The organism is Thalassobium sp. R2A62 (assembly GCF_000161835.1).
In the GTDB taxonomy this organism is placed as follows: Bacteria; Pseudomonadota; Alphaproteobacteria; order Rhodobacterales; family Rhodobacteraceae; genus Thalassobium.
Genome location: NZ_GG697169.2, coordinates 2,074,297 through 2,131,967, shown reverse-complemented (window position 1 = coordinate 2,131,967; position 57,671 = coordinate 2,074,297). Strand labels below are relative to the sequence as shown.

Genomic DNA, 57,671 nt, shown 5'->3' with positions numbered 1-57,671 from the left:
CGCAAGGATCTTCCCGGTCGTCCGGATATTGTTCTGCCCCGCTTCATGACCGCGATCTTCGTCAACGGTTGCTTCTGGCACGGGCACGAGAATTGCGCGCTTTTCCGACCACCCCTGACCCGCACGGAATTCTGGTCCGAGAAGATATCCGGCAACCGCGCGCGTGATGCCCGCAAGCAGTCAGAACTTACCGATCTAGGATGGCAAGTCGTTGTAGTTTGGGAGTGCTCGCTTAAGGGAAAAAATAAGCTGCCGTACGGGGAGCTTGCGCAGTTGCTCGCAGATTCAATTTCTAATGAGAAAAAGTGTCATCACATCCGAGGCCGAGAGTGTTCTTAAACGAGTTAGGCAGAAGTCACGACTTTTTCTGGCGTGACCCGGTAACAGAGCCCGAAAGAGTTATTTCACAGATTTTTTGAAAACAACTCTTTGGCCCGCGGCGAGACGGCTATCAACGCTCAATGCGATTGGTTTATACTTAGAATGAAGCCGTCTCGATCAGGCTTGCTCCACCCATTTGAGCCGGTGGTATCAGCGCTGCTGCGAGATCATCTCCAAATGAATTAATAGAACGAATGAACCGGTTGCCGTAATAGTTTTGCAACTGTCGCGCTGCAGGGGTCAGCTGCCCAATTGTACTAGTGGGCATATAGATCGCTATAAACCCTCTAAATAAATACGTCTTGAGCCTTTCTAGCCCAAACTCAGCAGGATCGTCAAAACGACCCCACCCAATTGTCGGAGCATACAGGGTTCCCGTACCACTTACCAATAGGCGTTCTTTAGCTTTGAAGCTCTTTACCGATACGACAACTGATAAGGGATAGGCATTGATTCCGAAGTCTCCGAGCCATTCATATCGACCACGCCTCAAATGGTACCAGCTATCGGGAGTACGCGCCTTCAATGCTAATTCCACCAGTCGCTCATTGATGGTTCCGGTTGTCTTAACGTTCATGGTATTTTGTGCATTTAAGGCATCAAGCGCCGCATTTATTTGGTCCAGGTGCTGGCATTTCTGCTCCTCTGTTGCATTAGTAAGACCAAGACCGGCATAAACCTGTTCCAACGTGTCATCTGCGAATGTCATCTAGTTGATACCCTTATGGAAAACATTGCATGGTTGCACAAATACAACCTATAGGCGTGTTGATGGATGGGAGCAACTCCTTTACGAAACATCCTCATTTTCTCAATCCAGTCGAGTTGTCCATGAGCGACAGCAATGCTGAAACCATGCAAAATTGGCAAACACCGATGGTAGGGACCGGGTCGAACGGGGTGTCGAAACAAAAGTTCGGGCGCATTCGGTGCCATAACTCAGCAAGTGGCTTGTGAAGCTGCTTGCAAGTTACAATTCGACTGAGCAAGAATGGTTTAAGATCCGCGGTTCAGTATATCTTTCAAAAGAGTAGTTGGCGCCATGACGGGCTTTGCCCATGAAGATGCGCCAAAACAGCAATTGAAATGTCACGGCTGAAATGGCCAAGGCATCGACGAAAGTCGGAGCTGTTACATTGCCTGAACTAATTGAGTGTGCCGCGGAGCTTCATTGCAGGGTGTTTGGCCCCAAAATTGAAACTATTGAGCAGTAGGCAATTAATATGTCCCGGTACAATCCTCACGAACGCAACTCCGATGCTGTATACACTGCTGCCGAAATCTGGCGCGACAAGTGCCTAATCGGAGAAGGATCAGTTTTGTCAGATAACGAGACACTCTGGATTCCAGAATTCTTTGACGAACTGGATCAAAATTTCATACGGCAGCCCGACGATGGATCAGACAAGTTTTATGTGAAACTGAAGCGTCAACTCGCAGATGGATCCGACAAGAGCATGCGTCTTATGGCAGAGATTGATTGGATTCTAATGCTCTTTTCATCGAATATCCGACCCGAGACCAAGAGATCCAATGTTGGGGAAGTATGGTCTTGGTCGGGTGGCACACTGGATTCTGGAAATTCGATGTTGACTGACGATGCCTTAAGCGGACTTGGCAGCTCTGGTATGGGCTATAATACAAATAAGTGGAGAGAGATTACATTCGCTATTCGATCTTTGGCTGCTCTCAAATTGAAAAGCGAAGATGAGCGAATAGCGCTTTTGGAGGATCCGTGGGCCTTTGCACGATGGTTAGATGAGCAACCCGACCCAGGTAATCGCCAATTCAGACATATCTTACTGCATCTTGTCTTTCCCGATAGCTTCGAAAGGATATCGACGAGCAGCGATAAGTTGGACATCCTGAACGCTTACGACGGCACTTCAATGAAAGACCTTCGAAAACTGGACCCCGTAAATGTTGATGAAGCGCTGAAAAGCCTTCGAGAACGTTTAGAAAGCGAGAAAGGGGACACCATCGATTTTTACCAGGAGGATTTTGTGGAGGACTGGAAAGGAACGTCGGAAGATGCTGCTCCAACTATCAAGGCCGGAACGCTTCCAGACCTAAATGAAATTGTTAAGTTTTGTAGAAAACGCGTCGGAGAGCTTGACTTAGATCAGGAGTTTTTAATTCCGGATAGTGATATTGAGCGTATCCTTCATGCGTTTAGAGACTTGTTCAGCTCGTTCACGATATCTGTATCTGGCGACAAAGCGTTCAGAATTGTTTCAAAGGGCGAAAATAGAACTCATTTCATCAGCTTCCAGGAAATTCCGGTCCTTGCAGCCTTGGTCGAACACTACAATGCCCTCGAGTCCTACAGGGAGGCGCTTCTAAAGGTAGCCAAAGACATGGAATTTTCCAGCTTGAGCAATGGCGCGGAATTTTTCAAACACATCCCTCAGCGAGACTGGAAAGCGAAGGCTAAAGAAGCTCTTGGAAAGGGTTCGAAGCCTACAGCAGAAAAGCAGTCGGATATCGCCAACTTTGAACAGCTTTGCCTTAAGTTCGAACAGTCTGTTAAAAACGTTTTTCCTGATCCCGCAGATCAGACGAAGCTTGATAGCTTCATAAGCGACCCCGAGTGGGGTGGTGGAATCGGCAAGAAGTTTGACCGAGGGCAAGGTGATTGGAATGAGTCAGCCATTAAGAAGACTGGTGGGCTAAAAGCCGAGGCCGCTGCAGGGCGGATAGAGATGATCCGTGCAATCGAGGTTGCAGGGTTTTGTTCTTCTTACGTTTCCTCCAATCAACAAGTTGCACGAGAAGTTGGTGGTAAGAATGTCATTTACTATGGGGCGCCCGGTACCGGGAAATCCTATTTGGTCAATCGTCTCGTAGGTGAGGCAAACGTAATCCGCACCGTGTTTCATCCAGACACGCAGAACAGTGATTTCTTTGGCTGCCTCAAGCCTCGAATGAAAAATGATAAAGTCACTTACAGTTTTGTGCCGGGCCCATTTTCGTACGCGCTTCGTGCAGCTTTGCGTGATCCGGCACATCAGCACTTCCTCGTGATCGAAGAGCTGAACCGTGCTCCGGCCGCGGCTGTTTTCGGTGAGTTGTTTCAACTTCTCGACAGGAAGGAGGGTGGCGAAGGCGCCTACAAAGTCGACTTTCCGAATGATGAAAGTAGGGATTGGTATAATGAAGGAGAATATTCACTTGCGAAGCTGGTGATGCCGTCGAACCTTTCAATCATTGCGACGATGAACAGCGCGGACCATGGTGTCTATCCGCTGGACACTGCCTTCCGTCGGCGCTGGGAGCAGGAGTACCTCCCACTCGAGGCTAGTGTTTGCCCAGAAGGACAGATCGAGTTTTCGGGAAGTACCGGCTCCACCAGAACGATCAGCTGGCAAGCCTTTGTCAAATGCTTAAATGATTTCCTTATCGATCAAATAGGTACCGCTGAAGACCGGTTGCTCGGGCAATGGTTTGTTCAGGAACGTGAGCTAAATGGCCAGATACCCGCAAAAATCCTTTTATATCTTTGGGACGACCTACTGCGGCACGAAGGGCGTGATAGGATATTCGCAAAGCAGCTCAAGACGTTTGGAGCCCTCGATCGTGCCGTGAAAGGTGGAGGTCTGATCTTCGGAACAGAACTGCTCTCAAATCTAGATGAACTGGCCGATGCAATCGGAATGCCAGAAGCTGAGCCGGTTCCTGACTTTGAGTTTGATTTAGGGGATATTGGCGAAGACGGGGCGGATGACTGATCCTGTCATCCATCTAGACCGTATGGCTGTGAGGAGCCTCGGCTCCAAAGATGCCCCATTGCTCGATGCGATGAATGAATGGGGCATCGGCAAAGTCGAGAGCAAAGAGACAATCCATTTTTGTGGTCTGGTTCGTGATAAAGTGGGACGCACCGCAATCTTCTTGCCAAGATCGATGCAAGTCCATTCCATGTCGGCAGCGCGCCTGACGATGAAAGTTCTTGCGCGATACGGTCAGAGCGCGGCGAACCGACGTTTTGCTACAGATGGCGAACATGGGAACCCCGGAACCCTCGCTGTTATCCAGAGGTTGGCGGCGGATTTTCAGAACCACGGGCTTTTCGTTGAGCGCCAAAGAGTTCGATGCCGAAACTCGGGAAAGCCTGACTGGAAACGGACTGTGACGCGCGAACGCGCTTTCGTGTCCGATGGCGGCGACGAAGTTTTTCCTGACATCGCTACGACACGTTCGATCGATAGTAGCGAAAATCTGCTTGCCCAAGTGCAGGCAGCCGTTATGGGCGAAATTATAGAGCAGCACGGTTGGTGGCTCGAAGGAGCGAGTGCCCGTCGATCAGAGTTAAGGTGGCAAAAGAAGCCACATCAACCACGCGCTCTTTGGGCGCTCTTGCTCGATGGTTTGCTGCCACAGCTCTATTCATCGCGGTCTGTTTTTCTGGCTGAATACCTCGGGCACTACCTTAGAGAATGCCGAGCCTCGGCTTCCGGCAGCTTTGTCTTCGGCATTGAAGACTTTCACATTGTCTGGGAGCAGATGCTAGCCGAGACGCTGGAGGGCGTTGAACCGCACTGGAACGAGAAGCTTCCAAGAGCTGTTTACGAAACTTTGGATGGTCGAGCGAGCGACGCACCAGAGCGAAGGATGTTGACTGACATCGTTCTCCGGACACCTACGGGATTTACTATTATCGATGCAAAATACTACGCAGCAAATTCACCGAATACGGTGCCGGGCTGGCCAGATATTGCGAAGCAGATGTTTTATGAAATGGCCCTAAGAAGCGTGGTTGGAGACGAACCTGAAATTCGGAACTGCTTTGTTTTCCCAGCTCCGCAGGTAGGTGCTACCCGTTTTGAGAGGGTGCAGATGAGGGAGGTAACCGAAGGGGGCTCCGTCACGACTTTTCCAGTGGTCGAATGCCACTATTTATCAATGGATGAAGTAATATCTGCATATGTTGAGCATCGCGGTAATTTAGCGGTGCCTTGAGACGGCACTAAGCAGAACTTTTGGCCGGAAAGTATATGACCGATTGTCTGTCGTATTGAGCTTCAAAGTAGCGATAGGCCAGCAGCAAACGCCATACTATGCTGCGTCTGCGAAGTACCAAAAACGAATGACGGTAAAGTCCGCACAGCTGTCCTTACCGCTGGGCGCAACAAAAGTCCGGTTCCTTGCCAAGACCTACCGGCAAATGCGTGTTTGGTGCAGATCTTGAAAGCAGTGTCCAAATCGAGCTCCCGCAACCAACCTCAGCGAACTTCCCGCTGTAGAAAACCGCCCGGTCCTGCCGGGCGTTTCTGCGTTCAGGGCATGAGACAAATCTCCTGCAATATGAAGTAGATGGCCGCCTTCGGGATTTTCCTCGACAATGATCTTGTCGATCAGTGTTTGCAGGACGTCTCGAGCCAAAACGACATGCTCCGGTCTACCCAGAGTGCCCTCAAGATCGCGAACTATAGCCGCAAAGCGTAAGTAAACGCATTCCGCGGTGGATCGAAACCGGTTCGAATTCGTCTAATGGCACCAAATAAACTATTCAGAGACCCACCTGCTTTCAAAATTACGTCCAGTAAGCCAGCCCTGAACTTGACCTAACGGGTCGCCACAGTCGGCGAATATCGGATCTCGCCGGACGCCAAACTCTGCATCTATTAAGTATCCGATCAAAATACAAAAACTTGAACGCTCACCTCTCGTGCGGTTCTGAATGCCTACATTTATTTGCACTAAGATCGCTTCCATTCGGCGTTCTCGCCAAGAAGAGAGACCATAGTCCAAAAGGTCAAAATCGGATCTTTCAAACTCCCAAAGTTCATGAGCAAGCTTGTCAGTCAGTTCGCCTAGCTCTGGAAAGAGAACTCGCACATTTCCGGGAGTTGATGGGTTTTCTGTGTCAAACGAACTTGAAACAAATCCTTGAATTTCGTTTAGCGCGGCACGTGCTTCCTGAGCGTAAGTTTTTCTTAATTTAGCCTGTGCCTCTAGCCTTTCACGTTCAGCCAGAACGTCTTGTGCTGCCTGTTGTGCTGCATTTGCCTCAATCTGTTGAGTAAGCGCAGCTAATTTAGTTGCCTGGTTTGCTTCTTGGTTCGCAATCGAAGCTTCTATTCTCGTTATTTCGGTTTCATCTGCCCACACGGGAACGAGCCTATGGTCAATACCATTTCGAGCGAATGCACCCACCAAGTCGCGCATAGCTGTCGCTTCGGCCTGAATGACATTGCAGAGACCACTTTGAGCGGTGGCATATACCCAATCTGCATCCCCGCTCAGTACAGTGCCAATCATCGGTGTGTGAATTTGAAGCTCACTCATTTGGTCGCTCAAATGAGTGCTCATCAACCGTGCATCAATGCTTGTCGCTTCTACTACGCAGGTCCCTAGCTGCCCCTCTGCCAATGCAAGGTAGCCAAACCCAATAAGCAACTGATTTTGAAGTTGTAATGTGAGGTAATCTGAAGCCTGATCAAATTTGGTAGCCTGATCGGAAAGTGATTTACCCGAATATGTTTCGAGTATCGTAAATGTCTCTGTTTCAAAAAGATCTGAAAATAGTGATGCATAATTCGCAGGCTCCTTTAGGAATTCTCCTCGCCGTAATAGGATCAAATCAGTATTGAGCACCGCGTCCATGCCACAGCGGGGGATTTCTGAGCTCAGTTGTGCACCAAATGAATTAACCTCGTTGATCACAATACGGGTTGCGGTTGAACCTTTCGGGGGGTGGTGGCCCCAGCAAACGACAGTGGCACCATCGCCCAAGGTAAGCTCATCTCGCAAGTTTCGGGAAATGCTAGGTGCAGAATTAGTACGATTCTCTAGAATAATGATATCGTCCTCAGGCCCATCAAATAGAACTTGGTTTCGAGCTGTGATTGCTAAGCCGTTGTCAGTTTGTGCCACATCTTGAATAGCGTTTGCCAGCTCTGCACCGCGAATAGCCGCTTGCACCTCCGAACTTAAGCCCAGTTCATCAAGTATGTTCTCCGAATGCTGCTGCGTAGCTGACACTTGCTGTAGGTCATCACTTGCAAGTGCAGTCTCGAGGTCTTCATTTAGTTCGAGTAAGGAGGGCAGGTTGGGATCCAACGGGTTTCGCGCCAGCGTGGCAATGATAAATTCATTGGTGGCTTCTGCGCGGGCACGCGCAACCGCCAAAGCATTGTTTCGGGTTTCGTTGTTCAGCTGGTCACGGTCAGAGCGAAATGCGCCAAAATCTGAATTGTCGCCAAACGCTTTGTTTGCGATTGTTAATGCACGCCCCAGTTCGTCTTGATCACCAGATTGGATTGCCGACATGAGGGCTTGAACTGCGCGTGCAACTTCCATTCCGTTCTGAAAGGTGTTGCCAACATCAATAAACGCACGAAGATCTTCAAGTAGTCCCTCTGCTCGCGCCCGTGCCTCATCGGCGGCTATGCCTTCCGCTCCGATTTGGGCAAGAGATGCCTCTTGCTCCTCGCGCTCAAGTTCGAATGCCTCGGCCAGCCTTAGCAACTGATATCTACGGAGACTATTTTCAATGTCAGAGCGACCAATAACAAGCGTCTCTGGACCGCCAGTAGCCAAAATGTCTTCAATATCCTCAAGAATTTCGAGTAGATCGGATGTGTTGGCATTGAGCATATTTGCAGAAATATGAGATCTCAGAAATGCGCTATAGCGCTGTAATTCTCTGCGAGTATTTTCTACCGCAGCAGCCCTAGCTTCAAGTTCTGTTCGTTTTGCACGATCTACAAATGTAGCAAAGCTGACATCCAAATTTGTCAAAATTCGCGCTGCATCAAACGTCCTGACCAACTGCTCTGGATCATCATCTGCGATAGCGCTCTGTAGCCGTGAAATAGCTCGGGCGACATCAAGGGCTTCTACGAATTGGCCTCCGCTCGCATTGTATTGTGCGACACGTTCCATAAGCCCTAGCGCTCCCTCTTTTGCTTGAACCGCTGCCAACCTGCTCTTTTCTTGCTCAGCTTCTTGGACCTGTTCTTTCCGAAGTTCTTCGAGCTGTACCGCTATCAGTGCGAGAATATCAGGACGCAAGTTATCGGCGTCTGCCAAGGTGCAGTTTGTTTGGATAGCACGGATATCAGATTGTAGGTCCGCGTCTGCTGCTGCAAGTGTACATTTTTGAAGCGCTTCATGCGCAGTCAGTGTATTAATCCGCACTGCTGTGTTTATGGCCTGCTGAGAATTTTCTTCTGCGTCGGAAAGGTTTGCCCTAGCGCGGCGCAGTGCGAGTTCGAGTTCCTGGGCAACATCTTGGTATGCTGTACGAACTTCTTTGTCATTTGGATTAGCCGTTAAAGCCTCAGCACAAGCTAAGTTACTTGTCTCAGTCTGTCGCAATGCTATGCAAGTTCGACGAGCTTCCTGAGCTGCGCGAATACGGTCTCTGTCAGCTAAAAAAGTTGCTTGGTCGGGCGCTCCAGACTGCACAAACTCGCGGTAGTCGCTTGCGTTTTGAAATCCTGCTGTTTCCGCCTGCTGCATTTCGATAAGCGAAGTGAAGCCACGTCGGCTGGCGCCGCGGAAGAGAGGAATAGAGGCAAAGCCTGAATTCTCAAATTGCCTGTACTCTGCCGCGTTACGGGCTCCAACGTTTCGACCATTGGTGAACTCGCGAAAGTTGGCATAGCCAGCCGCTCGTGCTGCAATAAAATCTTCGCGGGCATTGAAACCGCCCCTAAGTGCTTGGTTTCTCTCGTTAGCACTCCTAAAGCCACTGGCTGCGATGCTCTCAAGCAGCTCAATGTCGCTGGTTGTAAACTCAAAATTTGCCAAATTAAAAGCTTGGAGGTAGGCACGTATTCCATTTCTAGTTCCCGGGCCAGAAGCACCATCAATCGCCATGTTATAGAAACCCAACGCTTTCAGCCCAGTTTGGGTGCGTCGTACCATCGCAGCTCGAGCATTTGCCTGTTGTCGTCTAGCTTGATTGGCTCGTTGATTGGCTCGTTGATTGGCTTGTTGTCTGGCTTGGTTCTGGCGTTCGGCTTGTATAGCAGATCCAATGAGCCCCAGGACCAAGTCGCCAACATCTTGCGCTGCTACCGAGTGAGCGCTCAAACTACATGAGAGCAAGGCGGAAAGGCAGCCTGCTAGTATCGAGTTCTTGGTCATGTTTTTCCTAACTAACGCTCTGAAAAAGAAAGTAGCTCTCACTTTAGAGTTTACCATAATTACCAACGATCTCTTTAAAAGAGAAGAGTGGGCTTAGCACTTCTTTAAGTGCCATGATTTTTGATCGAGAGGAGTTAAAAGAAGGCACGCGGCGTTTCATCAAAGGTGGGTGGCTTCAACAAAGTGTTCCGTCGCCATGTAAAGTTTGAAATGATAGCGGATCGAGTGCCACAGCCACTAGTTCGTCTGTTTAGTTGGCTCTACGGCTTGTTTTTGATGTCTTAATCGGATGAACCTGTCACGCCTTCGTACCGTCCAAAGTGCACCTTTTAGTTACCTTCTGTTCGAATGCCATGAGGCTTTCCCAGTCCAAGGCTAAGTATCTACCGCGCAGGTTATAGGATCCACTGATGCACTCGGAGATAGCGACCTTGACCGCTGGGCATGTTCGCTTGGGGTAGCGCCAGGTCAGCTCTGCCATGATGGTTTTAAAGAAGGTTATCAATGCTGCGTTATCACAGCAATTTCCTTTGCCACTCATGAACATCGCGAAGCCATGGTGGCGCGGCGACCTCTGACAATCATGTGACCAGTATTTGCTGCCGCTGTCAGAATGGTGGATGCAACCCTTGGAAGGCTTGCGTAGGTCAATGGCCAGACCCTGTTGAATGTCATTGAGAACGGACCCAGTATTTTCACCGCGATTTGACCGGCCTTTATTGTTTGTCAGTAGTTACATTTTGGGCAATGTGGCGTGCTCTTTTGCAGCTTCTGAGCTGGCTTTGAAGCGGTAGCTGTCGTTTCCAGTCTCAAGGATGGACGCGACACCATTTTGGATCTTGGCTCGATCGCATCTTCACGAAGATACTTTTTGATGGTGTTTATGTTCATGCCGCTTTTCGTATTTCTGTATGGTTGAAATATGCAGCGTTTGGCGTTTTCTTGTCGAAGGCGGTATGAGGACGCTCTGAGTTGTAGAGGTCGAGCCAATCATCGATGATCTTTTTGGTTTGGAAGCTGTTTGTGATCTCGTGCGAATAGACGGCCAACTGTTTCAACAATCGCCAGAGCCGTTCGATGAAGATGTTGTCCAGATACCGTCTGCGCTCATTCATTGAGATTTTGATCTCAGCCTTTGTCAGCGTCGTGATACAGCCAGCGCCGGTATATTGGCTGCCCTGATCCGTATTCATGATTTCAGTTTGCCGTGGTTGGCGACAGTTTTCTGGTTGCTGTTTCGATTGTGAGCGATATTTTTTCTATATCCTTTGCACGAGATAATTTTTTAGATGCTTTATTTGAAATAAAGGTTTAGCTGAAACGCTCCGTGATTTGACCCTACCATCTTCAAATTTGACTCGTGATCGATAGGCGCGATAGTTTAATGTCATGTCGAGCTGGATACTTAGAGCCGTTCGTTGTGCAGTGATTTTGCGGCACCCAAGGCTATCTTACTGGTACTACAAACTCGACCGGTTGCGCAGGGTGCCTGATCCTGCCAACCCGCGCACGATGAACGAAAAATTCTTTTGGCGAAAAATATTCGATCGTAGTCCCGAGTTTATTGAAGTTTCTGACAAGTTGCGCATTCGGAAATGGCTGGTAAGAAATAACGTCGACATTGACTCGCCCCCTATCCTGTGGACGGGGACGGACCCTGCCAAAATCCCGGATGATCTCTTAGCGCAGGGCGTTGTCGTGAAAGCAAACCACGGCAGCGGCACAAATATCTTATTATATGATACCCCGCCTGATCGTGCAGCCTTTAATTGGCAGATGGAAAGGTATTTGAGGAAGCAGCAGGGCCGCAAACGGTTGGAGTGGGCTTATTTTGGGATTGCTCGCAAAATCATGGTCGAAAAATTGGTTCCAAATATCACCACCGAATTCAAAGCTTATACATTCGGAAACCGCATCGAACGGCTTGTCATAATTTATGACCGCTTCACTGATCAAGTGGCTGATGTTTGGCTTCCCGACGGGAAAGGAGGTTTTTCCCTTTCCGAAGGGCGCGCAGCCGTCGCAGAACGGGCCAACCGGCCTTTGCCTGCAAACACTGAAGAGGCACTAAAAATCTCAGGCCAGATTGGCGAAAGATTTGACCATATGCGGGTGGATATCCTCTCTGATGGGGATAAGCTCTGGTTTAGTGAGCTCACAATATACAATATGGGAGGGCATTTGCCCTATGCCGGAGACACCACAAGCGAGCCAGTGAACACATCTTGGGACCTCACGAGCAGCTGGTTCATGCGCACGCCGCAAACAGGGTGGAAACGGCTCTATGCGGCCGAATTAAAAAAGACGCTTACGTCCCATGTCAGTTAACCGCTGGTATCAGGCACTAGGGCGCATTCCTTATCGGAAGCACCAGTTGAAAACCAAACAACCCGCCAACGACGACGAACACTAGATCATAGCTCGGATAGGCCACACCTGTGTTCAGTAGCTGTAGTTTACAGTCGCGGGCTCACAAGTCAGATGCGCCAATTCGTTCCCGTTTATATCCTCGACCAGGATGCCGCCAAAAAATATCTCTGCGAGTGTCTTGGTCTCATCAGTAGCGAGCTGTCGATCAAATCCTCCATAGACCTCATAAACGACATCGTTGTTGGTCAGGCGGATAGCTTCCCATATGGAGCGACCTGCCCCACTCCACGGTACCATCTCGGCCCCGTCCTGAAACGCTAGGGAGATCGCAAGTTCTGGCCGCTCGCCCGGTCTGCCAAACGTGTAATTGACCAAATTACTGTTTGTGCAGACCTCAACCGCCTTACCGTTTGGGAAGGAGCAGGCCATGAACAGTTCTTTATCTGGCTCGCAATCGGCCCAAGCTGCATTTGCGCAAAAGATAAGTGGTAAAATCAGCCGCATGAATACTTCCTACATCGACATTCCCCAAGTGGACTGCCGGCAGACTGAAGTATCGTCTGAAGTGGCTTGCTTAGCAAGCATTGACCGCCTTCTAAAAATCACAACAAAGCGGCATGGCCCCAATAATCACAGGCGCTCCAGAAGCAACTAGCATCACCATAGACCCTGCTGATGATTGGGATAATGCCTATATAGCTATCCTGCGCAAGTAATCAGCGAGTTTAGGCAGACTGTAGCCTTTACCGTAGTTGGTTCCTACGCCCCCTACACTAGACCATCCACCAGCCTGATCTATGGCTTCTAAAGGCACGTCACAGTCTCTCAGGCGGTCCCTGAAGCCATGTCTTAGGCTGTGGGTGGTCTTACCGTCAAAGGGCTGCTTGAGGTGTTTAAAGAACGTTGCTGAGGCCCTGTATTGTTCAGGTAGCCACAGGAAGCATAGCGGACGCATGGATCAGGCAATATGGCGCTAGATATTTTGCAGATATGGTACCAGGTGGCTTAGTCAGATAAGCTGAGCCTTTTAAGTTAATAATATAGATGGCTCCCATGGTGGCGGATTCGACCGTGTGAGGGGGCACCACTTTACACCCCAATTTCCCATAAAATGATAGATTATCAGTTATCATCTCCGGTGCGAGGTTGTTTACGGGGTTCTTCGGTATAATTCCGGAAATGTTTACCCAGCACCGCTTCGGCTGGGAGCCACCTCGTCGATTTGGCAGAAACTTCATAAACAGGCTAAGATTCGTCATAGACGGATGTACGGTTCTTCAAAAAACAACCTCTTATGGTTTACATCACAGTCAACCGGTGGAGTTTTCGATGTCCAAGACCAGCCAAGACAATCTTCCGCATAGTCTTGAGGAGCACCCTGACCTTTGGCGTACATGACATCTAAGCCGAATTGAGCGACAGCATGGCTCTATTTGGCTAAACGTCGCCATTCCTGAAGGGCAGTTGTATAATCACCAGCGCTATAAGCGGCTAAACCCTTGTCGTAATCCCGAGCTGGCACAGTATAGGTATCCGTTGATAAGTGGGTCTGTTACCGCCTGCATTTTTTATAGTTTGGAAAATGAGGGCAAGAACATTCTTTTGTCAAATAACGCTATCTGGACCGATCAGCGTTGATGTTGGACAGAAGGCCATAAAATCTGATAGATAGGTCTTCGATTAAAGAGACGGATAGATACCTAAGCTGCAGTAACAACCTCCTGCTCTATAGCCAATAGCTCTTTCAGCAGCGAAAGCTCGGCCTCTTTGGAAAGAGAGGTATCATCAGAATCCGCAAAAATATTTACTAGCCCATCGTCGTGACCATCAAAATAAGCCCGTTGGCGGTTTTCTGCGCTCGATTTAAGGCGTTTCATGATTCGCCACTTTGGCGCACCTTTTTTAATTTTAATGCACAGGTTGTGCTTCATGCGACCGAGTACAGGATCGTGTCCATCGTCTTCTAAGATAAACGTCACCACCACCTCTGCCGATACTTGAGTTTTAGTTTGGTGAAGGTTCAATTCAGATATTTTAATATTTGCAATGATACAGCTCATATATCGCCTATTTACCTGCTTCTGCCTCTGCCTCTGGATATGGCTTTTGCCACTTACCGACCATTGTTAGCGTGGTTGCTGAATCCTGCGAAGGATTTTCGGTCCTGTTGTAAGCCCCATAGGGGGTATAACTGCAGTCGTTTGGATACTTAACCTATCCGAAGGAGTCGTAGCCGTAGATATATACGGAGCCTCGGGGCACTTCCTGTAAACTCACTGATTTGGAATGCAGGCAGTATTAATGACAGAACTAAGCTGGACATTTAGCGCAAATTTAGCGTGCTTCAGCACGCCCAGAAGATCAGCAAGAACTCTATCGGCTCCTTAGTTACAAAGGCGACGTGGATCTGGAGGCTAAACTGGATGAATGGGAACGCTTCTAAAACTTCGCTAGACTGCACGGCGCACACAAGGGCCAGACACCCTTCGAAGCTCTCAGAGACAAGCTACACTAGCAAAGCAAGTGTCCCGCAAGTTAGTATATACTACAGTCCAGATACCTTGGACCTTTGGAATTACAAAGGCTCAGTCTGATTATTTAAGTGGGGCGGGAAGGTCAATTGATCGCAGCCTCAAATTCTACGGCAAAACAGAAACCAGAGTGCGTGACAGGCCTACTTCTTGTACCATTGAAAAAAGTACCGCTGCGTTATCCGGGTGCAACCGAATGCAGCCTGCAGATGCGGGCATCCCAAGGCGATCTATTTGGTTGGTGCCATGAACAGCAAAATTCCCATCATAAAAAATGGAATACGGCATTGGAGCGTTATTATAGCGGCTAGATCTATGATGCTTAGATAGCCACTTCGCTTGCCAAGATCCTATGGGGGTTACTTTGCCTGGACGAGCGGTAGATACAGGCCACTCGTATAATAACTTTTCGTTTCGAAACACGTTCATAGCCTGAGTGGAAATGTGAACCTCGACAATGATAGAATCAACCAAGATTTCATCGGCGCCTAATGGCCGTGCAAAGGTAAGTGGCTCCAGTATCGTGAAAGCTAAAGCTATGTTTAGAAAATGACGTCTTTTTATACTAAGCATATTTGTAACCTTGCGAGCCATTTTTATCGTACTGGTATACTTTTTAATCTTCAACCATCTCGCTATACTATGTTTTTGTCCGTCATCATATAGTTTGAGACAGAAGGCGTTTTGACTTTGAGGGGTCATCGCTCATCTGTGTTTAGTTAAGCAGCGGATTTAGCGTGCTGCAAGCGCCTTAGCTTCATGGTCCTCCTTTTTGTCTTCTCCCGTTCAAGCAGGATTGTGTGGCCTCTGCCTGTGTAAACATCGGCGGGTGTGACGTTGTTCAGGCTCTCGTGGTAACGCTGGTGGTTATAATGTCCGACGAAGGCCGCGATGTGCGCTTCGAGATCACCTGGCAAGAAGTAGTTTTCCAGCAGAATGCGGTTCTTCAATGTCTGGTGCCATCGCTCAATCTTGCCCTGCGTTTGCGGATGATAAGGCGCGCCGCGAGTGTGCGTCATCCCTTTGTCTTCCAGATATTCAGCTAGATCACCCGAGATGTAACATGGTCCGTTGTCGGACAGCAGGCGGGGACGATGTACCACATTTGCCTGATCCAACCCTGTTGCTTCCAAAGCTTGGTTCAACGTGTCCTGAACGTCCGATACAGCCATGCCGGTACAAAGCTTCCACGTGATAATGTAGCGACTGTAATCATCAAGGATCGTGCTGAGATAGAACCAACCCCAACCGATAACCTTGAGATAAGTGAAGTCTGTCTGCCAAAGCTGATTGGGTGCCGTGGTCTTGTCCCGGAACTCACTCGCCGCTTTCATGACAATGAAGGCTGGGCTGGTGATCAGATCGTGGGATCGCAAAAGCCTATAAACACTGGCTTCAGAGATGAAGTAGCTGCGCTCGTCGGTGAAGGTCACAGCCAGTTCTCATGGGCTTAGTTCTGGCCTTGCCAATGCCATATCCAACATTGCCTGGCGCACCTTGTCCGGAATGCTGTTCCAGACGTGACCGGGGTGAGATTTGAGATCCTCGAGACCGGCCTCTCCACGCTGCAAGTATCGATCATACCACCGATAGTAAGTTGGGCGCGATACGCCCAACTTGTCCAACGTGCGTTTGACAGGCAGATGTGATCCCTCGACCAGCTTGATGATCTCTAGCTTTTCTGATGCAGGATATCTCATTCTGGGTCGCCCCCATCCCAGAGCATGCTTTTTTTGAGAAGACGCAGTTCCAACGTTTGTTCGGCAACAACCTCTTTCAAATCGCGTGCCTCACGCTTCAAGCCCGTGACTTCGCTGGATGTTGCTTGGCGGGTTGTATCGCCAGCCAGACGCTTCTTTCCGGCCTCCATGAAGTCCTTTGACCAATTGTAATACAGGCTCTCGGCAATCCCTTCGCGACGACAAAGCTCAGAGATCGAAATCTCTCCTCGCAAGCCATCTAAAACGATCCGGATCTTCTCTTGCGCAGAGAATTGCCGACGCGTCTTGCGCTTGATCTCTTTAACGTGTTTGTCGGCCGATCCATTCAGCCCTGTCTTCGTTCTCATCTCGTATCATTTCAAGGATTACGATGAGCCGAAAACTCTCGTTAAGCAAAACTGCCGCTCTGCCTCAAAGCCCGTGACGGGATACATATCAAACCCGGATCGCCCCGGGAGAACGGATACTGCGAAAGTTTCAACTGACGAATGAGGGATGAATTGCTGAACGGCGAAATCTTCTACTCGCTACGGGAAGCCCAAATCATCATTGAAAGATGGAGGAACCATTACAACACCAAACGACCACATAGTGCTCTGGGCTATCGCCCGCCAGCGCCAGAGGCCATCATCCCAATGGACCAAAGGCCGATCATGCACTAACTTTCAACATGGACCACTCAAGTGGGGCCGCTCACTGCGTGGAGATTAACACTGCCCGTTGCCCAGCCGTTCGCCAACCCCATCACGGCCTTGTAAGGCACGCCACCAATCTTCGTTTTCCAAATACCAGAGTACGGTTTTTTCCAGACCCTCTTCCAAAGTCACCGATGGCCGCCAGCCTAGTTCATTGCGGATACGGCGGGGGTCGATGGCATAACGCATGTCGTGGCCGGGTCGGTCGGTAACATAGGTAATCAAATCGCCGTAGGGCGCTTCGGCGGGCCGCAGCCTGTCAAGCGTGGCGCAGATCGTGGTCACCAGATCAATATTGCGCGCCTCGTTTTCGCCACCGATGTTATAGCTGCGCCCTAGTGCGCCTCTTTCCAGCACCAGCAGCAGCGCGTCGGCGTGATCTTCGACATAAAGCCAGTCGCGCACGTTTAACCCCTGACCGTATACCGGTATACGCTTGCCCGCCAACGCGTTCAAAATTACCACCGGCACCAGCTTTTCGGGGAAATGGAAAGGGCCGTAGTTGTTGGAGCAATTGGTCAGCACCACCGGCAACCCATAGGTTTCATGCCAGGCGCGCACCAGATGGTCCGAACTGGCCTTGGACGCGGAATAGGGCGACCGTGGATCATAAGGCGTGTCTTCGGTAAACATGCCAGTCTCCCCCAGGCTGCCAAAGACCTCATCGGTGGAAATATGATGAAAGCGGAAGTTTTCGGGACGGTCTTTGCTTTGCCAATAGGCCCGCGTGGCCTGCAACATGTTGTAGGTGCCCATCACATTGGTTTCGATAAAGGCACCTGGCCCGTCGATGGACCGATCAACGTGGGATTCCGCAGCTAAATGCATCACGACGTCTGGCTGATGGGTGTTAAAAACACCCTCTAACTGGGCGTAATCGCGAATATCGGCCTGCACAAAGGCATAGCCGGGCATCTTCGCGACCGAGGCGACGTTGTCCAGACAGGCGGCATAGGTCAGCGCATCCAGGTTTACCACCTCATGGCCGCGCGCCATTGCCAGTCGCACCACTGCCGAGCCGATAAACCCCGCGCCTCCGGTTACTAAAATTTTCACGCCGTGTTCCCCGGGTATGTAAAGGGAGATTTGAAATCTTTCAGTAAAGGGGCTGCCTTGTCCTTGTCTGACAAGATTGGAGTGCCCCCTCCCAGCGGCCATTTGATGCCTATATCTGGATCGTCAAAGCGCAGGCTGCATTCGGTTTCCGGCGCGTAGTAATCGGAACATTTATAGATGATCTCGGTGCCCGGGAGCAGTGTCATAAACCCGTGTAAACAGCCCGCAGGCACCAGCAGCTGACGGCCATTTTCAAAGCTCAACTCGCAGCCGATCCACTGGCCATATGTGGGCGAACCTGCGCGCACATCTACCACCACATCAAAAAGTAACCCATGGCCACAGCGCACCAATTTGATCTGAGGGTGCGGCGGGCGTTGCGCATGCATACCCCGGATCACCCCGACCTCATTGTTGAAGGAATGGTTGTCCTGCACATAATTAATCTCGATGCCATTTTCCGCATATGTGCGGCTGTTCCAGCATTCGCTGAAAAAGCCCCGATCATCGCCATGCCGCTTCGGCGTCAGGATCAGGACGCCAGGTAATTTTGTTTGTTCAATTTGCATGTCATGCCTGTCTATCAAATGTTTTTTGTGCGGCCTCTGATAAGTTTTGGCCGAAACGTCATTCTAGGTTCATTGGTGGGGAGATGAATTTAAGTATGATCTATCAGATCAGACCTATAAGATATTTGCCATAGGCGGTCTTGCTTAGGTCTGCCGCCTGAGCGCGCAAGGCCTCCGCGTCGATCCAGCCGCAGTTATAGGCAATCTCTTCGGGGCAGCCGACCTGCATACCCTGACGTTCGACCAGCGTCCGCACAAAATTACCTGCGTCTAGCAGGCTGGCATGAGTGCCGGTATCAAGCCAGGTATACCCGCGCCCCATCTGTTTAACATCCAGCAGCCCATCACGGAGATAGCTTTGCAGCAGATCGGCAATCTCCAATTCTCCGCGCGGGGAGGGGCGGACATCATGGGCGCGTGCGGGTGCGCTGCCATCCAGAAAATACAGACCGGTCACTGCAAAGGGCGATGGTGGCTGGCTGGGTTTTTCTACGATCGAGCGCACCGTGCCATCGGTGGCGAAATCCACCACGCCGTAACGTTCTGGATCATTGACATGATAGCCAAAGACCGATCCCCCGACGGTGCGGTCATTCGCAGCGCGCAATTGATCCGGCAATCCATGGCCCAAGAAAATATTATCCCCCAGCACCATGGCCGAGGGTGCTCCCGCCAGAAAGTCCTCGGCCAGCAGATAGGCTTGAGCCAGCCCATCTGGGCTCGGCTGTTCGATATATTCCAGCGATAGCCCCCATTGGCTGCCATCTCCGAGGGCGCGCTGAAACTGGTCGCTGTCATGGGGTGTGGTGATGATCGCAATCTCGCGGATGCCCGCCAGCATCAATACCGACAGCGGATAATAGATCATTGGCTTGTCATAGATTGGTAACAGCTGCTTCGACAAGCCCTTGGTGATCGGATAAAGCCGGGTGCCAGAGCCCCCGGAAAGCAGAATGCCTTTTCGTGCGGTCATAATGTTATTCCTGTGCAATCAGCGTTGGTATAATGTCGGCCAGCGCAGCGCGCCAGTCTGGCGGGCTAATGCCGAAATCCGCCTGAAGTGAGGCGCAATCCAGCCGCGAATTCAGCGGTCGCGCCGCCGGGGTAGGGTAGTCTGCCGTGGGTATCCCCGTCACCGATACTGGGCGACCCGCCGTCCCAAATATTTCGCTCGCGAAATTTTCCCAGGATGTCGCCGGGTTGCCGGCATAATGATAAGTGCTCGCGGTGCCTCCAGTGGCGTCCGTAGCACCTTCGATCATCGCCCGGGCCATGATTAACAGCGCATCGGCAATGTCCGCCGCCGGTGTGGGTCCGCCGATCTGGTCATGCACGACGTTCAGCGCATCGCGGGTCTCTGACAGGCGTAGCATGGTTTTCACGAAATTCGCCCCATGGGCCGAAAACACCCAAGAGGTGCGCAGGATCGCATGCGTGCCGCCTGCGGCCCGCACCGCCACTTCGCCTGCCAGCTTGGTCCGGCCATAGGCGTTTTGGGGGCTGGTCGCATCACTGGGGTTCCAGGGGGCGGTGCCGCTGCCATCAAACACGTAATCGGTTGAGATATGCAGAAACGGGATGCCTAGTTCGGCACAGGCGAGGGCCATGGCGCTGGGGGCCTCGGCGTTGATGACATGGGCCAGGGGTTCTTCGGCCTCGGCCTGGTCGACGGCGGTAAAGGCGGCGGCGTTGATCACCGCTGTCGGGTGATGCGCGCGGATCGTGGCGGCGCAGGCGGCAGGGTCGCTCAGATCGGCGTCTGCCCGCCCCAGACAATTGGTGCCTGCCCGCTGCCGCAACTCCGTGGCAACCTGTCCGGTTTTACCAAAAACCAATATCCTATTAGATGTATGCGCCATAAAGCCTCGCGTTTTGCTTTGCCTGCTATTCAGGACCAAATGGCTTATCCGCTCTGACCAGTTTTTTGCGTCCGAAACTTGCTCAGAATCCGTATAGAAAACCTGTTCTCCCGAACCTTCAACTTTCAAACCGTCAAGCTGAAAAACCAGTGCCCACTAGTCGCCGCTCAGATACAAGGCGCAGCAGTCGATTTGCAATACCATTGAACTGCGAAGCTGCTAGATCAGCTTGATGGTCTGAATGTTTGATAGGTTTTTGAGCTCTGGTCCTGACTCTGGCTTTGTAGGTGCCAGATTCAAAGTTTTCCACCTCACGCCATCGCCCAAATCGCGCTCCCACAACCAAACCTATCGAACTTTTGTTTGCAAAGCCGTCCTTCGGGGGGCTTTGGGTATGTCATTGGGAACTTTTTTAAATCTCCCTCGATCCCCACAAAGTGACCACCGTCCTCCACTTCCTCGACGCTGATGGGTTCGACCAGAGCCCGCAGAATATCGCGCGCGTGGATGACTAAGTCGGTTTCTGCGAGAATCGTTTCCAGCTTTCTGACATGCGCGGCGTAGACTGGACCTGTCACGCTTTTGTGCCGCCCCAAGTGCTCGTTTAAGCCACCTTCCGTTCAAAAGCGACCGGGCTTTCCAGCCTAATGCTGAGTGTCGGCGGCGCGGATTGTAGAACCCGTTAATGTATTCAAAGATCGCCATCTCTGCCTTCCGCCGTGTTTCCCATGAATGCCGCCAAATCAGTTCTGACTTGATCGTTTTGAAGAAGGTTTCGACTGCCGCGTTGTCATAGCAGTTACCCTTGCCGCTCATCGACACCTTGAACACGTTCTGGCGCAGGATCTTCTGGTAGTCGTGCGAACAATATTGCGACCCGAGATCCGTGTGATGAATGCAGTCCTTGGGTGGTTGTCGGAACGCGATTGCCATTTTCAACGCCCGGATCGCCAGGTCACGTTTCATCCGGTTGCTTACAGCCCATCCAATGACACGACGGGAATGCAGGTCCAGGATCACCGCGAAATAAAGCCACCCCTCGCGTGTCCAGACATAGCTGATATCGCCAGCCCATTTTTGATTGGGCTTGTCGGCGTTGAAGTCGCGATCCAACAGGTTCGTGGCAATGTTGAACTTTTGATCGCTGTTGGTTGTGACCTTGTGTTTGCGCGTTCTCACAACAGATATGCCGTTCTGACGCATCAAACGTCCGACACGACGGTGACCGACATCCAAGCCGATCTCTTTCAGTTCTTCGGTCATGCGTGGCCGGCCATAACTGCCCAGACTGAGACGGGACTGCTCCTTGATGTGGGCCAGCGTGACCAAATCAGACCGCCGTCTGCGACTGGCCGGTCGATTGCGGAACGCATGTAAACCACGTGAACTGACATCCATGACCTTGCAAAGACGCGCCGTTTCGAAAGTCCCCGCGTGTTCTTCAATGAACCTGAACCTCATGGCTTTTGGCTCGCGAAGAACTGCGTTGCTTTTTTTAAGATCTCCCTCTCCTCCTTGAGAATGCGGTTCTCGCGCCGGAGCCGGTCATTCTCTTGGGCGAGGCTCAAATCCTCTTTCGAAACTACATCTGTATCTCGGTGCGCTGTGATCCATTTGTTCAGCGTCGACATCTCGACACCCAAATCATCAGCCACCTGCTTACGCGTTAGCCCACTGGTCCGCGCGATACGCACCGCATCATGGCGGAATTCGTCCGTCCGTTTCTGTCCCATAGTCAATCTCCTTTGTTGCAGTAAATGCTATCAAAGGAGCGGCATCAAACCGCGACAGGCCCAAAGTGACTTAGTAACAGTCTGGAGCATCAGTTGGAAAATGATATATCCCCGATTGATTTTTTTAGCGCGGGTTGCCATATCGATTCGTGTGGACATGGAGGAATTGTATGCTGCCTGCGCCTAGAATTTCCGTAGCATTCTTCGGAATCACAAGATCGCTCAGCTACACAATCGACTCTATTCGTAGCAATATTTTTGCCTCTGCGCGTGGCTACGGCGATGTCTTCGTCTGTTGTCACTTTTTTCATCAGTCGACGATCAACAATCCGCGCAGCGGCGAAAAAGGATTACTCGATCCTGAAGAATACAAACTTCTCGAGCCTGATCAAATCGAATTCTCTAAGCCAAACACGGTTTTAGAAGGAGCGGGTTTCGAACTAATAAAATCTTTCGGGGATCACTGGGGCGACGATTTTAAGTCGGTCTCAAACTTATTGCATCAACTTTATTCCTTGAAGGCGGCGACGCGTCTTGCTTTAAAGATGAAGCCCGATATCGTCATATTTTGCCGACCCGATCTTCTATATCACGACAGTATGCGTACTGGCATCCAGAGGGCACTTGCTTCGACTCAACCTAAAGTGATGCTGCCTCAATGGCAAAGGCATCAAGGTGGCTACAACGACCGCTTTGCAATATGTGCTGGAGATTCAGCAATAAAGGCATACGGGAATCGGCTGGATCAAGCGCTACCGTTTTGTCATGAATTGAACATTAAAATTCATTCTGAACGATTGACCCGCTACGCGCTGTCGCAGAGCGGAGTTAGAGTTGGAAAATTGAACGTCCGAGCAAGCCGGATCCGTTCAGACGGTGGGCAGGTTGCCGAAGATTTTTCCCAACACTCATGGAAGCAGTTTCGCAATGCCGCGCGGTTCAGGCAAATGTTGATGAGTTAGTATGGCCTTCAAACAGTCCAGCAGCATAGTACAGCATTGAGGGGCATGGGAAGCCGTTGAAATGATTAGATATTCTATCATCATACCGACGTTTAATCGACCTAAACTCCTTCGTCGCGCTGTTGTCTCGGCTTTGGCAGGCTGCTGACCGCAACGGCGAGGTTATCGTGGTTGATGATGCCAGTGACACTCCAGCCGAGCTGACCCTGTCGGACCCAGAGTTCTATCACGTACGCCACTTAAGAAACCCAACAGCATTGGGGGGCGGTGGGTCGCCTTCCCGCAACCGGGGAGGCGAGGCGGCGCAAGGCGAAGTGTTGTTCTTTTTTGATGACGATGACGAAATAATCGAGGGCCATTGCGCTAAGGTCCTCACCCAAGAGGTGCAAGCGAAGGCGGATTTCGGTTTTTCATCAAGACTTTCGTCAAAGAGCCAAGTGGCCTTGCATCTGAAGTGCGCACTGAAACGAGAGCTCTGCCTAATGGCCTTATTTCTCCTCGCATTGATTTTAAGGAAAGGACATTTCCATTCAGCGCTGGGTTCTGGATCAAGAAACAGGCCTATGCTGTTGAATGTCATTGAGAACTGACCCGGTAGCCCCATAAATTGTCACTGAGAATTGACCCATGTGAACACATTGCCCTGACGGCTTTGGTCAGGGGGACATGGAGTGATCGACATGGGATTTTTGAGTGTTATTCGACGCTGGGCATTGCGTGACAAAATGCCAATACGAGAGATTGCGCGGCGCACTGGGCTGTCTCGCAACACCATCAAGAAGTATCTCCGCGAAGATGCTGTAGAGCCGAGGTTCGAGACGCCACGACGTCCGAGAAAGTTGGATCCTTATGCGGATCGGTTGTCTGCGTGGCTTTTGGCGCAAACGCGGAAGTCTCGCAAAGAGCGGCGCAACGTTAAGCTGTTGTATGAGGACTTAGTTAAGCTTGGCTACGATGGGTCCTAGAACGTGTCGCAGCCTTTGCGCGCGCGTGGCGGGCTGATCGGCATCGTGCCGAGCAAACAACGGGGCGCGGCACATTTGTACCGTTGGTGTTCCAACCCGGAGAAGCGTTCCAGTTTGATTGGAGCGAAGACTGGGCCACGATTGGCGGTGAACGCGTCAAACTGCAAGTTGCACACAGCAAGCTGTCGCACAGCCGTGCCTTCATTGTCCGGGCCTATCCTTTGCAGACACATGAGATGCTGTTCGATGCCCACTGGCATGCCTTCCGTGTGTTCGGCGGTATTCCAGGGCGTGGCATCTATGACAATATGAAGACTGCGGTCGACCGTGTTGGTCGCGGCAAGCAGCGCGATGTTAACGCGCGGTTCCAATCCATGGCCAGCCATTACGTCTTTGAGCCTGAGTTCTGCAATCCAGCAGCAGGGTGGGAGAAGGGTCAGGTTGAGAAGAACGTCCGGGATGCGCGGAACCGCCTTCGGCAAGTTATGCCTGTCTTCAAGGATCTGGGTGAACTGAACCAATGGCTTGAGGATCGCTGCATCGCGCTTTGGTCAGAAACGGCGCATCGAGAGTTGTCTGGTTCTATCGCTGACGCTTGGGAAGCCGAGAGGTCTGTGCTGATGGTTCTGCCACCAGCCTTTGACGGATTTGTCGAACACAGCAAGCGCGTGTCACCAACATGCTTGATCACTTTCGAGCGCAACCCTTACAGCGTGCCTGCCAGCTTTGCGAACCGCCCTGTCAGCCTTCGTTTTTACCCGGAGAGGTTGGTCATTGTTGCAGAGGGACAAACCGTTTGTTCGCATGAGCGCATCATTGATCGATCCCACAGCAAGCCTGGCAAAGTCATCTATGATTGGCGCCATTATTTGGCGGTCATCCAGCGCAAACCCGGTGCATTACGCAATGGTGCGCCGTTTACAGAGATGCCCAACACCTTCCGCCAGCTGCAGGATCACATGCTGCGTAAGGATGGCGGTGACAGGGAAATGGTCGATATCCTGTCCTTGGTTCTACATCACAACGAAGACGCTGTGCTGAGAGCTGTGAAATTAGCTTTGGAAGCTGGTGTGCCGACCAAGACGCATATCCTGAACCCTGCTGCATAGGCTGGTCGATCCAAAGCAGACAGATCACCCAGAGATCGATCCACCAGACGCCTTGGCTTTGGAAACCGCGCCGAAGGCAAACGTAGATCGCTATGACGACCTCAGACAGACAGGGGAGAAGCGCAATGCGTCATGATCCTGCAGGAGCTTCCATTATCATCATGCTGCGCAGTCTCAAGCTGCATGGCATGGCGCATGCGGTTGACGATCTAGTCGCTCAGGGCTCTCCAGCGTTTGAGGCAGCCACTCCGATGTGTCCCAACTGCTCAAGGCGGAAATGGCCGAACGGGAGGTGCGGTCGATTGCCTATCACACCAAGGTGGCGCGCTTCCCATCCTACAAGGACCTCGCAGGCTTTGACTTCGCCTCAAGCGACATCAACGAAGCCACAGTCCGGCAATTGCATCGCGGCGAGTTCATAGAGAACGCAGAAAACGTTGTTCTGATTGGCGGACCTGGCACCGGCAAAAGCCATGTCGCTACAGCTATCGGCGTGCAGGCGATCGAACATCACAGGCGCAAGGTGCGCTTCTACTCAACCGTCGAACTGGTCAACGCGTTGGAGTACGAAAAGGCCCTCGGGAAGGCTGGGAAGATTGCTGAGATGCTCACCAAGATCGACCTCGTCATCCTCGACGAGCTTGGCTACCTGCCGTTCAGCCGGTCTGGCGGCGCACTGCTGTTCCACCTTCTGAGCAAACTCTATGAGCGCACCAGCGTCGTTATCACGACCAACCTCAGCTTCAGTGAATGGGCGTAGGTCTTTGGTGACGCAAAGATGACAACAGCGCTGCTGGATCGCCTCACACATCGCTGTCACATCCTAGAAACTGGCAACGACAGTTATCGCTTCAAAGCCAGTTCAGAGGCTGCAAAGAAAACCACAAAGGAGGCCACCACATTGACCAAAGCATAGCTGCCGATACACAACTAAGAGCGGGTCAAATCTCGGTGACAATACCGGGTCAGTTCTCAATGACATTCAGCACACCTTTGGTTAAATAGCTATTCGGCGTAGGTACTCAAATGATCTCCAGTTTCTCCGAACCGGGATTTCTCATTCCTCATACACCCCACTGCCTGTCATGCTTTTTTGAGCAGGCGGTTCTTAAGCGTCAGATCAGTTACGCATTCTTTCAGCGCCAGCGACTCCGAACGCAGGTCTTTCACCTCTGATGAGGTGGCTTGGCGTGACGTGTCGCCAGACAGACGGCGCTTGCCAGTTTCGACGAATTCCTTCGACCAGCTATAATAAAGGCTTACCGCAATCCCCTCACGACGACACAAAAGTGAGATACTTTCCTCTCGACACAGCCCCGCCAGTACAATGCGGATCTTCTCCTCGGATGAATAAGTCTGGCGTGTCTTGCGGCGGATGTTCTTCACAACTTGTCGGCTGCATCCTTCGATGTCTTTGGCTTCTTCGTCATCTCGATCTCCTAATCGATAAGATGAACCAGAAATCCTCCGTTATTCAAATGCTCAAATCTGTCCAGCGGGTGCTGACGTCAGGCAATTAATCTTGGATCAGAGGTCAAACCAAATGGGAATCCTGAATGTCGACAGGCCCTAATTTATTTTATGCTATTTTCTGGTGCGTATAGTGTGCTTTTTTCGCCAAAGCCGCCTCTGATCCGCCCCACCGCTTGGGCAAATTTATTCACGGCTTTGACACAGCCAACCTGACCCAGAAAAACGGCAGACGCAAGAGCACTTAGCGCTTCAACGCTGCGTGCCATTACAAAGAGAGGCACGTCCCACTGACTTTTGCCCCGTAGCAAAAAGCCATTACGCGTCTGGTCACGCGTCCGTCTGTAATGATAGTTCAAAGTTAATCGTTGGGGTGGGATGCGATCATAGACCACCGCATTCGGCGCCCAGCCAATCGTGGCCCCAAGCCGTCGCGCTGCCAGACTAAATGCAGTGTCAGAGCCTCCTGTGAAACGTAGTTCTTTGTCAAACCAAAGGTCATGCTTGCAAACAAAATCCAGTCGCACGGCCCAATTGTTTGTGTAGATTTCACCAGAATATAGATGGTCACGGCCCAGCTTCTCAGCGCGCGCTAATTCGCTTCTTCGGGCTTTCTTTTGAAGAAACGCAAGTACTGCTCTCTGCCTCGATGTTTGCAATGCCGTTTTGGCTTCTATCCGCAACGGACCGCCGACCAAATCAAGACGATGTTCCTCCATAACACCGATCAATTCTGCCGCCCAATCCGTCGGCACACGCTCATCATCATCAGCGAACAGAAGATACTTCGCACCACTTGCATGGGCCAACTGCATAACGGCGTTGCGGGCAAAAGGAATACCCGGCTCACCCTCTTGAGTATAGTTGACGTCGCACTTGGTTTTAATTCGAAAATCCGCAATCACATCGTCAAGTTGTGGGTTTGCATCGTTTTCCACAATAAAAAATTCAAAAACAAACCCTTTGGGACACGTCAGCGCCGCATAAGACGTCAAGAGAACTAACAACATGTCAGGTCGCCCCTTGGTGATGACACCGATGGCGACTTTGGTTTTTTTTGTTGAGGTCTGGGACATTAATGAGCCAAGTGAAAAAGGTTTCCTCACCGTTCTTTTAGACACACTCCTTCAAAACCTCAATGGGTGTGACCTGCCCGCCGAGGCTCCCTTATTCATAACGAGAGTTTGCGGGTCTGGATTTCATATTCCTCGGTTTCAGTTTGGGCACGCGCGGCGTGCGCGGAGCCCTCAAATTGCTCAAGCGCGCGCCGCGCTTCAGCGGGCGTTTGATTGTCCAGCGATGAGTGTGGCCTGACTTGGTTGTAATCGTATCGCCAGAGGGCTAACTTTTTTCGTGCGTCATCTAGGCCGTCGAACCATTCTTCGTTTAGCGGTTCGTCTCGCAGGCTGCCATGTATCCCGTCACGGGCTTTGAGGCAGAGCGGCAGTTTTGCTTAACGAGAGTTTTCGGCTCATCGTAATCCTTGAAATGATACGAGATGAGAACGAAGACAGGGCTGAATGGATCGGCCGACAAACACGTTAAAGAGATCAAGCGCAAGACGCGTCGGCAATTCTCTGCGCAAGAGAAGATCCGGATCGTTTTAGATGGCTTGCGAGGAGAGATTTCGATCTCTGAGCTTTGTCGTCGCGAAGGGATTGCCGAGAGCCTGTATTACAATTGGTCAAAGGACTTCATGGAGGCCGGAAAGAAGCGTCTGGCTGGCGATACAACCCGCCAAGCAACATCCAGCGAAGTCACGGGCTTGAAGCGTGAGGCACGCGATTTGAAAGAGGTTGTTGCCGAACAAACGTTGGAACTGCGTCTTCTCAAAAAAAGCATGCTCTGGGATGGGGGCGACCCAGAATGAGATATCCTGCATCAGAAAAGCTAGAGATCATCAAGCTGGTCGAGGGATCACATCTGCCTGTCAAACGCACGTTGGACAAGTTGGGCGTATCGCGCCCAACTTACTATCGGTGGTATGATCGATACTTGCAGCGTGGAGAGGCCGGTCTCGAGGATCTCAAATCTCACCCCGGTCACGTCTGGAACAGCATTCCGGACAAGGTGCGCCAGGCAATGTTGGATATGGCATTGGCAAGGCCAGAACTAAGCCCATGAGAACTGGCTGTGACCTTCACCGACGAGCGCAGCTACTTCATCTCTGAAGCCAGTGTTTATAGGCTTTTGCGATCCCACGATCTGATCACCAGCCCAGCCTTCATTGTCATGAAAGCGGCGAGTGAGTTCCGGGACAAGACCACGGCACCCAATCAGCTTTGGCAGACAGACTTCACTTATCTCAAGGTTATCGGTTGGGGTTGGTTCTATCTCAGCACGATCCTTGATGATTACAGTCGCTACATTATCACGTGGAAGCTTTGTACCGGCATGGCTGTATCGGACGTTCAGGACACGTTGAACCAAGCTTTGGAAGCAACAGGGTTGGATCAGGCAAATGTGGTACATCGTCCCCGCCTGCTGTCCGACAACGGACCATGTTACATCTCGGGTGATCTAGCTGAATATCTGGAAGACAAAGGGATGACGCACACTCGCGGCGCGCCTTATCATCCGCAAACGCAGGGCAAGATTGAGCGATGGCACCAGACATTGAAGAACCGCATTCTGCTGGAAAACTACTTCTTGCCAGGTGATCTCGAAGCGCACATCGCGGCCTTCGTCGGACATTATAACCACCAGCGTTACCACGAGAGCCTGAACAACGTCACACCCGCCGATGTTTACACAGGCAGAGGCCACACAATCCTGCTTGAACGGGAGAAGACAAAAAGGAGGACCATGAAGCTAAGGCGCTTGCAGCACGCTAAATCCGCTGCTTAACTAAACACAGATGAGCGATGACCCCTCAAAGTCAAAACGCCTTCTGTCTCAAACTATATGATGACGGACAGGTGTCCAGCTGCTCATATCGGCCAGCTATCACGCTGGATTTATATCGTGAATCCTACAGAGCCCGTTTTTTGCAACAGAGACCATTGGATATTAAACGGCAGATTGAGATATGACTTAGCCTTATGGCAGGGCACACCTGAACCTCAAAGATTAAGATCAAAAAAGCCATCGCTACGTAAACGGTTAGAGCGCGCAAAGCAAGTGTTGCTCAGAACGAACGAACGCCCATGTCGATCAGGTTTTGACCGCTAATCCGATACATATTGTAGCCCCTGTAACGGCCGGTTTCCATATACCATGCCCGAAGCTGAGCCGCCCCCCTTGAAGTGGACCACCCGGCAGTGTCAGAGCAAACCATCTTGAGGTGGGCAGGGTAGTCTCGCAACATCGCCGGATGAAAACCAGATCCATATAGCTATTTTAAAACTAGCCCTGATATCATTCGTCTTGCGGTGATGATGTACGTCCGGCTTCCGCTGTCGCTCCGGAATGTTGAGGATTGTAAAGAAAGAAGGAGAGAGACGTCTATGATGGTAATTGGCTGCTCATGGGCACCTCACCGTCGTTCGCCAGCGTCCAGCTCGGGCTCCCGCAACCAAAGCAAAACACCCAACATGACAGGCACTCAGCGGCATCTCCCCTCGGAGGTGACGATAATCAATGCCGTCTACCCACGAAACATCCCACGCGCACTCTCTCCTACCCAAATCAAAAACCAGCGCCGCACAAATGACGCTGCGTAAGCAAGGCCGAAAAACAAGGGGATGGGCTGGGTGTGAAAAAGGACAATAGCCTACGGCTTATGGTCGCAAAGTCCTCCCGCGAGCTCTGACAAAGAGTGCGGATAACCGCGAGAGGACGCTCTGAACGGAGATTTCTGATCTGCGCGCTATCCTGTGGCTTTGAACACGGTCACGCTGCTGGACCCGTAGTTGGTCAGTGCAATGTCACCGACGGGCGAGACTGCAATCCCATGGGGAAAGTCGACGGCATCGCCATCATACGCAGTACGCATTTCGCCGGTCGATGCATCAACTGCAAGGACTGAATTCTTGGATTGATCGGGCATCCAAATCTCGTCACCTAGAACATCAAGTGCGTCTGAATGGACACCTGGATAAACTCCCAAGCAGGACCATTCGGATGCGCCCTTGGCCAACGTCCAAAGGCTGCCGGTTACCTCAGAATATGATCTGCGTTTGGGGTTCGAAGAAACTGCAACAGCCAGATAGCGGTCGCGTTTGGCGTCAAAACAAATGTCGCGCGCGCCCCACGGCGCGGGTAGTCGGGTGACCTGAGATCCGATTGCAATGCGTGGATCTAATCCCGTATGGATCGAATAACATTGTTGGCCGGCTGGATCGTAGGCAACGCCATGGCAGAAATCACGTTGTTCGTGTTCGAGCACTTCAATCACAGTCCCAGAGAAGCCGGTTTCGTTAGATCGTGTGAGCTCGATCTTGGTATAGACACAGGCCCAACAGCCGCTCACCAGAACCTCCCAACGATTGGGGCCTGTCTGTTTGGTGGCAATATCATCCGACAAATGATCCACCGGCATTTTCCAGATTGGTTCATCCATGGATCTTTTGTCAAAAATCGCAATCCTGCAACCGTTGCGGTGCGCCGCAATGAACAGGTTTTCGTCTAACCACCAAACGCCCGTCACAGTGGAATCGCGTTTCCCGCTCTTGCCGATTTGCAGGAGCATTCCTTTCCCCCGATCAGGCTCTTCCCAAACTGCATAACCGTCAACAGACGAAATGGTCAGGCTTGGTTCGATATGTTGAGGATAGGGCTGACGTTTATCGCGGAATTTCCAAACCTGATAGGAATGGACTGTACGCTGAGCCCACTTCTTTTTAATCCCAAAAAGGCCCAGAAGAGCCACACAACAAAACGCAAAATAGAACATACTGGAACCCGTGAAAGATGAAATTCGGTACAGTTTAGCCTAAAATGCGTCATGTAGGTATCTTGATTTTGAGACCCTGCAGTCAGCGTAACAGCACGGCATTACAACATGTTGGTTTCACTAGAGGCGAGAGGAGGCTATCAGGGGAACAACACATAGGGGTTGAGATGACAGCATTCGTATCCGTCAAGAATTTGAACAAACGATACGGCGCCGAATTTGAAGCGCTCAAACGAGTGAATTTGGACATCGCCGAGGCTGAAGTTCTGGCACTGCTTGGTCCCAATGGTGCAGGCAAAACGACCCTCATTTCGACCATTTGTGGGATCACCACGCCAACAGGCGGTCGCATCACTGTAGGTGGGCATGACGTCGTAACGGACTACCGTGCCGCGCGCCGTCTCATCGGTCTAGTGCCCCAAGAGATCAACCTCGAACCTTTTGAAACGGTTATGAACACTGTTCGATTTTCCCGTGGTCTGTTTGGCAAGCCGCCAAACGAAGATTACCTCGACCGTTTGCTCGAAAAATTGTCTCTGAAGGACAAGAAGAACAGCAAGATCATGACGCTGTCAGGTGGAATGAAGCGCCGAGTGTTGATCGCCAAAGCACTGAGCCATGAACCCCGTGTTCTCTTTCTCGACGAACCCACAGCCGGTGTGGATGTCGAACTACGCAAAGACATGTGGGATACCGTTTCTGATCTAAAAGCGGACGGTGTCACGATCATTCTGACGACCCACTATATCGAAGAGGCCGAAGCGATCGCTGACCGCGTTGGTGTAATCAGTGCCGGTGAGATCCTGTTGGTTCAGGACAAATCTGATCTGATGGCTCAGATGGGGCAAAAGTCGTTGCGGATTGAGCTGGCAGAACCATGCACAAAAATTCCAGCCGAATTGGCGCCCTATAAAATGACCTTGGGCGAGGATGTTCAGTCGCTGATCTATACCTACGACACACGCGCTGACCGCACGGGCATTACCAAGCTGCTCAACGATCTGCAGGCAAACGGCCTGATCCTCAAAGACATTCAAACTGAACAAAGCTCGCTCGAGGATATCTTTGTCGGGCTCGTAAAGGACAAGTCATGAACGTTCAGGCGATACGGTCCATCTATCTCTTTGAAATGGCGCGTTTCTTTCGCACACTGACCCAGAGCTTTATCTCGCCGGTGATTTCGACGGCTCTCTACTTTGTTGTGTTCGGAGCCGCGATCGGCAGTCGAATTGACCAGGTTGAAGGCATCTCTTATGGCGCTTTCATCGTACCGGGGTTGATTATGTTGTCGGTCATGACCCAAGCGACGGCGAACGCATCCTTTGGCATTTATTTTCCCAAATTTTTGGGCACCATCTACGAGGTGCTCTCGGCGCCCGTCAGTTTTCTGGAGATCGTGATCGGTTATGTGGGGGCTGCGGCAACCAAAGCGTTGTTCATTGGCTTGGTCATTTTGGGTACTGCGTTTTTCTTTGTCGATCTCACCATCGCGCATCCGATTGCGATGTTGGCCTTTCTTATCCTGACCTGTCTTAGCTTCAGTTTGCTGGGCTTCATCATCGGTATTTGGGCGCAGAATTTCGAACAGCTTCAGCTGATCCCCCTCTTGATCATTACACCTCTCGTATTTCTAGGTGGCAGCTTTTATTCGATTTCGATGCTTCCCGGCATTTGGCAAAACATCGCAATGTTCAATCCAGTCGTCTATTTGATTTCGGGTTTCCGGTGGGCCTTCTTTGATCAGGCAGACGTTAGCATTGGCATCAGTCTGTTTGCCATCTCGCTGTTCACCGCACTCTGCCTTGCCTTTATCGGATGGATTTTCCGCACTGGGTGGCGCATCCGCCAATAAAGAGTGTGCAATATTGACACCAAAGCAGCCGTCCCGTTGCGTCCCATCTTGTCCCGACGCCACCGGACGCCTACATCTTGCGCTATGAAAAACTGGATCCCGTTTCGCAAAACCAAGCCGTCCGTTTCGGTTGTCCGCCTCCAAGGCGTCATAACATCCGGCGGGCGCGGATTGGACGATGCATCGCTTGCACCGCTTCTTAAAAAAGCCTTTTCCAAGGGCAAACCAAGCGCTGTTGCATTGGTCATCAATTCGCCCGGCGGCAGCCCGGTTCAATCGTCATTAATCGGTGCCCGCATCCGCCGTCTGTCCCAAGAAAAAGACATCCCTGTCTTTGCCTTTGTCGAGGACGTGGCGGCCTCTGGCGGGTACTGGCTCGCGTCTGCGGCTGATGAGATTTTCGTAGATCCATCATCTGTTGTCGGTTCGATCGGTGTGATTTCGGCGGGATTTGGTTTGAACGAAGCCATCGGTCGCTATGGTGTCGAGCGTCGCGTCTATACAGCTGGCAAATCCAAGAGCATGTTGGACCCGTTCCAAGCTGAAAAACCTGCTGATGTGAAGCGTCTCAAGGGGATGCTTGAGCAGATTCACAATAGCTTTAAGTCCCATGTGTCCGAGCGTCGTGCGGGCAAGTTGGATGAAACGCAGGATTTGTTCACCGGCGAAATTTGGGTCGGGGCCGCCTCAATCGAGGTTGGACTGGCCGATGCTGTTGGTCATTTGGTTCCTGTTATGAAGGACCGGTTCGGCGAAGACGTGAAATTCCGTTCGTTCGACCGCAAACGTTCGCTGTTCCAACGGTTCGGCGCTCAGTTGGTTCAGGGTACGTATGATGGTCTTGAGGAGCGTGCGGCTTACGCACGTTTTGGGCTCTAGGTGATCTTTAAGATCGTATCACTCTTTCTGGTGTTTATCGGCGTGCTCGCTATGTTTGGGAAATTCAAATTCCCTGGGCAACAGCGGTTGGCCGATGCAAAATGTAAATCCTGTGGACGCTACCGCATTGGTCGCGGCCCCTGTCCCTGCAAATCGAGGCTCTCATGATGGATTTTCTACCGCAGGGTCCTCTACAGGATTGGATCTCTGTTTCGTTGGGGTTGGTGATCTTGCTTTTGGCTGGTGATGCGTTGGTAAAAGGTGCGGTTAACCTTAGTCTTCGGTTGGGTGTGCCTGCGTTGATCGTCTCTTTGACGATCGTGGCCTTTGGCACTTCAGCCCCCGAACTCCTGGTCGCGATCCAAGCCATCACCGAAGGTGTGCCAGGGATTGCGTTGGGTAATGTTGTTGGATCGAACACTGCAAACGTATTGCTTGTGTTAGGCATTCCGGCGCTGCTTGCCACGCTCCACACGAGCGAGTGCAGCACACGAAAATCCTATGTTCAGATGCTCATTGCATCGGTTCTGTTCATCGTTCTGTGTTTCTTTGGACCGATCACGTGGTGGCATGGTTTGATCCTTTTGACGGGTCTCGCGTTCATGATTTTCACCGCGTTGATGGATGCTAAGTCGCACCGGAAATCTTGCAAAGGTCTTGCGGATCAAGAGGATGACGTTGAGGGCGCAGATCCCCAGCTTCCGGGTTGGCGCATCGCTATGTTCTTGGTGTTGGGTATGATCGGGTTGCCACTTGGCGCTAGCCTGTTGGTCGACGGATCGGTTAACATCGCCCGCACCTTTGGGATGAGCGAAACGGTCATTGGCCTGACCCTTGTTGCCGTCGGGACATCATTGCCCGAGTTGGCGACCACAGTCGTTGCCGCGATCCGGCGTCAGGCCGATGTGGCGCTGGGTAACGTCATTGGATCAAACATGTTCAACTTGCTGGCGATCACTGGCGTGGCGTCCCTTGTTGGTCCAATCCCAGTTGATCCGGGCTTCTTGCGCTTTGATTTGTGGATCATGCTCGGTGCATCGCTGCTTTTGCTTCCGTTTGTCTTCTTTCGCCAGGACATTACCCGTGGGTGGGGCATTGCTCTGTCGGCCCTCTATGTCATCTATATCGTCAGCGTGTTGGTCTAACGCCTCGTATCGGTGTTGATCGGCTAGAAACGGACGTTGGCGACTGTGGTTGTGGGTCTAGCGCCCAAGTTGTGCACCTGCTGGATGCTACGGTAACGCTTTTTTAACAAAACCTAATAAAATCAAAGGTTTGTAAAAATTCAATAAAATATCGTTTGAAAACAATGAATTATTATTGTGCCTATTTTTTGTGCAGACTAGTCAAGGGCCTAAAAAACATGGGATAATCGGTGTCAGATCAAAGTTCCCCACGGAGTTATCCACAGAAACGTGGACAGCTTTTCTCTTGTCCGAAGCGCACTAAGATGCGCAGAAGCACCAGAATCACAGCTCTGAGGTCGCATGTCTCATAACAACAACCTTTCAGCCGAACAGGCCAACTTTGCATCTGGGCTAAAGGGGCACGAGTGCATCGCGGCCTATCTCAAGACGCTGGATAGCTCGCCGGGGGTGTACCGCATGCTGGATGAGCAGGCGCGGGTCCTATACGTCGGCAAGGCGCGCAATCTCAAGGCGAGGGTGTCCAACTACGCACGGCCCAGCGGCCATAGTGCGCGGATCGACCGGATGATCCGAAATACAGCGGCGATGATGTTTCTGACGACCAAGACAGAAACCGAGGCGCTGTTGCTTGAACAGAACTTGATCAAGCAGCTCAAGCCGAAATTCAATGTGCTGTTGCGGGACGACAAGAGTTTTCCAAATATCCTTGTCACCAAAGATCACGCGTTCCCACAGATCAAGAAACACCGCGGCGCCAAAAAGCAAAAGGGCAGCTACTATGGCCCCTTTGCCAGCGCAGGGGCGGTGAACCGATCGCTCAATCAATTGCAAAAGGTATTCTTGTTGCGGACCTGTACCGACGCGACATTCGAGTCTCGGACGAGGCCCTGTTTGCTCTATCAAATCAAGCGGTGTGCGGGCCCATGTGTCGGGCTGATCGAGCCAGATGATTATGCGAAACTGGTCGATGATGCGTCGCGGTTTTTGTCGGGGAAATCAACGTCGGTTCAAGGACAGTTGGCCAAGGATATGGCCGAAGCATCCGAGAACATGGAGTTTGAGCGCGCCGCAGCGCTTCGCGACCGCATCCGTGCGATGACACAGATGCAGACCCAGCAAGGCATCAACCCGCAGGGTGTGGCCGAAGCTGACATTATTGCGCTGCACATGCAGAACGGACAGGCCTGTGTTCAGGTGTTTTTTATCCGCGCCAATCAGAACTGGGGCAACCGCGACTATTATCCACGGGTCGGGGATGATGTTGATGCGGCCGAAGTCATGCAGGCGTTTGTTTTGCAGTTCTATTCAGATCGTGAGCCACCCAAGGCTGTTTTGATGAGCCACGGTTTGGATGACGAGGATTTGGTCATTGATGCGCTGTCCCAAAAGGCAGGCCGCAAAGTAGATGTCGCTGTCCCTCAACGAGGCGAGAAGGCGGATCTCGTTGGCGGTGCCATGCGAAATGCCCGCGAGAGCCTCGCAAGGAAAATGTCAGAGACGGCCACCCAAACCAAACTGTTAAAGGGTGTCGCAGATGCGTTTGATTTGGCTGAACCGCCGAAACGTATCGAGGTCTACGACAACTCGCATATTCAGGGAGCACATGCTGTCGGTGCGATGATTGTCGCAGGTCCGGATGGGTTTGAGAAAAACCAGTATCGCAAATTCAACATTCGAGGCGACGAACTAACCCCCGGTGATGATTTTGGCATGATGAAAGAGGTGCTGATGCGCCGCTTCAAACGATTGCTGAAGGAAGACCCAGACAAAGAAAAGAGTATGTGGCCCGACCTGTTGTTGATCGACGGTGGTGCCGGGCAGGTCAGTGCTGTTCGCCAGATCATGACGGAAATGGGTGTCGACGATCTCGCGATGGTGGGGGTTGCCAAGGGGGAAGACCGCGACGCTGGCAAAGAAGAATTTCACCGCACAGGCAAGCAGGTCATGGCGCTGCGCCACAATGATCCCGTGCTCTATTTCATCCAGCGTATGCGCGATGAGGCCCACAGGTTTGCGATTGGGACACACCGTGCCAAGCGGTCCAAGGCGATTGGTGCGACGCCCCTTGATGATGTGCCTGGCGTTGGTGCGACACGTAAACGGGCGTTGTTGGCACATTTTGGGTCGGCCAAGGCGGTGGGACGCGCGAACCTCGCCGATCTCAAAGCGGTAGACGGGATTTCCAGTGCGATGGCCGAAACGATCTATGACTATTTTCATGAGCGTGGATAGCGGATCATTGCTCACAATCTGATGAGTTCTTCTCGTCTAAGCCTGAGTTCGTCTGGTCATGCCCTGCGGGACGTTCTAGGATCGGCGCATGAAATGGAACTTACCTAATATCCTCACAGTGCTCCGGTTGGCTGCGGCCCCCGGTGTTGTCGTGATGTTTCTCTACTTTAACCGTCCGCTTGCGGATTGGTTTGCGTTGACGCTGTTCATTGTGGCGGCTCTGACCGACTGGGTTGATGGGTATTTGGCCCGCGCTTGGAAACAAGAGAGCAAGTTTGGTGCGATGCTGGACCCCATCGCGGACAAGGCGATGGTCGTGATCGCATTGATCGTCATCACCGGATTTTCCGGCATGACGCCTTGGATATTGTTGCCCGCTACGGTGATAATTTTCCGCGAGATTTTTGTGTCGGGCCTGCGTGAATTCCTAGGTGACACTGCAGGAACGCTCAAAGTGACCACACTCGCCAAGTGGAAAACGACTGCACAGATGGTTGCGATTGCGGTGCTCTTTGCCAAAGGCGCGTTCGAGCATTACCTGATTGATCGGTCTCTCGGCATGACGCCTGAAATGCAGCAGGCCATTCTCGATGGTCAAATCGAAGATGAACTGGGACTGCGCTGGCTGTCGATGGGCTGGGACGCATGCTGGTACGGCGGCACAGCGTTGCTGTGGATTGCGGCATTCCTGACATTGATCACTGGTATCGATTATCTTCGCAAAGCGATGCCTCACCTGCGCGAGGCATGACCATGAATGTCGTCTATTTCGCATGGGTCCGCGAGCGGATTGGCCTGCCATCCGAGCAGATTGAAACCAATGCAACAACGGTTGCGGACCTCGTGTCAGAGCTCAGTGCCAAGGAAGAGCGGTATGCGGCCGCGTTTCAGGACACATCCGCCTTGCGGGTCGCGTTAGATCAAGAGTTGGCTGATTTTAGCAGCGCTCTCGACGGTGTTCGTGAAGTCGCATTCTTTCCTCCAATGACAGGCGGCTGAGATGGTCGTGCGCGTTCAGTCGGAAGCCTTTGACGCAGGCGCCGAGTTAAACCAGTTCACCCAAACCGCGGTTGGCGCAGGTGCGGTTGTCAGCTTTACCGGTATTGTCCGTGATACGGCCGCGGACGACATGCGCCACATGAAAATCGAACATTATCCAGCAATGACCCAAAGCGCGATTGAGGCATTGTGTGACGACGCGCGGAGCCGTTGGGACCTCGCTGAGGTTTTGGTGATCCACCGGTTTGGACGTCTCGCACCGGACGAGCAGATCATGATGGTGGCCACAGCCAGCCGCCACCGCCGAGCGGCATTTGAGAGCGCGGACTTCTTGATGGATTACCTGAAATCCCGCGCACCGTTCTGGAAAAAAGAAGTCACAGCATCAGGTGCCGAGTGGGTCGCAGCCAAAGACCAAGACGAGGATGACCTCGCCCGTTGGACCCAAGATTAGCCTGCGTTTTGACGCTCGATGTAGGACCGTAGTTCTTCGGCCTCTTGGCGCGCGTCACGCAAACCATCCATCGCCGCACGCAGCTCTGCTTCGGTTTGGCTGAGCTGGTTGGTGATCTCGGCTTCGCGTTGCTGCAGATAGGTGATCGCTTGGTCACGGGTCTCTTCGGCCTCGTGCAAGGATTGCGCCATCTTATCAAGCTCGCCGATGTCGGATTGGGAAACCCGCGTAAAGCGGTGGATCAGCCAATTGGCGAACCAACCCAAACAAAACGCGATGAACAGGATGATCGCAGTGGCGATGATAAATTCAGTTCTGTTCATCGGAAGTCGTGTCGCTTTCTTCGGCCTCGGATGCGTTTTCCAACTCTTCCAAGGCTGTTGTCGTTTCTTCGGTCGGAGCAGGCTGGATCAATTTGAATTCGATCCGGCGGTTCGCTTCGCGGCCGTCTTCTGTCTCATTATCCGCAATTGGGCTCTCTTCGCCATAGCCAATTGCAGTAAATGCGCTGGTTGGGACACGGCGCGCGCGCAAAGCGGTCAAAACAGCCTCTGCACGTTGCTGGCTTAGCTGTTGGTTCATGACTTCGCGACCTTGGCTGTCCGTATACCCAGCGATCTCGATCTTGGTGCTTGTGCATCGCTGAAGGATTTCCGCAATCTGGTCCACGGTGCTACGTGCACCCGCGTCGATATTGGCCGAACCAGGCTCAAACGTGATTTTGGCGTTGGACGTCGCCGCTTGGATCTGTTCGATGCATTCTTCTGGAGACGGCAGCGCCGCAATAGGGTCGAGCTGTTCAACGTACTTCACGTCGATCCGGAAATCCTCGGCCTCTCCTAACTTTTCAGACAAGAGTTGAGAGATTTTGGCTGTAGCGCCTTGGTTGCCAGTGTTCCCGCGGACAGTCACCACATCCGGCTGAACCACAACAGCGCCATTGCTAAGCTCCGCCAAGGCTTCGATGCCGGCAAGGACCCGTACTGACCAGTTCGCCGGCAGATCGCCATCCAATCGTGTGCCCATAGTGACATCGCTGATCCTGAGACGGGCCTTGGCATAGTTTTCTGCAGCGGTGTTCATTAGGTCGTCTTTGACGCGGCCGCGCAGCTGAACCAAACCTTCGGGGCTGCGAATCGCCGTGAATTCTGGAGGGCCTTGGTCGTCGGCGTCTGGGGCTTCTGGCAAAACCGCGAACACAGCAAACACTGGTGGCAGTTCGTTTTCCAATTCACCAACAACGCGGTCAAACAATCCCTGTGCTGTACCCTCGGGGGCGATCAGGGTGATGTCGGCATCCGAGAATGTGACAGAGCCACCGCCCAATTCAGAGATCGATGCGATCGACATCTCTGCGGCTTCGGCCCATGTCTTGGATGGCGCACCCAATCCCAAGGTACAGTTTGCGTCGGCATTCAGGCCAGCGCTGCGGGCGGCTGCGAGAATGCGATCTGCGGTTTCCTGAGTGTCCGCCGAGCAAGAGTCAAAATGCCCGCCTGTTTCGTCAATCGTATAGCGCAATGTGAACGGCGTTATGACGGGGCGGGGCGCCGAGATATTAAGCTCGACACGTACGTTGCCAGGACGGCGGCGTGACAGCGAATTTTCAAACGTGCGCTTTTGCTCTGGGCTATCGCTGGTCGCGGTGATCGCAACACGTTCTGCATCGACCGAAATCTTGGAACGCGGCAATTCGCCCAATGCCCGCAAACCAAAGCTGAGCGCTTCGGACCAGCCATCTGGCACAGGATAGTCAGCGGTTTCCAACAGGTCCGTCACGGCCGATCCATCAGCCAGTACTGTGATCCGTTCGCTAATTGCGTCTCTATCAACCGCAGCAGGGACCAAACCGATCAACGACACGCCGCTGTCATTGCGCAGCATTTCGATCGAAAAACGTGGTGCCGCGATTTGGGTCGTCGCAGTGACGTCCATTCCGTTGATGATCCGAGCCGCGTCAACGATTTGACCTGCGGATGAAACAGCACGAATGCGCGACGCTTCGTCTGGGGCTTCGCCCTCCAGGATAACTTGGAGACCGTCACCTTGGACGTTGGCCCATTCATATCCGTTCAGATCCAACTGGGACCGAACAGCGATGACCGACCGGTCCTCGACCACGGCGACTGCTGTACGAGCAGCAAGCACCGAAGCTACGCTGGCCAAGGCAAAGGTGGCGAGAACGATGAACAAGGATGACAGGCGCATAACGATAGAATTCCGTAGTGGTCACACCTTGTTACGGGCTTGTGGTGGCTGGCGCAATCAAACGAACGAAGCAATGGCGAAAAACAGCAGAGGAATCAGCCCTGCGTCGCGGTTCGAACGAAATAGTTTCAGCAAAATCGGAGAATCATCTGCATCGAAGCAACGCAGTTGCCATGCGAGGTGCCAGCCCATCGCCCACGGCCCACCCAAAGCGATGACCAGTGATAGGACTGAACGTTCGGCTGTCGCCATCAGAGCTGCGACACCAAACAGCGTGACTGTCGTCATCAAAAAGAACCTGAGCCAGCTGGGCGTGCGTTCGCCGAACAGTTGCGCGGTTGATTTCACTCCTATCAACGCGTCGTCTTCGGTGTCTTGATGCGCATAGATCGTGTCATAGAACAGGGTCCAAGCAATGCCCGCCAAATACAGTGCGACCGCTGGCCATCCAAGTGATCCGCTGTGTGCGGACCAAGCAAGCAAAGCGCCCCAATTGAATGCCAAACCCAAGAACACCTGCGGCCACCATGTAAATCGTTTGGCAAACGGATAGATCGCCACTGGGATCAGCGACAGAACACCCAAGCCGATGGCCATCCAATTGAACGTGAGCAGAATTCCCAACGAGACCGCGCATTGTAGGCCAAGCCATACAAACGCGCCCTTGGTGCTGACTGCACCAGAGGGCAGTGGCCGCGACTGAGTTCTGGCCACTTGGGCGTCGATGTCTCGGTCGGCTAGATCATTCCACGTACAACCAGCCCCTCGCATCAGAAACGCGCCGATTGCGCAGCCGACAGCGATCCAGAGATCGAACCACGTCGCGCGGCCACTTGCGAGCATCGCTAGAACGAGCCCCCACCAGCATGGCAACAGCAGCAACCACGTCCCGATAGGTCTATCGGCGCGAGACAGCCGCAAATAGGGGCGGGTCCATTCAGGCGCGCGTGTGTCGACCCAATTTCCGCTGACCGCATCAGCAACTTGGCCGGTTGGCTCTGGTGTCGACGTGTTCTGGGACATAAGTTGGCCTCATGGCTAGCAAGATACGACTGTATGTAGATCACGATTTGGGGGCAGGGCAATCCGTGCTTCTGACAAAGGAGCAGGCGCACTACCTCTTTGGTGTGATGCGCAAGGGTGTGGACGAAGTCCTATCGCTCTTTAATGGTCGTGATGGAGAATGGGATGCACGGGTTGTCGAGGCGGGCAAACGCAAGGGCATTCTTGTGTGCGAGGCTCAGAGCAAACCGTTGCAGTTGCCGCCTGATGTTTGGCTGATGTTTGCGCCGATCAAAAAGGCGCGGACAGATTTCATCGTTGAGAAAGCGACTGAAATGGGCGCCGCGCGGATTATGCCGGTCCAGACCGAGTTTACCAATTCGGACCGCGTCAGGCACGAAAAACTAGTCGCACATGCGGTCGAGGCGGCAGAGCAATGCGGCGGCACCTATGTGCCTCCGGTTGATCCGTTGGCTAAACTCACAAAGGTTTTGGCGGCTTGGCCGGAAGACCGCAAACTGTTGTTTTGTGACGAGGCTTTGGTCGGTGCGCAGGCCGTGTTCGCCGAGGCCAGTCACGACAAATGGGCAATCTTGATCGGCCCAGAAGGCGGGTTTTCCCAAGCGGAGCGCGAGCTTCTTGGCGCAAAACCTTATGTGACGCAGGCAAGCCTAGGACCACGCATTTTGCGGGCAGATACGGCTGCGGTTGCAGCGTTGACCTTATGGCAAACAACCCAAGGAGACTGGTGATGGCGTTTGTGCGAGCTGAAGTCGCCGAGGGTCTGCTGAAATGCCGCGCGCCCCTGATCTACGCTGGCGTCACCCTGTTCGGGGCGTTGGTGTTTTCGCGCGGTGGTTTGTTTTTTCAGGTCATCGGTACAGCGGTTGTTGCCATTGGCGTGACCTATTTCGTCACGACAGTGCGCCGGATTGGCCTAAGAGCAAATGACACTGGCCAAGGCGTTGTCGAGATTGATGAAAGACAAGTAACGTATCTTTCTGCGTTTGGTGGCGGGGCCGTGTCGCTTGATGATTTGACGGACATTTGGATCGCGTCTCCAACGCAGCTCGTTTCAGCGGCGCAGCCATACCACGACCGACCGCTTTCGCGTCTGTGGATTTTGCGCGATAGCCTCGGATCAGAGGTGCAAATTCCGATGGATGCCACCAATGTTGATGCGTTGGTCGAGGCAATGTTAAACCTGCCCCAAACACAGAGCGCGTTAATTTACCAAGCGATGCGCGCAGAAGGTGGTCAACCGGTTGTGATCTGGCGAAGGGAAACGTCCCCGCTGCATTGACACTTGTGGCAATACCCCCCACCTCTGACGAACGTATCAGCAACGGAGCCCACCCCAATGTCTATCCCTCAAACCGGCGGCGGGCCGATTGAACATCACGATCAACTGTCGCAACTCATGGCAGATGGGTGCAAGCCCAAGTCGGATTGGCGCATTGGCACCGAGCACGAGAAATTCGGGTATTGTAAGGACACGCTGAAACCGTTGCCCTATGCTGGCGAACGGTCGATCGAAGCCGTCTTGAGCGGTCTGCGTGACACCTATGGCTGGGCGCCCGTCACCGAAGGCGGCCACCTCATTGGCCTGACCAAAGACGGCGCGAACGTTAGTCTTGAACCAGGTGGAGCACTAGAATTGTCTGGTGCGCCTTTGGAAACCATTCACGAGACATGCGACGAGGTGAACTCGCATCTGGCCGAGGTGAAATCGATCGCTGACAAAATCGGCGTTGGTTTTATCGGTCTTGGTGCAGCACCCGAGTGGTCGCACGACGAAATGCCCCTGATGCCCAAAGGCCGTTACAAGCTGATGGACCAGTACATGGACAAGGTCGGCACCGCTGGCACGACCATGATGCGCAGGACCTGCACGGTTCAGGTGAACCTCGATTTCGGATCCGAAGCCGACATGGTGAAAAAGCTGCGCGTCGCTCTGGCGTTGCAACCGGTGGCCACTGCGCTCTTTGCGAATTCGCCGTTTTTCGAGGGCAAAGTAAACGATCACAAGAGCTGGCGCAGCCGCGTCTGGCGACATCTGGATGATGACCGCACGGGCATGCTGCCGTTTGTCTTTGATGAAGGGTTCGGGTTCGAGGCTTGGGTGCAATATGCGCTCGATGTGCCGATGTACTTTGTCTATCGCGATGGCGAATACATTGATGCGCTGGGCATGTCGTTCCGCGACTTCCTCAAGGGCGAGCTTCCTGCGTTGCCGGGGCAAAAGCCGCTGTTGTCGGATTGGGCGGACCATCTGACGACCATTTTCCCTGAGGCACGGATCAAACAGTTTATCGAAATGCGGGGGGCCGATGGTGGCCCGTGGCGCAGACTTTGCGCATTGCCTGCGTTTTGGGTTGGGCTGACCTATGACCAATCAGCGCTCGATGCAGCGTGGGACTTGGTCAAGGATTGGGATGCCGAAACCAGAGAAGAGCTGCGCGTTCAGGCTTCGATCGGCGGACTACAGGCCGAGGTTAGGGGCATCAAGATGCATGATCTGGCGCGCGAGGTAGTTAAGATTGCCGACCACGGACTGGCTGCGCGGGCGCGACCCGGTGCAGGTGGTATGGTGCCGGATGAGACCCATTTTCTAAATGCTCTCAAAGACAGTTTGGAAAGTGGCAAGGTGCCAGCGGATGAGTTGTTGGACAGATATCACAGCGATTGGAACGGTGATCTGTCCCGTATCTACGGCGACTACAGCTACTAGTTAGCTCGATTTCTTGCCGATCTTGGTTTCTGCTCCAATGCGCAGCCGCGTGATGTTGCCCCAATGCCGTGCATAGATCAAAATCGTAAAGGCGAGGCCAAGCAGCAGCATGCTTGGCGCGCCCAATAACAACATCCAAACCGGCGACATCCCGACCGCAACCAGCGCGGCCAGCGACGAATAGCGGAACACGGCTGCAGTCACCAACCATGCGGCACAGCAGGCCAGACCAACGGGAAATGACAGCGTCAGGAAAATTCCGAGGAAAGTGGCAACACCTTTGCCGCCTTTGAACCGCAGCCAGACAGGGTAGCAATGGCCGATCATCGCAAAGAGGCCCGCCAATTGCGCCGCATCTTCGCCAACCAGAATTCGCCCCAACAAAACCGCAAAGACCCCTTTGCCTGCGTCAAATAGCAGGGTGAGCAGAGCGGCGGCTTTGTTACCGGTGCGCAGAACATTCGTGGCGCCGATATTGCCCGAACCGATGTCTCGCAGGTTGCCCAACCCCATCAGCCGCGCAATGATGACACCCGATGGGATAGATCCCAGAAGGTAGCCGATCACCGACCAGAGCGCCAAAATACCAAAGCTATGTTCAATCAGGGGCATTTGTTATCTTTCATAGATGCGGGTGCCAGCGACCCATGTCCCAAGAACCTTGCCCTGCATCCGTTGGCCATCAAAGGGTGTGTTCTTGGATTTCGATTTCAGCGTGGTGCGGTCCATGACAAACGGGGCGCCGTCGTCAAACAGGATCAAATCGGCAGGCGCGTCAGCTGTTAGACGTCCAGTGTCGAGACCTAGCCGTTTTGACGGGTTCAAGGAAAGCGCGCGGAACAAGGTCGGCAGATCGACCTGTTCAGAGTGAACCAGTCTGAGAGCGGCAGGCAACAAAGTTTCCAGAGCAACCGCCCCGCTGGCGGCTTGCTCAAAGGGAAGTCGCTTGCTCTCTTCATCTTGGGGCGTGTGCATCGAGGAAATGATGTCCAGCGTACCGTCCGCAATCGCCTCAACCATTGCGATCCGGTCATCTTCGGACCGCAAGGGTGGTTTGACCTTAAAGAACGTCCGGTAGTCTGCGACATCAAGTTCGTTCAGCGTCAGGTGGTGGATGGAAATTCCAGCGGTGATATCCAATCCGTTTGCCTTGGCACGTTTCAACGCAGGTAGCGCGCGGGCCGTCGTGATCTGATCGACGTGATATTTCGCTCCGGTCATTTCGACCAACGCGATATCTCGGTCCAGCCCAATACGCTCTGCCATAGAAGAAACAGAAGGCAGGCCGCGCAAGGACGCGAATTTGCCGCTCGTCACAGCGGCATCTTTGGATAGGATCGGTTCTTGGACGTGGCCAATCACCAGCGCGTCCAACGAACGTGCGTAGGTCAATGCGCGTGAGAACACTTTGGTGTTTTCGACAACGCGGTCGCAATCGGTAAATGCGATCGCACCTGCATCTTGCAAGAAACCAATTTCGGTCATCTCGCCGCCATCGCGACCTTTGGTCAGCGCCGCCATTGGGATGATGCGCACGTCTGTTGCCTCGTTGGCGCGGCGTCGGACAAACTCGAGCACTTCGGGCGTGTCGATCGCAGGCAGCGTGTCTGGTCGGGTGACAATTGTTGTGACCCCACCTGTTGCTGCGGCAAGACCTGCCGATTTGAAACTCTCTTTGTGACGCTCGCCCGGTTCGGACACTTTGACACCGATATCGACGATGCCGGGGGCTAGGCATTTTCCTCGGCAGTCCACAACTTCGGGACCTGAGACATCAGGAACGGCGACATCATAAACCGCTTCGATCATGCCATCCGCGATCAAGATCGCCCCAAGGCTGTCCGTTCCGTTCTCAGGATCAATCAACCGTGCATTGGTTAGTAGCTTCTTGGTCATCCGCTCACCCAAACCATCAGTCCCACCAACGCAAACATCGCAATCAGAGCGTAGGTTGCAATCATACCGCCAATACGTGCATCAGATTTTGGCGGTTTTGCATCAATTGTTATAGCACCCTTTGCCCCCCCATCAGGCAGAGTCTCGAACTTGACTGGTTCGCGTTCCTCGTTCAGCGTCGCGATATGGCGCAGTGGTGCTTGGATCGTTAGCGCGCTCTCAAAGCCACCAAACGCGGCCGACGTGACGAGCAAAAGATGGCCCTTGGCAGCAGCTAGCGCCAAATGGTGTGCGTCTACTTCGGTTTGGGCAATGCCGACCCCTTGGGTCAGGTACCCGCTTAGGCCCAGCTCCCCTAGATCTGCGACATCGAAAACTTCGACGAAGTCCTGATCTAGGAGTTTTGCGCCAAGCGCAGTCTTGAGCGGCCAAACCACGTCGTCGGCATCATCATAGACAGGGTCTTGGAACGCGAGCACCTCGGCTGGCTCTAGGTCGATCGCGAAGAGACGGATCACACCGTGCTCTGAGGCGGGGACCGTCATCTTCATACCATCACTCCGGTCTCGGCGCGGCTGTTCTTTAGGTTGCGTGCCAGCAGATCCATCGCGGCCATACGCACGGCAACGCCCATTTCGACCTGTTCTTGGATCACACTCCGGTTGATGTCATCGGCAAGCGTGCCATCAATTTCGACGCCGCGGTTCATCGGGCCGGGGTGCATGACGATCGCATCATCCTTGGCCAATGCCAGTTTTTCAGCATCTAGCCCGTAGCGGTGATAGAACTCGCGCTCGGATGGGATAAACCCGCCGTCCATGCGTTCCTTTTGAAGGCGCAACATCATCACAACATCGACGTCTTTCAGCCCCTCGTTCATGTCGTCGTACACTTCGACGCCGAATTCAGAGATTTGCGATGGCATCAAAGTCGGTGGGCCAATCAGGCGAATGCGGTTCTCCATCTTGCCGAGCAGCATGATGTTCGACCGTGCGACACGGCTGTGGGAAATATCGCCGCAGATCGCGATGTTCAGCCGGTGCAGTCGCCCTTTGGCGCGGCGAATGGTCAATGCATCCAGCAAGGCCTGTGTAGGGTGTTCGTGTTTACCGTCACCGGCATTCAGCACGGCGCAATTCACTTTTTGGGCCAGCAGATCAACCGCACCGGAATGCGGATGGCGCACGATCAGCAAATCAGGGTGCATCGCATTCAGCGTGAGAGCCGTGTCGACCAGCGTCTCACCCTTTTTGATGGATGAGGCCTGCATCGACATGTTCATCACATCGGCACCCAGTCGCTTGCCAGCAATCTCGAACGAGGCTTGGGTGCGTGTCGAGTTTTCAAAAAACATATTGATCTGCGTCAGACTGGCAAGCGCGGTGCTGCGCTTGGATCTGCTGCGATTTAGCCGCGCGTAGTCATCGGCCAGATCAAGGATGGAATTGATTTCATCGGGTCCAAGATGTTCGATCCCCAACAGATGCCTGCCTCGTATCGTCATGCCGTCTCCCTCGCAAAACTCTTGGGCTTATAGAAACGACTGCCGATTGAGGCAAGCCATTGCAGGGATTTACCTCTGTGCGTGGACGACTTAGGTTTGCGGCATGGACTCTGCAGAGAACTTTTGGGATCATGTTGCGATGCTTGGCTGGCAGGTCGAGCTGGGCGTGGATGAGGCGACACTAGATGCGCCCGTGAACCGCTATGAGATCCCCGCAGCGGCCCCCAAGGTCGAGACACAGCCCGTAGAACTGCCCAAGGCAAAGGCCACGCCACCGCCTGCCGCGGCCGCGCCGGACCCTGTGGCGTTGGCCAACGAGGCAGTGAACGCTGCGCGTTTGGCAGCGCAGAACGCTACATCGATTGAAACCCTGACCGAGACGGTGAACGCATTTGAGCATTGCGAGCTCAAACGTGGTGCGCGCTCGACGCTTCTTGGGGTCGGTGCGGCATCTGCCCCTGTTATGATAATTGGCGAGCCGCCCAACCGTGACGAAGACCGCGAGGGCCGTGCTTTCGTTGGTGCTGCGGGACAATTGCTTGACCGGATGCTCGCCGCGATTGGGCGTGATCGCAACGCGACTGACCCCGAGACCGGTGTGTTTGTAGCAAGCGTCATGCCCTGGCGGCCCCCCAATCGGGACCCGAATGCGACCGAACTGGCTATGACAATGCCGTTCCTCGAGCGGTTGGTCGAATTGGTCGACCCCAAAATTGTCATCTTGATGGGCAACGTTTCGTGTCAGGCCGCGCTGGGGCGCAACGGGATTACACGTCTCAGAGGGCAATGGCTAACAGGGTTCAATCGCCCCGTTCTGCCCATGTTTAACCCCGAGTTTTTATTGCGGACACCAGCGGCCAAGCGTGAGGCATGGCATGATCTGTTGATGGTAAAGGCAAAACTGAATGAGCGTTGAGCGTGAATTTATAGCTGTACGGATTGCTGTGCTGACAGTGTCCGATAGCCGTAGCTTGGACCAAGATAAGTCGGGCCAAACGCTGGTCGACCGGTTGTTTGATGCGGGTCATTCGCTTGCCGCGCGTGCCATTCTACCTGACGAGCGGTCCGAAATCGCGGATCAGCTGAGAACATGGTGCGCTGACCCCTTGATTGATGTCGTGATTTCGACGGGGGGCACTGGGCTGACGGGGCGCGATGTGACTGTCGAGGCTCACCGCGACGTCTATGAAAAAGAGATTGATGCGTTTGGCACAGTCTTTACCCATGTCTCGATGGCAAAGATCGGAACATCAGCAGTTCAAAGTCGCGCGACGGGCGGCGTGGCTCATGGAACCTATTTGTTTGCATTGCCCGGATCACCGGGTGCTTGCCGCGACGCTTGGGACGGTATTTTGGTGCACCAACTCGATTATCGGCACAAACCCTGTAACTTTGTTGAGATTTTTCCGCGTTTGACTGAAAAACAGCGACGGAAATAGTAAGTTGACGCGTTCAAGGTGTGGTCGGATCGATTTCCGGAACTAGGTTGAGCTCAATAGCTAGGTTGGGATCCAAAGGACGGCTCAATGAGATTTCTAAAACGTAGTATTTTCGGTGTATTTCTGTTGTTCGCGACGCTGAGTTTGCTTGCACTCGCCGGAAATATGATCCGTGGCGCGGTCCAAGACCGTATGTCCCAAGAGCAACGTGATCGCCCACAGCGTGAACGGGTCTTTGCCGTGAATGTCATTACCTACGAGCCAACCGAAGTTGTGCCTCGCATGACGGTCTTTGGCCAAGTGCAAAGTCGACGCAGCCTCGAATTGCGCAGTGCCGTTGGCGGCACTGTCGTCGAGGTTGGTGCGGGCGTCGAGGATGGCGGCGCAGTTTCTGAGGGTGACCTTTTGCTTCGGATTGATCCCGTGGATGCAGAAACAGCCTTGGCTCGTGTGCGCGCCGATCAGCTCGAAGCCGAGGCAGATTTGCGCGATGCAGAGCGCACGCTTGTTTTGTCCCAAGATGAATTGGAATCTGCTGAAGATCAGGCGCGGCTGCGTGAAAATGCATTCGAACGGCAACAAGATTTGCAAGCGCGTGGCGTGGGCACAGCGACTGCCGTTGAGACCGCAGAGCTCGCGGCATCGTCCGCGCGGCAAACGGTGCTGGCTCGTCGCAGTGCGATTGCACAGGCTGAGACCCGTATTGATCAGGCCCGGACCCAACTGGCCCGAGTCGCGATCAGCCTGACCGAAGCCACTCGCGATTTGGAAAATACCGAAATCCAAGCCGAATTTGACGGTATCCTAAGCGGCGTTTCCATTGTCCAAGGCGGCCGAGTTGGCGCGAACGAGGTGCTGGGTAGATTGATTGACCCAAGCGAGCTTGAGGCGGCATTCCGTATCTCGACAGAACAATACACGCGGCTGCTGAATGATGCGGGCACTCTCGTGTCGTCGCCGCTGCAAATAGTGCTGAACGTTGGTGGCATCGACTTGATTACATCGGGCCGCATTGATCGCGAAAGCGCCGAGGTTGGTGATGGTCAAACAGGACGTTTGTTATTTGCAACTTTGTCGACCACGGCGGGTTTTCGCGCCGGTGATTTTGTTTCCGTTTTGATCGACGAGCCGGCACTACAACGTGTCGCCCAGCTACCAGCGACTGCATTGGGTGCAGACGGCACTGTTCTAGCGGTCAAAGATGATGAACGGCTCGAAGAGATAGAGGTCACATTGCTGCGCCGTCAGGGTGATGATGTGATTGTCCAAGGTCGCGGCCTCAGGGCGCGCATGGTTGTTAGCGAACGCTCACCGCTTCTTGGGGCTGGGATCAAGGTCAGGGCGCTGGGCGCCGAGGACGCTACAATTCCTGACGCGCCTGCGATGGTCGAACTTACCTCGCAGCGTCGCGAGAAACTGATTGCCTTTGTCGAAGGTAACAACCGTATGCCGGCCGAGGCCAAAGCGCGGGTGATTTCCCAACTGGAACAGGATGAGGTGCCCGCTCAAATGATCGAACGCATTGAATCCCGTATGGGGAGCTAACGAATGGCCAAGACGATGCGATCACCCTCAGGAATTTTGTCCTACTTTGTCCGACACCGCACTGCGGCCAACCTGTTGTTGGTTGTCATGCTTGCCGCAGGACTGGCGGCCTTTCCCAAAATGCGGGCCCAGTTTTTCCCAGACGTCGTTGTCGACACGGTCACCGTGAGCGTTGCTTGGGATGGGGCTGGGGCCGAAGATGTTGATGCGGCCATCGTTCAAATTCTTGAGCCGGCCCTATTGTCTGTAGACGGGGTCGAAAGCTCCTCTGCCGTTTCGCGCGAAGGCAGCGGGTCGATTTCATTGGATTTCGAACCGGGCTGGGACGTGGATCGTGGCGCGGCCGACATTGAAAAGGCGGTCGAAGCCATTCGCACACTGCCGGTTGATGCCGAAGACCCTCAAGTGCGTCGCGGTGTCTGGCGCGACCGTGTTACGGACGTGGTCATCACCGGTCCGGTTGCTGTTGAACAACTGGGCCGCTTTGTCGACGAACTGACCACACGGCTCTTTGCTGCGGGTGTCACGCGTACAACTATTCGCGGTGTTGCAGCCCCATCAACCCTGATCGAAGTACCGTCTCTTTCGTTGATCCAACATGATGTCACTATGGCGCAGATTGCTGATGCAATCGCCGCCGAAGCGGACGCTGACCCCGCGGGTGATGTATCGGGTGCACAGCGCGTTCGAACGGGTGTCGAAAAACGCACCGCCGATGAAATCTCCAGCATTGTATTGCGGATCAATGATGATGGATCGGCGCTGACGATTGGTGATTTGGCGCAGATTGATCAACAGGGCATCGACCGCGTAGACGCCTATTTTGTCGATGATAACCCTGCAATGACTTTGCGCGTGGACCGTTCCGATCAAGGGGATGCGATCGATATTCAGGCGGTTGTCCAACAGGTCGCGGATGAAATGCAGGCGACACTGCCAGATGGGGTCGAAATTGATCTGATCCGCGCACGAGCCGAGTATATCACGGGCCGTTTGAACCTTTTGCTGGACAACGGTCTGGTGGGGCTCGCCCTTGTGGTGACGCTGCTTTTCTTGTTCTTGAATGCGAGAACGGCGTTTTGGGTCGCCGCAGGTATTCCTGTCGCAATGCTCAGTGCGATTGCGTTGATGTATGTGGCAGGGCTGACAATCAACATGATCTCTCTGTTTGCTTTGATCATCACACTCGGGATTGTTGTGGACGATGCTATTGTTGTGGGGGAACACGCTGATTTCAGGGTGAAGAACCTAGGCGAGACACCGGTGCAGGCAGCAGAAAACGCCGCGCGCCGCATGTTCACCCCAGTGTTCTCAGCGACACTGACGACAATCATCGCCTTCTTTGGCTTGGTTGCGATCGGAGGCCGGTTTGGAGATTTGATCGCCGACATTCCGTTCACGGTTATCGTCGTGCTGATCGCCTCGTTGATCGAGTGCTTTCTTATTTTGCCAAACCACATGAGCCACGCGATTGCCCATTCCGCCAAAGAACACTGGTACGATTGGCCATCACGCAAGGTGAACATCGGTTTTGAATGGGTGCGTGACCGCTTGTTCCGTCCGTTCATGGCGGGGGTCATTTGGGCACGCTACCCAGTGCTTGCAGGTGTGATCTTGGTCTTGTCGTCCCAAGCCGCACTCTTTGTTCGGGGCGATGTGCAGTGGCGGTTCTTTAACTCGCCCGAGCAAGGCTCTGTAACGGGTAACTTTGCAATGGCGCCTGGAGCGACACGCGAAGATACGCTGGACATGATGCGTGAATTCCAACGTGCGACCGAAGCGTTGGGTGAAGAGTATGCCGAACGCCACGGGCGCAATCCTCTTGATTTTGTGATGGCACAAATTGGCGGTAACTCGGGTCGTGGCCTTGCTGGAATCGACGGCAAAGATAATGACCTGTTGGGCGGTATTTCGATCGAGCTGATTGATGCGGACCTGCGACCCTATTCGTCGTTTGCCTTTGTTGGCGAGCTACAAGACGCCGTGCAAAGGCACCCTTTGGTCGAGACGATCAGCTTTCGCAGTTGGCGGGGTGGCCCAGGGGGTGATGCGCTGGATGTCCAGATTTACGGTGCGGACGCCACAACTTTGAAAGAAGCGGCAGAAACGCTCAAAACCAACCTTTCGCAGTTTTCCGAGGTTTCGGCCCTCGAAGACAGTTTGGCCTATGACAAAGAGGAACTGATCCTTGATCTAACGCCTCAGGGTCAGGCGCTGGGCTTTACCATTGATCAGTTGGGGCGTGTCTTGCGGAACCGGTTGAATGGGATCGAGGCTGCGACCTATCCAGACGGCCCACGGTCGGCAACGATCCGAGTGGAGCTGCCTGCGGGCGAGTTGACCTCGGACTTTTTGGACCGCACGCAAATGCGCACTGATATAGGGATTTATGTCCCGCTTGCAGATATTGTGTCTGTGGATCGCAGAACGGGGTTTTCGACGGTGCGCCGCGAAAACGGTCTTCAGCTGATTTCTGTGACAGGTGATTTGTCCGAGGATGATCCGGCCCGCGCCGAGGCCGTGATGCAAGCCATCGAAGAAGAGATACTGCCCGAACTCGAAAGCCTTCACGGCGTGACAACAAACTTGTCTGGGCTAAGCGAGCAGTCAGATGCGTTTTTGAATGATGCACGTATGGGGCTGATCTTTTGCCTGACAGGGATTTTCCTGACACTGGCGTGGATTTTCAGCAGCTGGACACGACCGCTTGTCGTTATGGCGATTATTCCATTTGGGCTGGTCGGGACGATCTATGGTCACGCTCTTTGGGACGTGCCGCTTAGCATGTTTACCGTTGTGGGGTTGATCGGGATGACAGGGATCGTGATCAACGATTCAATCGTCTTGGTCACGACCATTGACGAATATGCCGAAGAACGCGGCATTGTGCCTGCGATCATTGATGGGGCGGCGGACCGACTGCGGCCGGTGATGTTGACGACTTTGACAACAGTTTTGGGTCTAGCGCCTCTGTTGTACGAACGGTCCTCGCAGGCGCAGTTCCTCAAGCCGACGGTGATTACTCTGGTTTATGGCTTGGGCTTTGGAATGATCCTTGTTCTGCTAGTGGTGCCGGCATTGATGGCTATGCAGATGGACGTCCAACGCCAGATTGCAGCCGCGAAACGTGCACTCGGGCGACCTGCTCGGGCGGGTCATGCGGGTTGGGTTAGTGTGGTCGCAACAGGTATTGGCGCTGCACTCTTTGCTGTGTTGGTTTTGCCGCATGCAATCTTGGGCACAGCATTGCCGTTTGTAGCCGCGCAGCTGCCGATCGCTGCGGGTGGTATCACAGCGGCTATCGGGACGTTCCTAGGGATCTTTGCAATCGTGTTGTTTGTGATGTTTGTGATCGGCGCTGCGCTGAATGCGCGTCACGTCAACAAACGCAGCGTGGCGTAACTTAGCCGCCCGTACAGCCGCGGATGTCGACCATTTGATTGCCACCAAATACGCTAATCCGAACGTTTGAACGATCCACAGCAAAGGCTGCCTGATCTACGTTAATCAGTACGCTGGTTGCCGTCAGCATATTGCCAGACCGGCTTGTTTGCGGCTCGGATACCCAAATTTTGGGGTCGCCAACTTCGATCACGGCTTCTTCGTCCCGACCGGTAGATGGCATTTCAATCGTAGCAGTCAGGTGCAGGCCGTCGTCCAACGGATCAAAACGACAGGTGACGGCGCCAACATTGCCCTCGCGGCTGGTCATAGGCCGATCCAAGAGGGCGGCTGTGATTGTGCCATCGCGCGCGCCCGTGGGTGGCAAAACAGCATCAAAATCCAAAGACATCGGCATGCAGATTTCGTCGCAAACACCGATATGGATCTGACCAGAGACGCGGACATCAGCCCCAGTTGTCTGGGGTGTGACCTGAACAGGAATGACGACCTGTTCTGAATAGCCAATCGACCGCATCCCATTGTCATGGAAAACTTCGGGCATGGGCCAGTGAAATTGCACGCCGTGCAGGTTTTGCGACCCATTCCATTCAAAGGATGGCGGGATACCCGCGTCACCCGGTGCGCGCCAGTAGGTCTTCCAGCCTGGATCAAGCGTGAGCCGGATCGCGGCCATATGGGTGCCATCACTTGCCCGCCATCCTTCGATCACATCCAGATGTACCGGATCATCAAAAGGTGTCGCCATCACAGATGTGGCGGTGGCGCAGGCTGCTGCGCAGGACAAGAGAATCGCTTTGTTCATAAGGGCAATCTATGCACTACGAGCCGAAGGGAAAGTCACGTTCCAGCGAGAACCATGTCATAACCCGCTTGCACGCGCTGCCGATGCATCACATCCTAACGAAATGGAACATGATCTGACAGGTCAGCTTTTGATTGCGATGCCGGGGATGGGCGACCCCCGCTTTGACCATTCGGTCGTTTATCTTTGCGCACATTCCGAACAGGGCGCGATGGGGTTGATGATCAACAAACCTGCGCCATCGGTCAGCTTAGGTGACATGCTCGAGCGGCTTGAGATCGAAAATTCAGCAGGTGCGCGGCACATCGTGCATTTTGGTGGGCCGGTCGAAATGGCGCGCGGGTTTGTGTTGCATAGCACGGACTATCAGTCCGAAGGCTCGACCTTGATGGTGGACGATCATTTCTCGATGACGGGAACTGTGGATATCCTAGAAAGCATCGCAAACGGCACAGGTCCTTCACGTGCAATGGTGGCTTTGGGTTATGCTGGCTGGGGTCCTGGTCAGATCGAGGATGAAATGGCTGCGAACGGGTGGTTGTTGGCGCCAGCGGTTCCCGATCTTGTGTTTGACGGGGCTGATGAAACCAAATGGATCGATGTTCTCAAACAAATCGGAATTGACCCGATTATGCTGTCAGCCTCGGCGGGGCGGGCCTAGCTAGGGGCGAGGGGCCGCCGCGCGGCGCAGCCTATCGTTGATTGCAGCACCTAAGCCGTGTTCAGGGATTGGCGCCACTGCGATTGCTGTCGCTCCCATGGCGTCCAGTTCGTGCAGCCGCCGAAACAGCACACGTGCGGCTTCAACCAAATCACCGGTTTCTGAGAGCGTGAGATCGCCTGTGACATCCCCAAAGCCCAGAAGTATTTCGTCGCCGATCGCGTGGTTCGCGTTCAATCGCACGCGTCCTTTTGGAGCGTAGTGCGATGCAAGCTGACCTGGTGCAGCGAGTGTCGCGGGGCTAGTGTCGAACCCGATCGGCCGATCTAAAACGGCTTCAATTTCAGAGACGGGCAGACCGCCTTGGCGCAACAACATTGGCGTATCCACGCAAGAGATGATCGTAGATTCGACACCGACAGATGACGCGCCTGCCTCTATAACCGCGTCGATACGACCGTCTAAGCCATCAATCACATGGTCGGGCGTTGTCGCACTGATCCGTCCTGATGGATTGGCTGAGGGCGCTGCAATTGGCCCACCAAAGGCTGCCAATAAATCGCGTGTAACAGGGTGGCGCGGCACGCGGATCGCCACTGTGTGCAATCCCGCAGTCACCAGCGAGGCGATAACTGCATCTGGTCGTAGCGGCAGAACCAGCGTCAATGGACCGGGCCAAAATGTGGCGGCTAGAACTTCCGCCACATCCGAAAAGACCGCAAAATGCCGTGCGTGCGAAACATCCGCGACATGAACAATCAAAGGGTTAAAGCTGGGTCGTCCTTTGGCCTCGTAAATGCCCGCGCAGGCCGTACCATTGCGAGCGTCTGCACCCAAACCGTAAACGGTTTCCGTTGGCAGTGCGACCAAACCCCCCGCTTGCAACAACGCAGCAGCCCGGGAGATACTGAGTTCTGTTACGTCAAGGCGTTCGGTTTTCTTAGGTTGCATGTTATGACGCGGCGTCCAAGTTGCGGGCGGTAGGAACGGTGTCCTACCAATGGTTTCAACCCCATACCGTCCGCGTTGGCGCTTGCCAAGTTTTGGCTGCCCGCACCCGACCAAGGAGAATACTATGCCGTATCGTGCACCCGTTCAGGACTACCGGTTTTTGATGGATCACGTTGTTGGTTTTCCGGCTGTTGCGGCAACGGATCGCTTCTCTGAGGCGACGACCGATATGGCAGATGCGATTCTGACCGAAGCCGGCAAGCTATGTGACGATGTTTTGGCCCCGTTGAACCGCAACGGTGACCTGCATCCCGCAGTGTTGGAAAACGGTATTGTACGCACATCGCCTGGCTTTTCTGACGGATACGCGGCCATTGCTGAAGGTGGCTGGATCGGCATCTCTGCTGATCCGGAGTTCGGCGGCATGGCCCTGCCGATGACATTGACCACAGCTGTCAACGAAATGATGGCCTCGGCCTGTTTGTCGTTGCAGCTGAACCCGTTGATGACCCAAGGCCAGATCGAAGCACTGGAGCATCATGCCAGTGACGCAATCAAAGAGCTGTATCTGCCCAAGCTGATTTCTGGCGAATGGTGCGGGACAATGAACCT

Annotated in this window: 44 protein-coding genes and 10 pseudogenes (2 of these 54 only partly in view); 29 read left to right on the top strand and 25 right to left on the bottom strand. The window is 53.2% G+C overall.

Features of this window, described 5'->3' with window-relative positions; genetic code table 11:
- Positions 1–339: the 3' portion of a very short patch repair endonuclease gene (locus TR2A62_RS10570; RefSeq protein WP_040820607.1), read on the top strand. Its footprint begins 126 nt before the window's first position; the window shows 339 of its 465 coding nt (coding positions 127–465); its start codon lies beyond the left edge, outside the window; its stop codon occupies positions 337–339.
- A 139-nt stretch (positions 340–478) separates the two neighbouring features.
- Here TR2A62_RS10570 and TR2A62_RS10565 read toward each other — a convergent pair whose 3' ends face one another.
- Positions 479–1,090: a hypothetical protein gene (locus TR2A62_RS10565; protein WP_009160668.1), complete on the bottom strand. Its 612-nt coding sequence runs from the start codon at positions 1,088–1,090 to the stop codon at positions 479–481.
- Positions 1,091–1,700: 610 nt separating this feature from the next.
- On the opposite strand from TR2A62_RS10565, the gene TR2A62_RS17640 reads away from it, so the two are divergent.
- Both TR2A62_RS17640 and TR2A62_RS10550 read left to right on the top strand, forming a co-directional pair.
- Complete coding sequence (locus tag TR2A62_RS17640; RefSeq protein WP_190275704.1) at positions 1,701–4,109, top strand: AAA family ATPase; 2,409 nt, start codon at positions 1,701–1,703, stop codon at positions 4,107–4,109.
- Complete coding sequence (locus tag TR2A62_RS10550) at positions 4,102–5,340, top strand: LlaJI family restriction endonuclease (protein ID WP_009157343.1); 1,239 nt, start codon at positions 4,102–4,104, stop codon at positions 5,338–5,340. The genes TR2A62_RS17640 and TR2A62_RS10550 overlap by 8 nt, the downstream gene beginning before the upstream one ends.
- A 546-nt stretch (positions 5,341–5,886) precedes the next feature.
- On the opposite strand, the gene TR2A62_RS10545 is transcribed toward TR2A62_RS10550, so the two are convergent.
- Positions 5,887–9,477: a peptidoglycan-binding domain-containing protein gene (locus TR2A62_RS10545; protein WP_009158363.1), complete on the bottom strand. Its 3,591-nt coding sequence runs from the start codon at positions 9,475–9,477 to the stop codon at positions 5,887–5,889.
- 887 nt (positions 9,478–10,364) lie between these two features.
- Positions 10,365–10,670, bottom strand: a complete 306-nt coding sequence (locus TR2A62_RS10535; RefSeq protein ID WP_009157986.1) for an integrase core domain-containing protein — start codon at positions 10,668–10,670, stop codon at positions 10,365–10,367.
- A gap of 319 nt (positions 10,671–10,989) precedes the next feature.
- On the opposite strand from TR2A62_RS10535, the gene TR2A62_RS10530 reads away from it, so the two are divergent.
- The gene (locus TR2A62_RS10530; RefSeq protein WP_223296097.1) at positions 10,990–11,805 is read left to right on the top strand and encodes an ATP-grasp fold amidoligase family protein; all 816 of its coding nucleotides are present in this window, start codon (positions 10,990–10,992) and stop codon (positions 11,803–11,805) included.
- Between the two features lie 114 nt (positions 11,806–11,919).
- Here TR2A62_RS10530 and TR2A62_RS10525 read toward each other — a convergent pair whose 3' ends face one another.
- Both TR2A62_RS10525 and TR2A62_RS10520 read right to left on the bottom strand, forming a co-directional pair.
- Positions 11,920–12,351, bottom strand: coding sequence for a hypothetical protein (locus TR2A62_RS10525; protein ID WP_009158504.1), 432 nt, complete (start codon positions 12,349–12,351; stop codon positions 11,920–11,922).
- A gap of 1,196 nt (positions 12,352–13,547) precedes the next feature.
- On the bottom strand, positions 13,548–13,907 hold the full coding sequence (locus TR2A62_RS10520) for a hypothetical protein (protein WP_040820600.1): 360 nt from the start codon (positions 13,905–13,907) through the stop codon (positions 13,548–13,550).
- Positions 13,908–14,206: 299 nt separating this feature from the next.
- Here TR2A62_RS10520 and TR2A62_RS18500 point away from each other — a divergent pair.
- A pseudogene (locus TR2A62_RS18500) lies at positions 14,207–14,362 on the top strand (IS481 family transposase); the annotation flags it as partial.
- A gap of 124 nt (positions 14,363–14,486) precedes the next feature.
- Here TR2A62_RS18500 and TR2A62_RS10515 read toward each other — a convergent pair.
- Positions 14,487–14,951, bottom strand: a complete 465-nt coding sequence (locus TR2A62_RS10515; protein ID WP_083791111.1) for a L,D-transpeptidase — start codon at positions 14,949–14,951, stop codon at positions 14,487–14,489.
- Positions 14,952–15,097: 146 nt separating this feature from the next.
- A pseudogene (locus TR2A62_RS10510) lies at positions 15,098–16,446 on the bottom strand (IS3 family transposase).
- 84 nt (positions 16,447–16,530) lie between these two features.
- On the opposite strand from TR2A62_RS10510, the pseudogene TR2A62_RS18175 reads away from it, so the two are divergent.
- Positions 16,531–16,761, top strand: a pseudogene (locus TR2A62_RS18175) (transposase); the annotation flags it as partial.
- 45 nt (positions 16,762–16,806) lie between these two features.
- On the opposite strand, the gene rfbB reads toward TR2A62_RS18175, so the two are convergent.
- The 5 genes and pseudogenes from rfbB to TR2A62_RS18170 form a co-directional block, all read right to left on the bottom strand.
- Entirely contained in the window at positions 16,807–17,850 is a 1,044-nt protein-coding gene (gene rfbB, locus TR2A62_RS10500; protein WP_009160258.1) for a dTDP-glucose 4,6-dehydratase, read from the bottom strand.
- Complete coding sequence (rfbC, locus tag TR2A62_RS10495) at positions 17,847–18,419, bottom strand: dTDP-4-dehydrorhamnose 3,5-epimerase (RefSeq protein ID WP_009159220.1); 573 nt, start codon at positions 18,417–18,419, stop codon at positions 17,847–17,849. The genes rfbB and rfbC overlap by 4 nt, the downstream gene beginning before the upstream one ends.
- A 103-nt stretch (positions 18,420–18,522) precedes the next feature.
- Positions 18,523–19,392, bottom strand: coding sequence for a glucose-1-phosphate thymidylyltransferase RfbA (gene rfbA, locus TR2A62_RS10490; RefSeq protein WP_009158741.1), 870 nt, complete (start codon positions 19,390–19,392; stop codon positions 18,523–18,525).
- A 4-nt stretch (positions 19,393–19,396) separates the two neighbouring features.
- Positions 19,397–20,278 carry a dTDP-4-dehydrorhamnose reductase gene (gene rfbD / locus TR2A62_RS10485; RefSeq protein ID WP_009159557.1) on the bottom strand — a complete coding sequence of 294 codons (882 nt, stop codon included), beginning with the start codon at positions 20,276–20,278 and terminating at the stop codon, positions 19,397–19,399.
- 604 nt (positions 20,279–20,882) lie between these two features.
- Positions 20,883–22,011: pseudogene (locus TR2A62_RS18170) on the bottom strand (IS3 family transposase).
- A gap of 170 nt (positions 22,012–22,181) precedes the next feature.
- On the opposite strand from TR2A62_RS18170, the gene TR2A62_RS10465 reads away from it, so the two are divergent.
- The 4 genes and pseudogenes from TR2A62_RS10465 to istB all read left to right on the top strand — a co-directional run bounded on the left by TR2A62_RS10465 (position 22,182) and on the right by istB (position 25,963).
- The gene (locus TR2A62_RS10465; RefSeq protein WP_009160463.1) at positions 22,182–22,973 is read left to right on the top strand and encodes a hypothetical protein; all 792 of its coding nucleotides are present in this window, start codon (positions 22,182–22,184) and stop codon (positions 22,971–22,973) included.
- A 122-nt stretch (positions 22,974–23,095) separates the two neighbouring features.
- Entirely contained in the window at positions 23,096–23,563 is a 468-nt protein-coding gene (locus tag TR2A62_RS17635) for a glycosyltransferase family 2 protein (RefSeq protein WP_050761076.1), read from the top strand.
- Positions 23,564–23,653: 90 nt separating this feature from the next.
- Positions 23,654–25,183, top strand: a pseudogene (istA, locus tag TR2A62_RS10455) (IS21 family transposase).
- Positions 25,173–25,963, top strand: a pseudogene (istB, locus tag TR2A62_RS10450) (IS21-like element helper ATPase IstB). Before istA ends, istB begins: the two co-directional pseudogenes overlap by 11 nt.
- Positions 25,964–26,114: 151 nt before the next feature.
- Here istB and TR2A62_RS10445 read toward each other — a convergent pair.
- The 3 genes and pseudogenes from TR2A62_RS10445 to TR2A62_RS18165 form a co-directional block, all read right to left on the bottom strand.
- Positions 26,115–26,457: pseudogene (locus TR2A62_RS10445) on the bottom strand (transposase); the annotation flags it as partial.
- A gap of 164 nt (positions 26,458–26,621) precedes the next feature.
- A complete protein-coding gene (locus tag TR2A62_RS10440; RefSeq protein WP_150103483.1) occupies positions 26,622–27,638 on the bottom strand; it encodes a glycosyltransferase family 2 protein in 1,017 nt (338 codons plus the stop codon).
- A 50-nt stretch (positions 27,639–27,688) separates the two neighbouring features.
- Positions 27,689–27,940: pseudogene (locus tag TR2A62_RS18165) on the bottom strand (transposase); the annotation flags it as partial.
- 75 nt (positions 27,941–28,015) lie between these two features.
- Here TR2A62_RS18165 and TR2A62_RS10430 point away from each other — a divergent pair.
- Together TR2A62_RS10430 and TR2A62_RS19145 are read left to right on the top strand one after the other, a co-directional pair.
- Positions 28,016–29,364 (top strand): annotated as a pseudogene (locus TR2A62_RS10430) (IS3 family transposase).
- 509 nt (positions 29,365–29,873) lie between these two features.
- A pseudogene (locus TR2A62_RS19145) lies at positions 29,874–29,951 on the top strand (IS6 family transposase); the annotation flags it as partial.
- A gap of 374 nt (positions 29,952–30,325) precedes the next feature.
- On the opposite strand, the gene TR2A62_RS10425 reads toward TR2A62_RS19145, so the two are convergent.
- Positions 30,326–31,147 carry a hypothetical protein gene (locus TR2A62_RS10425; protein WP_150103481.1) on the bottom strand — a complete coding sequence of 274 codons (822 nt, stop codon included), beginning with the start codon at positions 31,145–31,147 and terminating at the stop codon, positions 30,326–30,328.
- A gap of 371 nt (positions 31,148–31,518) precedes the next feature.
- Between TR2A62_RS10425 and TR2A62_RS10420 the strand changes: the two genes are divergently transcribed.
- From TR2A62_RS10420 to TR2A62_RS10385, 8 genes are all read left to right on the top strand, one after another.
- Positions 31,519–32,445, top strand: a complete 927-nt coding sequence (locus TR2A62_RS10420; RefSeq protein WP_009159458.1) for an ABC transporter ATP-binding protein — start codon at positions 31,519–31,521, stop codon at positions 32,443–32,445.
- The gene (locus TR2A62_RS10415; RefSeq protein ID WP_009160284.1) at positions 32,442–33,203 is read left to right on the top strand and encodes an ABC transporter permease; all 762 of its coding nucleotides are present in this window, start codon (positions 32,442–32,444) and stop codon (positions 33,201–33,203) included. The genes TR2A62_RS10420 and TR2A62_RS10415 overlap by 4 nt, the downstream gene beginning before the upstream one ends.
- Positions 33,204–33,287: 84 nt before the next feature.
- Positions 33,288–34,082, top strand: a complete 795-nt coding sequence (locus TR2A62_RS10410; protein WP_009159490.1) for a S49 family peptidase — start codon at positions 33,288–33,290, stop codon at positions 34,080–34,082.
- Between the two features lie 164 nt (positions 34,083–34,246).
- Positions 34,247–35,227, top strand: coding sequence for a calcium/sodium antiporter (locus tag TR2A62_RS10405; protein ID WP_009158062.1), 981 nt, complete (start codon positions 34,247–34,249; stop codon positions 35,225–35,227).
- A gap of 342 nt (positions 35,228–35,569) precedes the next feature.
- A complete protein-coding gene (uvrC, locus tag TR2A62_RS10400; protein WP_009159036.1) occupies positions 35,570–37,462 on the top strand; it encodes an excinuclease ABC subunit UvrC in 1,893 nt (630 codons plus the stop codon).
- A gap of 88 nt (positions 37,463–37,550) precedes the next feature.
- On the top strand, positions 37,551–38,213 hold the full coding sequence (pgsA, locus tag TR2A62_RS10395) for a CDP-diacylglycerol--glycerol-3-phosphate 3-phosphatidyltransferase (RefSeq protein WP_009159223.1): 663 nt from the start codon (positions 37,551–37,553) through the stop codon (positions 38,211–38,213).
- 2 nt (positions 38,214–38,215) lie between these two features.
- Positions 38,216–38,461 carry a molybdopterin converting factor subunit 1 gene (gene moaD / locus TR2A62_RS10390; protein WP_009160187.1) on the top strand — a complete coding sequence of 82 codons (246 nt, stop codon included), beginning with the start codon at positions 38,216–38,218 and terminating at the stop codon, positions 38,459–38,461.
- 1 nt (position 38,462) lies between these two features.
- Complete coding sequence (locus TR2A62_RS10385) at positions 38,463–38,915, top strand: molybdenum cofactor biosynthesis protein MoaE (protein ID WP_009159195.1); 453 nt, start codon at positions 38,463–38,465, stop codon at positions 38,913–38,915.
- Here the strand turns inward: TR2A62_RS10385 and TR2A62_RS10380 are convergent.
- The 3 genes from TR2A62_RS10380 to ubiA are packed head-to-tail and all read right to left on the bottom strand — an operon-like array spanning position 38,912 to position 42,146.
- Positions 38,912–39,238 (bottom strand): hypothetical protein, encoded by a 327-nt coding sequence (locus TR2A62_RS10380; protein ID WP_009158654.1) that lies wholly within the window; start codon positions 39,236–39,238, stop codon positions 38,912–38,914. The two genes, TR2A62_RS10385 and TR2A62_RS10380, sit on opposite strands and share 4 nt — an antisense overlap.
- On the bottom strand, positions 39,225–41,123 hold the full coding sequence (locus tag TR2A62_RS10375; protein ID WP_009159773.1) for an OmpA family protein: 1,899 nt from the start codon (positions 41,121–41,123) through the stop codon (positions 39,225–39,227). Before TR2A62_RS10375 ends, TR2A62_RS10380 begins: the two co-directional genes overlap by 14 nt.
- 57 nt (positions 41,124–41,180) lie before the next feature.
- Entirely contained in the window at positions 41,181–42,146 is a 966-nt protein-coding gene (gene ubiA / locus TR2A62_RS10370) for a 4-hydroxybenzoate octaprenyltransferase (protein ID WP_009157581.1), read from the bottom strand.
- An 11-nt stretch (positions 42,147–42,157) separates the two neighbouring features.
- Between ubiA and TR2A62_RS10365 the strand changes: the two genes are divergently transcribed.
- Genes TR2A62_RS10365 through TR2A62_RS10355 form a run of 3 tightly spaced genes read left to right on the top strand, consistent with a single transcriptional unit; the run spans position 42,158 to position 44,856 of the window.
- A complete protein-coding gene (locus tag TR2A62_RS10365) occupies positions 42,158–42,877 on the top strand; it encodes a 16S rRNA (uracil(1498)-N(3))-methyltransferase (RefSeq protein WP_009160747.1) in 720 nt (239 codons plus the stop codon).
- Positions 42,877–43,428: a hypothetical protein gene (locus TR2A62_RS10360; RefSeq protein ID WP_009158288.1), complete on the top strand. Its 552-nt coding sequence runs from the start codon at positions 42,877–42,879 to the stop codon at positions 43,426–43,428. The genes TR2A62_RS10365 and TR2A62_RS10360 overlap by 1 nt, the downstream gene beginning before the upstream one ends.
- Positions 43,429–43,485: 57 nt before the next feature.
- Positions 43,486–44,856, top strand: coding sequence for a glutamate--cysteine ligase (locus TR2A62_RS10355; protein WP_009160051.1), 1,371 nt, complete (start codon positions 43,486–43,488; stop codon positions 44,854–44,856).
- Here TR2A62_RS10355 and plsY read toward each other — a convergent pair whose 3' ends face one another.
- The 4 genes from plsY to TR2A62_RS10330 are packed head-to-tail and all read right to left on the bottom strand — an operon-like array spanning position 44,857 to position 48,256.
- Entirely contained in the window at positions 44,857–45,468 is a 612-nt protein-coding gene (gene plsY, locus TR2A62_RS10350) for a glycerol-3-phosphate 1-O-acyltransferase PlsY (protein ID WP_009159235.1), read from the bottom strand.
- 3 nt (positions 45,469–45,471) lie between these two features.
- The gene (gene pyrC / locus TR2A62_RS10345) at positions 45,472–46,752 is read right to left on the bottom strand and encodes a dihydroorotase (RefSeq protein ID WP_040820593.1); all 1,281 of its coding nucleotides are present in this window, start codon (positions 46,750–46,752) and stop codon (positions 45,472–45,474) included.
- The gene (locus TR2A62_RS10335) at positions 46,749–47,303 is read right to left on the bottom strand and encodes a hypothetical protein (RefSeq protein ID WP_009160645.1); all 555 of its coding nucleotides are present in this window, start codon (positions 47,301–47,303) and stop codon (positions 46,749–46,751) included. Before TR2A62_RS10335 ends, pyrC begins: the two co-directional genes overlap by 4 nt.
- Positions 47,300–48,256: an aspartate carbamoyltransferase catalytic subunit gene (locus TR2A62_RS10330; RefSeq protein ID WP_009159793.1), complete on the bottom strand. Its 957-nt coding sequence runs from the start codon at positions 48,254–48,256 to the stop codon at positions 47,300–47,302. Before TR2A62_RS10330 ends, TR2A62_RS10335 begins: the two co-directional genes overlap by 4 nt.
- 103 nt (positions 48,257–48,359) lie before the next feature.
- Between TR2A62_RS10330 and TR2A62_RS10325 the strand changes: the two genes are divergently transcribed.
- The 4 genes from TR2A62_RS10325 (at position 48,360) to TR2A62_RS10310 (ending at position 54,642) form a co-directional block, all read left to right on the top strand.
- A complete protein-coding gene (locus tag TR2A62_RS10325) occupies positions 48,360–49,172 on the top strand; it encodes a uracil-DNA glycosylase (protein WP_009158515.1) in 813 nt (270 codons plus the stop codon).
- The gene (moaB, locus tag TR2A62_RS10320) at positions 49,162–49,695 is read left to right on the top strand and encodes a molybdenum cofactor biosynthesis protein B (RefSeq protein WP_009157699.1); all 534 of its coding nucleotides are present in this window, start codon (positions 49,162–49,164) and stop codon (positions 49,693–49,695) included. Before TR2A62_RS10325 ends, moaB begins: the two co-directional genes overlap by 11 nt.
- Positions 49,696–49,782: 87 nt before the next feature.
- Positions 49,783–51,240: an efflux RND transporter periplasmic adaptor subunit gene (locus tag TR2A62_RS10315; protein WP_009160136.1), complete on the top strand. Its 1,458-nt coding sequence runs from the start codon at positions 49,783–49,785 to the stop codon at positions 51,238–51,240.
- 3 nt (positions 51,241–51,243) lie between these two features.
- A complete protein-coding gene (locus TR2A62_RS10310; protein ID WP_009157704.1) occupies positions 51,244–54,642 on the top strand; it encodes an efflux RND transporter permease subunit in 3,399 nt (1,132 codons plus the stop codon).
- Position 54,643: 1 nt separating this feature from the next.
- On the opposite strand, the gene TR2A62_RS10305 is transcribed toward TR2A62_RS10310, so the two are convergent.
- Complete coding sequence (locus TR2A62_RS10305) at positions 54,644–55,447, bottom strand: protein-disulfide reductase DsbD domain-containing protein (RefSeq protein WP_009160132.1); 804 nt, start codon at positions 55,445–55,447, stop codon at positions 54,644–54,646.
- Positions 55,448–55,550: 103 nt separating this feature from the next.
- On the opposite strand from TR2A62_RS10305, the gene TR2A62_RS10300 reads away from it, so the two are divergent.
- Positions 55,551–56,108: a YqgE/AlgH family protein gene (locus TR2A62_RS10300; RefSeq protein ID WP_009158971.1), complete on the top strand. Its 558-nt coding sequence runs from the start codon at positions 55,551–55,553 to the stop codon at positions 56,106–56,108.
- Here TR2A62_RS10300 and TR2A62_RS10295 read toward each other — a convergent pair whose 3' ends face one another.
- Positions 56,109–57,059, bottom strand: a complete 951-nt coding sequence (locus tag TR2A62_RS10295; protein WP_050761074.1) for an L-threonylcarbamoyladenylate synthase — start codon at positions 57,057–57,059, stop codon at positions 56,109–56,111.
- A gap of 124 nt (positions 57,060–57,183) precedes the next feature.
- Here TR2A62_RS10295 and TR2A62_RS10290 point away from each other — a divergent pair, with 124 nt between their 5' ends.
- On the top strand, positions 57,184–57,671 hold the start of the coding sequence (locus TR2A62_RS10290; RefSeq protein WP_009160577.1) for an acyl-CoA dehydrogenase. The gene runs 1,216 nt beyond the window's last position; only the first 488 of its 1,704 coding nucleotides appear in the window; it begins with the start codon at positions 57,184–57,186; its stop codon lies off the right edge, out of view.

Bases quoted from the DNA above. Each gene is read 5' to 3' on its own strand.
- TR2A62_RS10565 (WP_009160668.1), bottom strand. From the start codon at position 1,090: ATGACATTCGCAGATGACACGTTGGAACAGGTTTATGCCGGTCTTGGT.
- TR2A62_RS10550 (WP_009157343.1), top strand. From the start codon at position 4,102: ATGACTGATCCTGTCATCCATCTAGACCGTATGGCTGTGAGGAGCCTC.
- TR2A62_RS10545 (WP_009158363.1), bottom strand. From the start codon at position 9,477: ATGACCAAGAACTCGATACTAGCAGGCTGCCTTTCCGCCTTGCTCTCA.
- TR2A62_RS10535 (WP_009157986.1), bottom strand. From the start codon at position 10,670: ATGAATACGGATCAGGGCAGCCAATATACCGGCGCTGGCTGTATCACG.
- TR2A62_RS10530 (WP_223296097.1), top strand. From the start codon at position 10,990: ATGAACGAAAAATTCTTTTGGCGAAAAATATTCGATCGTAGTCCCGAG.
- TR2A62_RS10525 (WP_009158504.1), bottom strand. From the start codon at position 12,351: ATGCGGCTGATTTTACCACTTATCTTTTGCGCAAATGCAGCTTGGGCC.
- TR2A62_RS10520 (WP_040820600.1), bottom strand. From the start codon at position 13,907: ATGAGCTGTATCATTGCAAATATTAAAATATCTGAATTGAACCTTCAC.
- TR2A62_RS10515 (WP_083791111.1), bottom strand. From the start codon at position 14,951: ATGCTTAGTATAAAAAGACGTCATTTTCTAAACATAGCTTTAGCTTTC.
- rfbC (WP_009159220.1), bottom strand. From the start codon at position 18,419: ATGCAAATTGAACAAACAAAATTACCTGGCGTCCTGATCCTGACGCCG.
- rfbA (WP_009158741.1), bottom strand. From the start codon at position 19,392: ATGACCGCACGAAAAGGCATTCTGCTTTCCGGGGGCTCTGGCACCCGG.
- rfbD (WP_009159557.1), bottom strand. From the start codon at position 20,278: ATGGCGCATACATCTAATAGGATATTGGTTTTTGGTAAAACCGGACAG.
- TR2A62_RS10465 (WP_009160463.1), top strand. From the start codon at position 22,182: ATGCTGCCTGCGCCTAGAATTTCCGTAGCATTCTTCGGAATCACAAGA.
- TR2A62_RS10425 (WP_150103481.1), bottom strand. From the start codon at position 31,147: ATGCTCCTGCAAATCGGCAAGAGCGGGAAACGCGATTCCACTGTGACG.
- TR2A62_RS10420 (WP_009159458.1), top strand. From the start codon at position 31,519: ATGACAGCATTCGTATCCGTCAAGAATTTGAACAAACGATACGGCGCC.
- TR2A62_RS10415 (WP_009160284.1), top strand. From the start codon at position 32,442: ATGAACGTTCAGGCGATACGGTCCATCTATCTCTTTGAAATGGCGCGT.
- TR2A62_RS10410 (WP_009159490.1), top strand. From the start codon at position 33,288: ATGAAAAACTGGATCCCGTTTCGCAAAACCAAGCCGTCCGTTTCGGTT.
- TR2A62_RS10405 (WP_009158062.1), top strand. From the start codon at position 34,247: ATGATGGATTTTCTACCGCAGGGTCCTCTACAGGATTGGATCTCTGTT.
- uvrC (WP_009159036.1), top strand. From the start codon at position 35,570: ATGTCTCATAACAACAACCTTTCAGCCGAACAGGCCAACTTTGCATCT.
- pgsA (WP_009159223.1), top strand. From the start codon at position 37,551: ATGAAATGGAACTTACCTAATATCCTCACAGTGCTCCGGTTGGCTGCG.
- moaD (WP_009160187.1), top strand. From the start codon at position 38,216: ATGAATGTCGTCTATTTCGCATGGGTCCGCGAGCGGATTGGCCTGCCA.
- TR2A62_RS10385 (WP_009159195.1), top strand. From the start codon at position 38,463: ATGGTCGTGCGCGTTCAGTCGGAAGCCTTTGACGCAGGCGCCGAGTTA.
- TR2A62_RS10380 (WP_009158654.1), bottom strand. From the start codon at position 39,238: ATGAACAGAACTGAATTTATCATCGCCACTGCGATCATCCTGTTCATC.
- TR2A62_RS10375 (WP_009159773.1), bottom strand. From the start codon at position 41,123: ATGCGCCTGTCATCCTTGTTCATCGTTCTCGCCACCTTTGCCTTGGCC.
- ubiA (WP_009157581.1), bottom strand. From the start codon at position 42,146: ATGTCCCAGAACACGTCGACACCAGAGCCAACCGGCCAAGTTGCTGAT.
- TR2A62_RS10365 (WP_009160747.1), top strand. From the start codon at position 42,158: ATGGCTAGCAAGATACGACTGTATGTAGATCACGATTTGGGGGCAGGG.
- TR2A62_RS10360 (WP_009158288.1), top strand. From the start codon at position 42,877: ATGGCGTTTGTGCGAGCTGAAGTCGCCGAGGGTCTGCTGAAATGCCGC.
- TR2A62_RS10355 (WP_009160051.1), top strand. From the start codon at position 43,486: ATGTCTATCCCTCAAACCGGCGGCGGGCCGATTGAACATCACGATCAA.
- plsY (WP_009159235.1), bottom strand. From the start codon at position 45,468: ATGCCCCTGATTGAACATAGCTTTGGTATTTTGGCGCTCTGGTCGGTG.
- pyrC (WP_040820593.1), bottom strand. From the start codon at position 46,752: ATGACCAAGAAGCTACTAACCAATGCACGGTTGATTGATCCTGAGAAC.
- TR2A62_RS10335 (WP_009160645.1), bottom strand. From the start codon at position 47,303: ATGAAGATGACGGTCCCCGCCTCAGAGCACGGTGTGATCCGTCTCTTC.
- TR2A62_RS10330 (WP_009159793.1), bottom strand. From the start codon at position 48,256: ATGACGATACGAGGCAGGCATCTGTTGGGGATCGAACATCTTGGACCC.
- TR2A62_RS10325 (WP_009158515.1), top strand. From the start codon at position 48,360: ATGGACTCTGCAGAGAACTTTTGGGATCATGTTGCGATGCTTGGCTGG.
- moaB (WP_009157699.1), top strand. From the start codon at position 49,162: ATGAGCGTTGAGCGTGAATTTATAGCTGTACGGATTGCTGTGCTGACA.
- TR2A62_RS10315 (WP_009160136.1), top strand. From the start codon at position 49,783: ATGAGATTTCTAAAACGTAGTATTTTCGGTGTATTTCTGTTGTTCGCG.
- TR2A62_RS10310 (WP_009157704.1), top strand. From the start codon at position 51,244: ATGGCCAAGACGATGCGATCACCCTCAGGAATTTTGTCCTACTTTGTC.
- TR2A62_RS10305 (WP_009160132.1), bottom strand. From the start codon at position 55,447: ATGAACAAAGCGATTCTCTTGTCCTGCGCAGCAGCCTGCGCCACCGCC.
- TR2A62_RS10300 (WP_009158971.1), top strand. From the start codon at position 55,551: ATGGAACATGATCTGACAGGTCAGCTTTTGATTGCGATGCCGGGGATG.
- TR2A62_RS10295 (WP_050761074.1), bottom strand. From the start codon at position 57,059: ATGCAACCTAAGAAAACCGAACGCCTTGACGTAACAGAACTCAGTATC.